Source organism: Micromonospora sp. NPDC047738, assembly GCF_040642675.1.
GTDB lineage: Bacteria > Actinomycetota > Actinomycetes > Mycobacteriales > Micromonosporaceae > Micromonospora.
Genome location: NZ_JBEYSO010000004.1, coordinates 1 through 56822, shown reverse-complemented (window position 1 = coordinate 56822; position 56822 = coordinate 1). Strand labels below are relative to the sequence as shown.

Annotated in this window: 50 protein-coding genes and 3 pseudogenes (1 of these 53 running past the window's edge); 32 read left to right on the top strand and 21 right to left on the bottom strand. The window is 71.2% G+C overall.

Annotated elements, in window-relative coordinates:
- Positions 1 to 1658, bottom strand: the 5' portion of a protein-coding gene (locus tag ABZ783_RS08530; RefSeq protein WP_357435419.1) for an SDR family oxidoreductase. Its footprint begins 925 nt before the window's first position; the window shows 1658 of its 2583 coding nt (coding positions 1-1658); the start codon lies at positions 1656 to 1658; its stop codon lies off the left edge, out of view.
- Between the two features lie 282 nt (positions 1659 to 1940).
- Between ABZ783_RS08530 and ABZ783_RS08525 the strand changes: the two genes are divergently transcribed.
- From ABZ783_RS08525 to ABZ783_RS08515, 3 genes are all read left to right on the top strand, one after another.
- On the top strand, positions 1941 to 3125 hold the full coding sequence (locus ABZ783_RS08525; RefSeq protein ID WP_357435417.1) for a peptidase M23: 1185 nt from the start codon (positions 1941 to 1943) through the stop codon (positions 3123 to 3125).
- A gap of 258 nt (positions 3126 to 3383) precedes the next feature.
- The gene (locus ABZ783_RS08520; RefSeq protein WP_357435416.1) at positions 3384 to 4334 is read left to right on the top strand and encodes a helix-turn-helix domain-containing protein; all 951 of its coding nucleotides are present in this window, start codon (positions 3384 to 3386) and stop codon (positions 4332 to 4334) included.
- Between the two features lie 66 nt (positions 4335 to 4400).
- On the top strand, positions 4401 to 4982 hold the full coding sequence (locus tag ABZ783_RS08515) for a dihydrofolate reductase family protein (protein ID WP_357435415.1): 582 nt from the start codon (positions 4401 to 4403) through the stop codon (positions 4980 to 4982).
- A gap of 63 nt (positions 4983 to 5045) precedes the next feature.
- Here ABZ783_RS08515 and ABZ783_RS08510 read toward each other — a convergent pair.
- A pseudogene (locus ABZ783_RS08510) lies at positions 5046 to 5229 on the bottom strand (ISL3 family transposase); the annotation flags it as partial.
- 129 nt (positions 5230 to 5358) lie between these two features.
- Between ABZ783_RS08510 and ABZ783_RS08505 the strand changes: the two are divergent.
- Positions 5359 to 6444: a prenyltransferase gene (locus ABZ783_RS08505; RefSeq protein WP_357435413.1), complete on the top strand. Its 1086-nt coding sequence runs from the start codon at positions 5359 to 5361 to the stop codon at positions 6442 to 6444.
- Between the two features lie 29 nt (positions 6445 to 6473).
- Here the strand turns inward: ABZ783_RS08505 and ABZ783_RS08500 are convergent, their stop codons facing one another.
- Positions 6474 to 7187 carry an ABC transporter ATP-binding protein gene (locus ABZ783_RS08500; RefSeq protein ID WP_357435411.1) on the bottom strand — a complete coding sequence of 238 codons (714 nt, stop codon included), beginning with the start codon at positions 7185 to 7187 and terminating at the stop codon, positions 6474 to 6476.
- Positions 7184 to 8236 carry an ABC transporter permease gene (locus ABZ783_RS08495; RefSeq protein WP_357435409.1) on the bottom strand — a complete coding sequence of 351 codons (1053 nt, stop codon included), beginning with the start codon at positions 8234 to 8236 and terminating at the stop codon, positions 7184 to 7186. Before ABZ783_RS08495 ends, ABZ783_RS08500 begins: the two co-directional genes overlap by 4 nt.
- Positions 8237 to 8370: 134 nt before the next feature.
- On the opposite strand from ABZ783_RS08495, the gene ABZ783_RS08490 reads away from it, so the two are divergent.
- Entirely contained in the window at positions 8371 to 9567 is a 1197-nt protein-coding gene (locus ABZ783_RS08490) for a sensor histidine kinase (protein ID WP_357435407.1), read from the top strand.
- Positions 9564 to 10211, top strand: a complete 648-nt coding sequence (locus ABZ783_RS08485) for a response regulator transcription factor (RefSeq protein WP_357435405.1) — start codon at positions 9564 to 9566, stop codon at positions 10209 to 10211. Before ABZ783_RS08490 ends, ABZ783_RS08485 begins: the two co-directional genes overlap by 4 nt.
- Here the strand turns inward: ABZ783_RS08485 and ABZ783_RS08480 are convergent.
- Positions 10201 to 11274, bottom strand: coding sequence for a helix-turn-helix domain-containing protein (locus ABZ783_RS08480; RefSeq protein WP_357435403.1), 1074 nt, complete (start codon positions 11272 to 11274; stop codon positions 10201 to 10203). The two genes, ABZ783_RS08485 and ABZ783_RS08480, sit on opposite strands and share 11 nt — an antisense overlap.
- 226 nt (positions 11275 to 11500) lie before the next feature.
- On the opposite strand from ABZ783_RS08480, the gene ABZ783_RS08475 reads away from it, so the two are divergent.
- Positions 11501 to 12451, top strand: coding sequence for an MBL fold metallo-hydrolase (locus tag ABZ783_RS08475; RefSeq protein WP_357435401.1), 951 nt, complete (start codon positions 11501 to 11503; stop codon positions 12449 to 12451).
- A gap of 60 nt (positions 12452 to 12511) precedes the next feature.
- Here ABZ783_RS08475 and ABZ783_RS08470 read toward each other — a convergent pair whose 3' ends face one another.
- Both ABZ783_RS08470 and ABZ783_RS08465 read right to left on the bottom strand, forming a co-directional pair.
- Positions 12512 to 13396, bottom strand: a complete 885-nt coding sequence (locus tag ABZ783_RS08470; protein ID WP_357435399.1) for a class III extradiol ring-cleavage dioxygenase — start codon at positions 13394 to 13396, stop codon at positions 12512 to 12514.
- A 31-nt stretch (positions 13397 to 13427) separates the two neighbouring features.
- Positions 13428 to 13910: a MarR family transcriptional regulator gene (locus tag ABZ783_RS08465; RefSeq protein ID WP_357435397.1), complete on the bottom strand. Its 483-nt coding sequence runs from the start codon at positions 13908 to 13910 to the stop codon at positions 13428 to 13430.
- A 118-nt stretch (positions 13911 to 14028) separates the two neighbouring features.
- On the opposite strand from ABZ783_RS08465, the gene ABZ783_RS08460 reads away from it, so the two are divergent.
- A complete protein-coding gene (locus ABZ783_RS08460) occupies positions 14029 to 14409 on the top strand; it encodes a DoxX family protein (protein WP_357435395.1) in 381 nt (126 codons plus the stop codon).
- A gap of 76 nt (positions 14410 to 14485) precedes the next feature.
- Here ABZ783_RS08460 and ABZ783_RS08455 read toward each other — a convergent pair whose 3' ends face one another.
- Together ABZ783_RS08455 and ABZ783_RS08450 are read right to left on the bottom strand one after the other, a co-directional pair.
- Positions 14486 to 15163: a response regulator transcription factor gene (locus ABZ783_RS08455; protein WP_357435394.1), complete on the bottom strand. Its 678-nt coding sequence runs from the start codon at positions 15161 to 15163 to the stop codon at positions 14486 to 14488.
- Positions 15151 to 16443, bottom strand: a complete 1293-nt coding sequence (locus ABZ783_RS08450; RefSeq protein WP_357435393.1) for a sensor domain-containing protein — start codon at positions 16441 to 16443, stop codon at positions 15151 to 15153. Before ABZ783_RS08450 ends, ABZ783_RS08455 begins: the two co-directional genes overlap by 13 nt.
- Positions 16444 to 16575: 132 nt before the next feature.
- Between ABZ783_RS08450 and ABZ783_RS08445 the strand changes: the two genes are divergently transcribed.
- Together ABZ783_RS08445 and ABZ783_RS08440 are read left to right on the top strand one after the other, a co-directional pair.
- Positions 16576 to 17229 carry a DUF998 domain-containing protein gene (locus tag ABZ783_RS08445; protein ID WP_357435391.1) on the top strand — a complete coding sequence of 218 codons (654 nt, stop codon included), beginning with the start codon at positions 16576 to 16578 and terminating at the stop codon, positions 17227 to 17229.
- Positions 17230 to 17233: 4 nt separating this feature from the next.
- The gene (locus tag ABZ783_RS08440; RefSeq protein ID WP_357435389.1) at positions 17234 to 17521 is read left to right on the top strand and encodes a DUF1905 domain-containing protein; all 288 of its coding nucleotides are present in this window, start codon (positions 17234 to 17236) and stop codon (positions 17519 to 17521) included.
- A gap of 64 nt (positions 17522 to 17585) precedes the next feature.
- Here ABZ783_RS08440 and ABZ783_RS08435 read toward each other — a convergent pair.
- A pseudogene (locus ABZ783_RS08435) lies at positions 17586 to 18179 on the bottom strand (nitroreductase family protein).
- A gap of 79 nt (positions 18180 to 18258) precedes the next feature.
- Here ABZ783_RS08435 and ABZ783_RS08430 point away from each other — a divergent pair.
- The 13 genes from ABZ783_RS08430 to ABZ783_RS08370 all read left to right on the top strand — a co-directional run bounded on the left by ABZ783_RS08430 (position 18259) and on the right by ABZ783_RS08370 (position 33162).
- Positions 18259 to 19149 (top strand): hypothetical protein, encoded by an 891-nt coding sequence (locus ABZ783_RS08430; RefSeq protein ID WP_357435387.1) that lies wholly within the window; start codon positions 18259 to 18261, stop codon positions 19147 to 19149.
- A gap of 119 nt (positions 19150 to 19268) precedes the next feature.
- Positions 19269 to 19946: a response regulator transcription factor gene (locus ABZ783_RS08425; RefSeq protein ID WP_073835446.1), complete on the top strand. Its 678-nt coding sequence runs from the start codon at positions 19269 to 19271 to the stop codon at positions 19944 to 19946.
- 61 nt (positions 19947 to 20007) lie between these two features.
- The gene (locus ABZ783_RS08420) at positions 20008 to 21420 is read left to right on the top strand and encodes a HAMP domain-containing sensor histidine kinase (protein ID WP_357435385.1); all 1413 of its coding nucleotides are present in this window, start codon (positions 20008 to 20010) and stop codon (positions 21418 to 21420) included.
- Between the two features lie 102 nt (positions 21421 to 21522).
- On the top strand, positions 21523 to 22071 hold the full coding sequence (locus ABZ783_RS08415) for a phosphatase PAP2 family protein (RefSeq protein WP_357435383.1): 549 nt from the start codon (positions 21523 to 21525) through the stop codon (positions 22069 to 22071).
- A 31-nt stretch (positions 22072 to 22102) separates the two neighbouring features.
- Entirely contained in the window at positions 22103 to 22780 is a 678-nt protein-coding gene (locus ABZ783_RS08410; RefSeq protein WP_357435381.1) for a VTT domain-containing protein, read from the top strand.
- A gap of 167 nt (positions 22781 to 22947) precedes the next feature.
- The gene (locus ABZ783_RS08405; protein ID WP_357435379.1) at positions 22948 to 23988 is read left to right on the top strand and encodes a LacI family DNA-binding transcriptional regulator; all 1041 of its coding nucleotides are present in this window, start codon (positions 22948 to 22950) and stop codon (positions 23986 to 23988) included.
- Between the two features lie 68 nt (positions 23989 to 24056).
- Positions 24057 to 25340, top strand: coding sequence for an extracellular solute-binding protein (locus tag ABZ783_RS08400; RefSeq protein ID WP_357435377.1), 1284 nt, complete (start codon positions 24057 to 24059; stop codon positions 25338 to 25340).
- The gene (locus ABZ783_RS08395; protein ID WP_357435375.1) at positions 25340 to 26266 is read left to right on the top strand and encodes a sugar ABC transporter permease; all 927 of its coding nucleotides are present in this window, start codon (positions 25340 to 25342) and stop codon (positions 26264 to 26266) included. The genes ABZ783_RS08400 and ABZ783_RS08395 overlap by 1 nt, the downstream gene beginning before the upstream one ends.
- Positions 26267 to 26358: 92 nt before the next feature.
- On the top strand, positions 26359 to 27171 hold the full coding sequence (locus ABZ783_RS08390; protein WP_357435374.1) for a carbohydrate ABC transporter permease: 813 nt from the start codon (positions 26359 to 26361) through the stop codon (positions 27169 to 27171).
- A gap of 4 nt (positions 27172 to 27175) precedes the next feature.
- Positions 27176 to 28246: a hypothetical protein gene (locus ABZ783_RS08385; protein ID WP_357435372.1), complete on the top strand. Its 1071-nt coding sequence runs from the start codon at positions 27176 to 27178 to the stop codon at positions 28244 to 28246.
- A 31-nt stretch (positions 28247 to 28277) separates the two neighbouring features.
- Positions 28278 to 29525, top strand: a complete 1248-nt coding sequence (locus ABZ783_RS08380) for a Gfo/Idh/MocA family oxidoreductase (RefSeq protein ID WP_357435370.1) — start codon at positions 28278 to 28280, stop codon at positions 29523 to 29525.
- A gap of 14 nt (positions 29526 to 29539) precedes the next feature.
- The gene (locus ABZ783_RS08375) at positions 29540 to 31558 is read left to right on the top strand and encodes a hypothetical protein (RefSeq protein WP_357435368.1); all 2019 of its coding nucleotides are present in this window, start codon (positions 29540 to 29542) and stop codon (positions 31556 to 31558) included.
- On the top strand, positions 31555 to 33162 hold the full coding sequence (locus ABZ783_RS08370) for a glycoside hydrolase family 13 protein (protein ID WP_357435366.1): 1608 nt from the start codon (positions 31555 to 31557) through the stop codon (positions 33160 to 33162). Before ABZ783_RS08375 ends, ABZ783_RS08370 begins: the two co-directional genes overlap by 4 nt.
- A 138-nt stretch (positions 33163 to 33300) precedes the next feature.
- On the opposite strand, the gene ABZ783_RS08365 is transcribed toward ABZ783_RS08370, so the two are convergent.
- From ABZ783_RS08365 to ABZ783_RS08355, 3 genes are read right to left on the bottom strand one after another with little or no spacing between them, the layout of a single operon-like run.
- Positions 33301 to 34431: an FUSC family protein gene (locus tag ABZ783_RS08365; protein ID WP_357435365.1), complete on the bottom strand. Its 1131-nt coding sequence runs from the start codon at positions 34429 to 34431 to the stop codon at positions 33301 to 33303.
- 33 nt (positions 34432 to 34464) lie between these two features.
- Positions 34465 to 34851, bottom strand: coding sequence for a sensory rhodopsin transducer (locus ABZ783_RS08360; protein ID WP_357435363.1), 387 nt, complete (start codon positions 34849 to 34851; stop codon positions 34465 to 34467).
- Positions 34851 to 36071, bottom strand: coding sequence for a D-arabinono-1,4-lactone oxidase (locus ABZ783_RS08355; RefSeq protein ID WP_357435361.1), 1221 nt, complete (start codon positions 36069 to 36071; stop codon positions 34851 to 34853). Before ABZ783_RS08355 ends, ABZ783_RS08360 begins: the two co-directional genes overlap by 1 nt.
- A gap of 90 nt (positions 36072 to 36161) precedes the next feature.
- On the opposite strand from ABZ783_RS08355, the gene ABZ783_RS08350 reads away from it, so the two are divergent.
- The 6 genes from ABZ783_RS08350 to ABZ783_RS08325 all read left to right on the top strand — a co-directional run bounded on the left by ABZ783_RS08350 (position 36162) and on the right by ABZ783_RS08325 (position 44646).
- On the top strand, positions 36162 to 37118 hold the full coding sequence (locus ABZ783_RS08350; RefSeq protein ID WP_357435359.1) for a TIGR03885 family FMN-dependent LLM class oxidoreductase: 957 nt from the start codon (positions 36162 to 36164) through the stop codon (positions 37116 to 37118).
- Entirely contained in the window at positions 37115 to 38917 is a 1803-nt protein-coding gene (locus tag ABZ783_RS08345) for a glycoside hydrolase family 15 protein (RefSeq protein WP_357435358.1), read from the top strand. Before ABZ783_RS08350 ends, ABZ783_RS08345 begins: the two co-directional genes overlap by 4 nt.
- Before the next feature lie 362 nt (positions 38918 to 39279).
- Positions 39280 to 39726 (top strand): hypothetical protein, encoded by a 447-nt coding sequence (locus ABZ783_RS08340; protein WP_357435356.1) that lies wholly within the window; start codon positions 39280 to 39282, stop codon positions 39724 to 39726.
- Positions 39723 to 40133: a hypothetical protein gene (locus ABZ783_RS08335; protein ID WP_357435354.1), complete on the top strand. Its 411-nt coding sequence runs from the start codon at positions 39723 to 39725 to the stop codon at positions 40131 to 40133. Before ABZ783_RS08340 ends, ABZ783_RS08335 begins: the two co-directional genes overlap by 4 nt.
- 184 nt (positions 40134 to 40317) lie before the next feature.
- Positions 40318 to 41913 carry a beta-N-acetylhexosaminidase gene (locus ABZ783_RS08330; protein ID WP_357435352.1) on the top strand — a complete coding sequence of 532 codons (1596 nt, stop codon included), beginning with the start codon at positions 40318 to 40320 and terminating at the stop codon, positions 41911 to 41913.
- A gap of 54 nt (positions 41914 to 41967) precedes the next feature.
- On the top strand, positions 41968 to 44646 hold the full coding sequence (locus tag ABZ783_RS08325) for a hypothetical protein (RefSeq protein WP_357435349.1): 2679 nt from the start codon (positions 41968 to 41970) through the stop codon (positions 44644 to 44646).
- Positions 44647 to 44681: 35 nt separating this feature from the next.
- On the opposite strand, the gene ABZ783_RS08320 is transcribed toward ABZ783_RS08325, so the two are convergent.
- The 4 genes from ABZ783_RS08320 to ABZ783_RS08305 are packed head-to-tail and all read right to left on the bottom strand — an operon-like array spanning position 44682 to position 48164.
- Positions 44682 to 45029, bottom strand: coding sequence for a hypothetical protein (locus ABZ783_RS08320; RefSeq protein WP_357435347.1), 348 nt, complete (start codon positions 45027 to 45029; stop codon positions 44682 to 44684).
- Positions 45026 to 45874, bottom strand: a complete 849-nt coding sequence (locus ABZ783_RS08315) for a carbohydrate ABC transporter permease (RefSeq protein ID WP_357435345.1) — start codon at positions 45872 to 45874, stop codon at positions 45026 to 45028. The genes ABZ783_RS08320 and ABZ783_RS08315 overlap by 4 nt, the downstream gene beginning before the upstream one ends.
- On the bottom strand, positions 45871 to 46848 hold the full coding sequence (locus ABZ783_RS08310) for a sugar ABC transporter permease (RefSeq protein WP_357435343.1): 978 nt from the start codon (positions 46846 to 46848) through the stop codon (positions 45871 to 45873). The genes ABZ783_RS08315 and ABZ783_RS08310 overlap by 4 nt, the downstream gene beginning before the upstream one ends.
- A complete protein-coding gene (locus ABZ783_RS08305) occupies positions 46845 to 48164 on the bottom strand; it encodes an extracellular solute-binding protein (protein ID WP_357435341.1) in 1320 nt (439 codons plus the stop codon). The genes ABZ783_RS08310 and ABZ783_RS08305 overlap by 4 nt, the downstream gene beginning before the upstream one ends.
- Positions 48165 to 48282: 118 nt before the next feature.
- Between ABZ783_RS08305 and ABZ783_RS08300 the strand changes: the two genes are divergently transcribed.
- Entirely contained in the window at positions 48283 to 49455 is a 1173-nt protein-coding gene (locus ABZ783_RS08300; protein ID WP_357435339.1) for an ROK family transcriptional regulator, read from the top strand.
- Positions 49456 to 49548: 93 nt separating this feature from the next.
- Here ABZ783_RS08300 and ABZ783_RS08295 read toward each other — a convergent pair whose 3' ends face one another.
- Together ABZ783_RS08295 and ABZ783_RS08290 are read right to left on the bottom strand one after the other, a co-directional pair.
- Positions 49549 to 50580 carry a hypothetical protein gene (locus ABZ783_RS08295; RefSeq protein WP_357435336.1) on the bottom strand — a complete coding sequence of 344 codons (1032 nt, stop codon included), beginning with the start codon at positions 50578 to 50580 and terminating at the stop codon, positions 49549 to 49551.
- 163 nt (positions 50581 to 50743) lie between these two features.
- Complete coding sequence (locus ABZ783_RS08290) at positions 50744 to 52075, bottom strand: MFS transporter (RefSeq protein WP_357435334.1); 1332 nt, start codon at positions 52073 to 52075, stop codon at positions 50744 to 50746.
- Positions 52076 to 52413: 338 nt separating this feature from the next.
- On the opposite strand from ABZ783_RS08290, the gene ABZ783_RS08285 reads away from it, so the two are divergent.
- Positions 52414 to 53205 (top strand): serine protease, encoded by a 792-nt coding sequence (locus tag ABZ783_RS08285; RefSeq protein WP_357435333.1) that lies wholly within the window; start codon positions 52414 to 52416, stop codon positions 53203 to 53205.
- A gap of 114 nt (positions 53206 to 53319) precedes the next feature.
- Here the strand turns inward: ABZ783_RS08285 and ABZ783_RS08280 are convergent, their stop codons facing one another.
- Complete coding sequence (locus ABZ783_RS08280) at positions 53320 to 53994, bottom strand: DUF305 domain-containing protein (protein ID WP_357435331.1); 675 nt, start codon at positions 53992 to 53994, stop codon at positions 53320 to 53322.
- A 272-nt stretch (positions 53995 to 54266) separates the two neighbouring features.
- Positions 54267 to 56036, bottom strand: coding sequence for a hypothetical protein (locus ABZ783_RS08275; protein ID WP_357435330.1), 1770 nt, complete (start codon positions 56034 to 56036; stop codon positions 54267 to 54269).
- A gap of 388 nt (positions 56037 to 56424) precedes the next feature.
- On the opposite strand from ABZ783_RS08275, the pseudogene ABZ783_RS08270 reads away from it, so the two are divergent.
- Positions 56425 to 56822 (top strand): annotated as a pseudogene (locus ABZ783_RS08270) (hypothetical protein); the annotation flags it as partial.

The window sequence follows — 56822 nt, the reverse complement described above, 5'->3', positions numbered from 1 at the left end:
AGGCCCCGCCGGGTCTGCTCGTCCGGGCTCGCGTCGGCCAGCTCCACCTGCGTCAGCAACCGCTCCCGCACGGCAGCGGACCCGCCCGGGTTCTTCAGCGACCAGCCGTGCTCGGCGAGCCCCGCCGCCCGAGCCAGGTCGTCGTGGCTGCCACAGCCGACGACCAGGTGGTCGTAACGCAGGGTCAGCGTCTCTCCCGCGGTGCCGGTCAGCGCCACGTCGACCTCGCGGCGGGCCAGGTCGACGTGCTGCGCGGTGCCCCGGACCAGCCGCGCCCGCGGGCAGGTCGTCCGCAGCGGGCTCCGTTCATGCCCCTCGGCGATGATGCCGCCGAGCACCTCGGCGGTGAAACCGTGGTACGAGTGATAGCCGAGCGGGTCCACGAAGACGATCTCCACCGCGCCCCGGCGCAACTGCCGGCCCAGCCGCCGCCGCAGCGACTTGTACGCCCACACCGACGTGTAACCGGCGCCGAGCAGGACGATCCGGACCGGCTCAGCCGGCTGCGGTGCGGCGCCCGGCGCGGAGCGGGCGGAGCGGGCGGGCGCCGCCCGGTGCCGCCCCGGCTGCCGGCGGCGCTGGACGTTGTCCAGGTACCAGCGGGCGTAGGCGGTGACCTCGTCGTCGGGGAACGGCATCGTCCCCGCGTCGGGCCGGCCCAGCGCCCGGTCGCTGTTGACCCGGTCGAAGAGCTTCTCGCCGACCAGGTACGAGCGGTAGAACTCGATGCCGCTGGCGAACGCCCGGTCCGTGTCGTCGAGCTCGGACTGGTCGGTGACGTACTCCGGCTCGGGCAGCCCAGCCAGCGCGAAGATCCGCCGCAGCACCTCGCCGGCGGCCGGCGGGGTCGAGTTGGTGAGGTGGAAGATCCGTTCCGGACTGCCCGAGGCGGCGATGCCGATCATCTGCTCGACCAACGCGTCGACGGGAATGAAGTTCAGCGGCGTGCCCGGGTCCACCAGCATCCGCACGGGCCGGCGCAGGCGCTGCGGCGCGCGCGTCGACAGACTCTGCGCGAACACGGCGAGCCGGCGCTGGAAGCCGTACATCCCGGTGTAGCTGCCGACGACCGCTCGCGTGCCACGGTGGCCGACCACGATGCTGGGCCGCAGGATGCGGGTCGCGGTGCCGGCGTGGCCGTGGACCAGTGCCTCGGCGGTGGCCTTGCTGCGCTCGTACGCGTTGTTGTTGCCGTCGGGCGCGATGAGGCGCTCGGTGATCACCCCGTCGCGGGTGCCCGCGACGTAGGCCGTGCTGACGTAGTTGAACGAGGCGGCGCCGAGCCGGTCGGCGAGGGCGAGCGCATGCCGGGTGCCGTCGACGTTGGTGGCGAAGATCTCCGCCGCGGCGGACTCCTCGTAGCGCAGCGAGGCGGCACTGTGCCAGAAGTCCGCGATCGGGCCGCGGACCGGCTCGACCAGGCCGCAGTCCGGCCGGGTGATGTCGCCGGCGACGGTACGCACCCGGCCGTCGAGGTCGACGCGCTGGCCGTAGGCGTGCGCCGCCGCGGTCAACAGGCTGCGCAGCCGCACGTCCGGGTCCTGTGCACCGGGCCGCACCAGGCACGCCACGTCGTCGTCGGTACGCCGCAGCAACTCCAGGACGAGCGCCAGCCCGACGAACCCGGTGGCGCCGGTGACGATATGTGTTCTGTTCAAGATGAATCCCCCCACCCACCGCAACAGTCTGTGATTACCGGCGAAGCTAGGTGCGGCTGCGGGGCGAGTCGCGCTCTTGTCGGACAGCTGCCAGTCGTCCTGGCCGAACGGCTCGCCCGCGGTCTCCCCGAACGGGCTCGGCGGTTCGACCGAGCCGGGCCGGACGCTGGCCCCAACGGGTGAGCTGACCACCGGGCGGGCGGGGTCCGAGTTGACCAGAGGCGTAGACAGGCGTCGATAGAGTGGCTAGCCTCCCTCCCACCCCTTGGTGAAGGAGGACCCATGCCCCATCTCCGGATCGCGCTCGGTGTCGCCGCCGCGTCACTGCTCGGCGCGACCTTGCTCACCACCAGTCCCACCGCCGCCCAGGCGGCCCCGTCGACCGACGTGACCACCGCCGTCACCGCGAAGCTGCTCCAGCAGGCCAGCCTGAAGACGGAGCCGGCGCTGCGTGCCGCCGACGCGTCCGACACCCGGGTGAACATCACCCGCCGAGCCGGCCAGCACTGGGCCTTCGGCACCGCCGTCGTCGTCGCGCCGCAGCAGGAGGACGCCTACCCGGCCGGCTGGCTGTTCGTGGCTCGGGCACAGGACCGCGGCTGGCAGATCGCGTTCGACGGCGAACCGGCCTTCGCCGACCTGGCCGCGGCGGCACCCGCGGCGGTGGTCTCCGACCGCGAGAAGCAGGTGTTCACCGCGGTGACGCCGATGTACGCCGGTGGCGACTACCGCACCGGCATGCGACTGCCGTACGGAATCGGCCAGTCCTGGTATCTCACCGGCGGACCCCACGGCTGGGGCGGCAGCGAGAGCCCGTGGAGCGCGATCGACCTGGCCGGCGGCGACCAGCGGGTGCTGGCGGCCCGCGGCGGCACCGCGTACACCATGTGCCGGGGCTGGATCCGGGTGATCCACGACCGCGGCTACGCCACCGACTACTACCACCTCTGGAACAGCATCAACGTCAACGGCGCGGGTGTCGGCGAGGGGGCCTACCTCGGGGACACCGGCACGGACGTGACCTGCGGCGGCGCCGCGAGCGGCCGGCACGTGCACTTCGCGCTGCGGCAGAACAACGCGTACGTGCCGATGCACGGCCACAACCTCGGCAAGTGGGTGATCATTCCGGGCGGCGCCACCTACCAGGGGTACGCGCTGCACGGCTCGGCCCAGGTGAACGTGGGCGGGGCGCTCTACAACTACGGCGCGCTCGGCTTCACCCAGGGTGTGGTGGACGCCAACGGAGGCGGCTCGGTCAACCGGCGCACCGGTCCCGGCACCGGCTACGGGATCGCCGGATCCGTCGCCGACGGTGCGACCGTGAGCATCGCCTGCTCGGCGAACGGCACCACACACAGCGGCCGATGGGGCACCACGGCACTGTGGAACAGGCTCACCGACGGCACCTGGGTGTCCGACGCCTACCTCTGGACCGGTAGCAGCGGCGCCGTCAACGGGTACTGCTGACCGTCGCTCCGCAGCCGCCGGCCGTCGCCTGGGCGACCGTGCCGGCTTCGCGAGAGGTCGGACCGGCGCAGGCGCGAGCCGACCCGACGGTGTGGGGCACCCCGCCCGCACCGTCGGGTCGCCGGCGCAGGGCGCCCTGGCCTGGCTGTGGGGAGTGGGCGCGCAGCCCGCGCACGTAGGAGGCAGTTACCGAACTCTTCACAACGCAATAGGGCCGACAATCCTCCATCTCTCACGCAGCACGCGTATCCCACGCAAATGTCCGCGGCCGGGCGCTCGTCCGGGATCGACGCCGGCTCGATGCTGGCGGCAGCGCGGCTGGACCATCCCGGCGCGCGATGCGGGCGGGGCGTCGGCGATGCTGTGGGCGTGGAGTACGTGTCCAGAGTGCCGCGACCGCCGCTGGACGGGCTGATCGACGACCTTTACTACCTGGAGGGTGCGCCGCCGTACGCCCGGCTGACGCTGCCGCCGATGCCGGCGGCGTTGCTCATCGTCAACCTCGGGGCGCCGTTCCGCATTCGCGCCGGCACCGACATCGAGACGGCCGAGTACGCCGACGGCTGCGTGGTCACCATGCCCACCCGCGCGTTGGAGTTCGGCTACCCACTCCGGACCCGGTCCGTCGGCGTGCACTTCAAGCCGTGGGGGCTGGCGCCGTTCCTGCCGATGCCCGCGGCCGAGCTGTGTGACCGGCCGGTGACGGTGGAGCAGGTTTGGGGCCGGCCCGCCATTGCTGAGCTGCGAGACCGGCTGGCCACGGCGGACGGACCGTACGAGATGCTGACGCTGCTCGAGGAGGAGCTAATGCGACGGCTGGGCGAGACCGCCGGCCTGGGGCTGGTCCGCCATACGAGCAGCGTCATCGCGGCGACCAGCGGGTCGGTGGCGATCGGCGACCTGAGGGTGGCAGCCGGGGTCAGCAGCACTCATCTGGCACAGCGGTTCAAGGAGCTCATCGGCGTCACGCCGAAGCGGCTGGCCCGCACCCACCGCTTCGCCGCCACCGTGTTCGCGATCAACCCCGCCGGGCCGATCGACTGGGGCGAACTCGCCGGTGGCGCAGGCTACTTCGACCAGGCCCACTTCGGCCACGAGTTCCGGGCGTTCACCGGGCTCACGCCGACCCGGTACGTCGAAGTCCGGCGGCGGTTCCTGCGCGAACATCCCGGCCACGTGCTGGACAGCTGGCCGCTGCCGGCCGATTGATTTCTTACAAGAGCGACAGCTCACGACACGCTAATTTGGGGGCACGCCAAAGCAGAGGAGAGCCCCGTGGGCAAGGTGGTCATGTACAGCTCGGTGTCGGTGGACGGCTTCGTCGCGGACGAGAATGACCAGCCCGGACCGCTGTTCGACTGGTTGTCCAGCGGTGACGTCCCGTTGGACGAGAGCGGCGAGGTGAAGGTGTCGCAGACGTCCTACGAATACACCCGGCCGTACTGGGACCAGATCGGAGTCACGATCGTCGGCCGCCACGTCTTCGACATGACGGACGGCTGGGACGGGAAGCCTCCGGGCGGGATCGACCACGTGGTCGTCGTGACGCACCGGCCGGAGCCCGAGGGCTGGGACCCCGAGGCGCCGTTTCACTTCGTCGACGGCGTCGAGGCAGCCGTGGCCAAGGCGCAGGACCTTGCGGGTGACCGCATGGTCGAGGTCGCCGCTGGCGACGTCGGTGGCCAGGTGCTTGCCGCGGGCCTGGTCGACGAGGTGCGCATGGACGTCGTACCCGTCGTGTTCGGGTCCGGCAAGCGCTACTTCGGGTCGGTCGTCGCGCAGCACCTTTTGGAGGATCCTGACGTGGTGATTCAGGGCAACCGGGTGCTTCACCTGCGCTATCGGGTGCGCCGTTGACCGATCTGAGCGGTTACGCGAAGAATCAGCTTGACCATCAGCTCGCGGCCCGCGGCTGGGTCCGGGGTGCCGGTAGGCGGCGATCATCCGCTGGGTAGATGCCCCAGGTGGCCTCGACCTCGACGTGCTCATCGATGGCGAACAGGGCCGTGAGTCGGGCGGCCTGCTTGTCGGTGAGCGGGTCGGCACCGGTGTGCAGGGTTCGCCGGGCACGGTAGAGCGGGTCGTTCTTACGGCCGCGGCGGCCGCGGGTGGTCTGCTGCGACTACACCCTCAACTGTGAAGAGCCCAGTTACCTTCCTGACACACCCTGTCCCTTCCCGACGCCCGCCCCATAGGGTTCTGTAGCGGACTGATTACGGGGAGGCGTACGTCGATGGGTGCAATGCTGGAGCCGAGCCTGCTGCCGGACACTCACCACGCTGTCACCAGCCCTGACCGCCAGCCGGACCGGACCAACTGGAAGGGTTTCCTCCGACTCGCCCGGCTCCGCTTCCTGCTCTACAACCTCCTGCCGGTGGGCCTCGCCGTGGCGGTCTCGGTGCACCAGGGCCACCCGCTCGACGTCACCTGGTACGCGGTCGCCCAGCTGTTCGCGTGGACCGTCCACGTGATGACCCACTACTGCAACGAGTACTTCGACCTGGAGGCCGACCGCGCGAACGTCTACTTCACTCCGTGGACGGGCGGCAGCCGGGCACTGGTGGACGGGTCGGTCGCGCCCGTGGTGTCGCTCGGCGCCGCGTTCGTACTGTTCAGCGTGTCCACCCTGATGGTGGCGGTCATGCCGTCCTGGCCGGCACGCCTGCTCGCCACCGCGGCCGTGGTGCTGGCCTGGTTCTACACCGCACCGCCGGTACGGCTGAACTATCGAGGCGCGGGCGAGCTCACGGTCGCCGTGATCCTCAACGGACTCTGGCCCGCGGTCGCCGTGGTGCTCCAGACCGGCACCATACCGATGCTGCTGGTGGCCGTGCTGGCACCCACGGCGATGCTGCAGGTGGCGCGGATGATGGTGATGAACCTGGGCGACCGCCGATCGGACGCCGCAGTCGGCAAGCGCACCCTGCCGGTCATCGTCGGCTACCAGCCGGCGGTGCGCCTGATCGTCGCCGCGCAGCCGATCGCGTACGCGATGCTCACCGCCTTCGCGCTGCTCGGTTGGGTGCCGTGGCTGGTCTGGGCCGTCATGGCCGCCACCGCGCCACTGTCGGTCTGGCTCGTCCGGCAGCTGCGCCGTGGCGCGATGCGCGACCTCGACCCCGGGCGCATGACGCCGGTGGTCTTCTGGGCCTCCAACCACGTGTCCCTGATCGTCGCGGCGGCGATGCTCGGCGTGATCCTGGACGCGGCACGGCGGTCCGCCGACACCGGCGCACTGGCCGTGCTCGGCGCGGTCCTCGCCGGCTACGTCGCCCTGTTCGCCCACCGCCTGTGGTTGGCGCGCCGCGCCTCGGCCTGAGATGGAAAAGGATCCGGTTACGACTGACTTCAGCGGCCCGGGCCGGCGGCGGGCGAGTGCGACCTGACGTCAGCCGGCGAGCACACCCGGCCGTCCCGCATCGCCACGGTCCGGTCGGCCAGGTGCAGGTACTGCAGGTCGTGGGTGACCAGGACGGTGGCCACCTGCTGCTCGCGGGTGATGTCGCGCAGCAGCCGCACCACGACCGCGCCGCGATCGTGATCGAGCGCGGAGGTGGGTTCGTCGACCAGCAGCAGGGCGGGGGCACCCATCAACGCGCGGGCGACCCCGACGCGCTGACGTTCCCCGCCGGACAGCTGGTGCGGGCGCTTGTGCGCCTTGCCGCCGAGACCTACCCGGTCGAGCAACGCGCGGGCGCGGGCCTCGGCCGAGCGCCGGGATCCGCCGGACAGGTGCGCGACGAGCAGGAGCTGGTCGAGGGCGGTGAGCGAGGCCAGCAGGTTGGCCTGCTGGAAGACGAATCCGATGCGTTCGCGCCGGAGCCGGTCGCAGCCCTGCTGATCGAGGGAGGTGACGTCGATGTCCTCGATCCGTACCGTGCCGGAGTCCGGGCTGGTCAGCGCGCCGGCGACCGCTAGCAGGCTGGACTTGCCGGAGCCGGACGGCCCGGTCACCGCCACCAGTTCACCCGCGGCGATCCGCAGGTCGACCGCGTCGAGTGCGATCAGGCGGCGGTCCCCGTCGGGGTAGGTGAGGCGGACATCAGTCAGGGTGAGAGTCATCGGGCTGCCCCCAGGGCGGTGAGCGGGTCCACGGTGCTGACCCGGCGGACGGAGAAGGCGGCGCCGAGCGCGCCGACGGCGAGCATCGCCGCGAGCGGGACGGCAACCGTGGTGGCGTCCAGGACGAACGGCACCACCCGGGCGGCCACCGCACCCAGGCCGGCGGCGGCGCCGGCACCGACGGCGGCACCCACCAGCAGGACGATCCCGGCCTGGGCGAGGGCGTCGCGCAGCAGGTAGGCGCGGCTACCGCCGAGCGCGCGGACCACCGCCAGGTCGGTGCCGCGTTGCATGGTCCAGACGGTGAAGAAGGCGCCGACAACCAGGGCGGAGACCGCCAGCAGCAGGCCCCGCATCAGGTTGAGCGAGCCCTGCTCGGAGGCGTAGCCGCCGACCGCGGTGAACGCCTCGTCGCGGCTGGCGGTCGTGACGCCGGCGGCGCCAGCCGCATCGCCGCCGGTCGAGGCGACGGCGGTGATGCTGTCCGTCCGGGCCAGGTCCTGCCAGGTGCTGATCGGGGCATACACGACGGGCAGATGGTTGAACGAGGTGGTGGCCACGACCGCGGCCACCGTGACCCGCTGCCCGGCGACGGCGACGAGGTCGCCGACCGACACCGACTGCGCCTCGGCCAGATCGGCGGTGAGGGCCACCTCGGCGCCGCTCGGTGCCCGGCCCTGCCGCACTGCCGGATACAGCTCAGGATCGCCGCCAATCAGGGTCACCGTCGTGGCCCCGCCGTCGGCTTGCAGGCGGGTGGTCGACACACCGAGTGGCCACGCGGCGGTGACCCCCGGCTGCGCCGCCACGGTGACTGCCGAGTCCGCCGGTAGGGTGCTGGTGGCGAAGGACACCTGTTGGCCGTCGGTCGGCTGCTGGAACGAGACGTGGTCGACGGGGAGCGCCGCCACCGCCGACACGCTGGCCGCCCCCAGTCCCGCGGTCAGCCCGGTCAGCAGCACCACCAGCAACGTCATCAACGCGATGACGGTGCCCAGGAGGGCGAACCGGCCCCGGGCGAATCGAAGATCACGTACTGCGATGAACATGCCACAAGCCTTCCCGCCAGCACCGACGGTGCCATCGGACCGGGGCTGGGACGTGCGGAGACGAAAGAGGCATGGGTGAACCCATCAAAAGTTGGGGGTCGGGCCGGGCACCGGCCGTTACCGTCGACAGGGCCATGGATCACCAGCAGCCGCGTGTCGCGGCGGTCACGCTGACCCTGCTCCGTCGGGCCGAGCACGTCCTGTTCGTCGCACTGCTGCTGGTGGGCGCCCTACGCGCCGCAGGGTCCGGCCGTCCACCGGTCGGCGTGCTGGTCACCGCGGCGGCGGTGGTGGCCCTGTGGTACCTGCTGGGCGTCGTACTCGCCCGGCGCGCTCGACGACCGGTGGTGGCCGGGCTGTGGTTCGCCGGGCTCGCCGCCGGCTGGATCGGGCTGGCCGCGTTGTCGGTGGACTTCGTGTGGCTGGCGTTCGCCCTGTTCCTGCTGGCCATGCAGCTACTCCCGCGGATGCTCGGGCCGTTGGTCGTCGCGGGGTTGGCGGCGGTGGCCGTCGCCGCGTTCTCGGCACATCAGGGCCGGCTGAGTCTTCCCGCGGTGCTCGGCCCGGTCATCGGCGCTGGTGTGGCCATCGTGATCATGACCGTCTACCGGGATCTCCGACAGCAGAACGAGCTGACCGCGCGGCTGCTGGCCGACCTCACCGCCGCGCAGGGCCAACTCGCCGCCGCACAGCGCCACGCCGGCATGCTCGCCGAGCGCGAACGGCTCGCCGGCGAGATCCACGACACCGTCGCCCAGAGCCTGTCCACGATCGTCCTGCTGGTGAAGTCGACCGCCGGTCGCTGGCCGGACGCTCCGGCGGCCGCCCACCGCCAACTGGACGCCGCCGTCGAGGCCGCGCAGTCGGCGTTGGAGGACACGCGGCGCCTCATCCGCGCCCTCACCCCCGCCCCGCTGGCCGGCCGCCCGCTCACCGAGGCGCTCGGCCACCTGGTCGACGACAGCCGCCGCCTCGGCCTCGACGCCCGGATCACCGTCGACGGCCTTCCCTACGCACTGCCCACCCCGGTGGAGGTCGCCCTGCTCCGGGTCGGACAGGAGGCCACCGCCAACGTCCGCGCGCACGCCGCGGCCGACCGGGTGAACCTCACCCTGACCTTCCTGCCCGGGACGGTCAGCCTCGACGTCGTCGACAACGGGCGGGGGTTCGACCCCGACCAGCCGTTCAACCCCACGACCGGCACCGGTCTGGGCCTGGCCACCATGCGCCGCCGACTCGCCGCCGTCGGTGGCACGCTCGTCGTCGAATCCGCTCCCGGACAGGGCACCGCGATCAGCGCTGCCATCCCTACCGAAGGGGAACCGTCGTGACCCGCGCGCCCCGTCCTGCCGAACCGATCCGCGTCTTCATCGTCGACGATCACCCCATCGTCCGACGCGGACTGCGGGCGGCGCTGGATGCCGATCCGGGCATCACGGTCGTCGGGGAGGCCGCCACCGGGATCGACGCGATCGCACAGGTCGAAGCCAGCGCTCCTGACGTGGTCCTCATGGACCTGCACCTGGGGCCAGGGATCAACGGCGCGGAGGTCACCCGGCGGATCCTGGCCCACCCCCGACCACCACGGGTGCTGGTCCTGACCACCTACGACAGCGACGCCGACATCCTGCCCGCCATCACCGCCGGCGCCACGGGATACCTGCTCAAGGACACCGAACCTGACGACCTGCTGACCGCCATCCGCTCCGCCGCCGCGGGCGAAACCGTGCTCGCCCCCGCCATCGCCACCCGCCTGATCACCCGGGTACGCGCTCCCGGGCGGGCGCTGACCCCACGCGAGCTCGAGATCCTGCAGATGGTCGCCGAGGGCCACAGCAACCACGCCATCGCCCGGGCCACGTTCATCACCGAGGCCACCGTCAAGTCCCATCTCGTCCAGGTGTTCAGCAAGCTCAATGTCGACAACCGCACCGCCGCGGTCGCCGAAGGCCGCCGCCGCGGGCTCATTCCCTAGTCGGCACGTGGCCGGCTCCAGTTCCGCTCTGCGGTGAACCATCAGGTTCCTCCGGCCGGGTCATTGGGGCCCGACGCGGCTTCTCGTCCGGCCGGCCGGCCGCGCGGCGGGAGCGAAACGTCGTGCGGTACACCTGGGGCGATACCCCGAGTTCCCGGCGGAAGCTGTACCGCAGGTTGCCCGCCGAGCCGATGCCGGTACGTGCGGCGATCTGCTCGACCGACTCGTCGCTGGCCTCGAGCAGCCGCTGCGCGGCGAGGATCCGCTCCCGCATGAGCCACTGGTGCGGGCTCATGCCGGTGAGCCGGTGAAAGCGCCGGGTCAGCGTCCGCGGGCTCATGTGCACCTGGGCGCCCAGCGCGCGCAGCGACCACCGCTGGTCCAGATGCCGACGCATCCAGTCGAGCAGGTCCGGCAGCGGATCGCCGGGGTCGGGACTCAGCGGTGAGTCGACGAACTGGGCCTGGCCGCCGCTGCGGTAACCGGCCAGCACCAGCCGCTGAGCCAGGGTGGCGGCGGCATCCGCGCCGAAATCGCCGCGTACGACGTGCAGCGCGAGGTCCATTCCAGCCGACATGCCCGCGGCGGTGAGGATCCGGCGATCGTCGACGAACAGGGCGCGCGGGTCCACGGTGGCGGACGGGAAGAGCGAGGCGAGCAGCGGGGCCATCGCCCAGTGCGTGGTGGCCCGCCGCTGATCGAGGAGACCGGCGTGGCCGAGCACGAACGCGCCGGTGCAGATCGACATGATGCGCGCGCCCCGCCGGTACGCGCGGCGCAGGGTCGCCAGCAACGCCTGCGGGGGGACCTCGTGTTCTCTCGTCCAGCCGGGAACGATCAGCAGGTCGGCCCGTTCCGCCTCGTCGAGTCCGTACGGGGCCTGGACGGTGACCCCGCCGTCGAGCTCGACCGGCCCCGGTGCCACCCCGCACGTCCTGCTCCGATACCACGATCCGAACCGGCCGGAGTAGTCCACGCCGAAGATCTCATTGACGGTCACGTAGTCGAAGCTGCCCGCGCCGGTGTAGGCCAACAGGGCCACCCCGGGTCCGTCGAGCGGCATCGGCGGCCTCCCACCACTCACACCACCTCCGCCCGGCTGGCGGGAGGCGGATCGAGGCACATCCTAGAAACCCGACGGGTGGGCGCGGCGGTGATGCCCGGTCAGGTATCGACAGGATCAGGTCAGCCGCCGGCCAGGTTGTTACGGGCGGGTCAGTCCCGGTCCTAGCGTTCGTCCCTGACGCCGGGCGGGTCGAGGCCCCCGGCCCACACGAGAGGCAACTGCCGTGAGTGAGACTCTCCCCCAGTTCGGGCGAAGGACGTTCCTGCTCGCCGCCACGGCCGTGACGGTCGCCGGCTCCACGGGCGTGGCTGAGCTGGCGAGCGCGGCCCCGGCGAGCAGGACAGGGCGAGGGACCCTGGCGTCCCGGTCGGTCGGTGCGTTCGAGGTGATCCCGCTGCTGGACGCGGCCGGGCCGTTCTTCCTCGACCGGCAGGTCGCGTTTTCCGACGCGACGCCCCACGACTGGGACCTCGCCCGGGCCGTCGACCCGGCCGCCTTCGGCCCCGGGGAATCCTGGCAGCTCGACTTCCGCTGCTTCGCGATCCGCGGGCCGCGAGGCCGGCTGATGCTGGTCGACACCGGAGTAGGACCCGACGGCAGTCCCGCCGCGGCCTGGGCGCCGACGCCGGGCCGGCTTCCGTCCGAGCTCGAGCGCGCCGGCATCGACCCGGCGGAGGTCGACACGGTGGTGTTGACCCACCTGCACGAGGACCACTTCGGCTGGTCCGTCGGGCTGGACGCAACACCGATGTTCCCCAACGCCAGGTACGTCGTGCAACAGCGCGAGGTGGCTGGCCTGCCAGACGGCGACGCCGCCCGGTCATACATCGTCGACCCGCTGCGGGCGACCGGCCTGCTGGACGAGGTGGACGGTGCCACCCGGCTCGCGTCGGCCCCTGGCCGGTCGGGTGGGTCGATCCGCGTCGTACCAACTCCGGGACACACTCCGGGCCACCAGTCGGTCGTCGTCGACGCCGGCCGCGAGCAGGTGATCGTGACCGGTGATGTGTTGGTCCACGCCGTCCAACTCGTCGACCCCGCGGTGGCCTACCGGTACGAGGCGGACCCCGACGTCGCGCGTCGGACCCGTCAGCGGCTCCTCGACGAGGCGCGCGCCAGCCGCGCCGTGCTGGCCACCGCACACCTGAACCACCCCTGGACCGAACTGGCGTGAGTCACCCAGGCTGACAAGTCACAGTCGCCGTGCTGACCCGGGCGTCAACGGGCGGGGGTGCTACCCGACGGTCTGGAAGGAGCGCTTGGAGAAGCCCATCATGTAGCCGTCGATGGCGGTGAGGACCGGTCGGTCGGGTTGGTCGGCAGCCCCGAGGGTGATGAACAGCGGGATGTAGTGGTCGGCGGTGGGATGCGCGTAGGGCATGCCGGGGGCGCGGGTCTGGTAGGCGGCGAGTTCGTCAAGGTCGCCGCGGGCGAGGGCGTCGGCGGCCCAGGCGTCGAAGTCGGACGACCAGGCGGGGACGGCGCCGCGGGTGAACATCTCCCGGGTGACGAACGGCAGGCCGTGTGTCATGAAGCCGGAGCCGATGACGAGGACGCCTTCCTCGCGCAGCGGGCGTAGGCGGGCACCCAACTGGAGCAGGCGGGCCGGATTCTGGGTCGGCATGCTGAGCTGGAGCACCGGGACATCGGCCAGCGGATACATGGCCATCAGCGGCACCCAGGCCCCGTGGTCGAGACCGCGGCTGGGGTGCTGGTGGAGTGGTTCGCCGGCCGGCATGGCCCCGGCCACCCGCTTGGCGAGGGAGCCGGCGTCGGGTGTGTCGTACCGCAGCGTGTAGTAGCGCGGGTGGAAGCCGCCGAAGTCGTAGACCAGCGGGGTGTGCGCGGCCGACGCGGACAGGCTCAGCGGGGCGCTCTCCCAGTGCGCCGAGATGATCAGGATGCTGCGGGGCTTCGGCAGCGATTGGGCCCAGTCGAACAGCTGCCGGATCCAGGGTCCGTCGTCGAACAGCGGCGGTGCGCCGTGGCTGAGGTAGAGGGCGGGCAGCGGCCCGTCCGCGGGGGCCCACTCCCGCTGGGCCCGGGCGCGGGGGAGGGCCTCGGTGAGGAACCGGTCGTACGCGCCGGCGGGCACGGCCGGGTTGAGGATGGAGGTCATGTCGGCACCTCTCGTGCGGATGTGGGGGTGGTCAGCCGGGGCAGCTGCCGTCCGGGTCGACGACACGCATGATGCGGTGGCCGATGTCGCGCAGCTGTCGCTGCTGCGCCTTGGTGAGCGGGTCGAAGACGAGGGTGCGTACCGCGTCGACATGGCCGGGCGCGGTCCCGACGACCTTGGCCCAGCCCTGCTCGGTGAGGATCGCCAGGGTGTAGCGGCCGTCGGTGGGATCCGGAGTGCGGCGTACCCAGCCGCGCTTTTCCAGCCGGCCGACCACCTGTGAGAGGCGTGAGAGTGACCCTTCGGCCAGCACGGCCAGCTCGCTCATGCGCAGTGTGCGGTCGGGCGCCTCGGACAGCCCGGCCAGCACCTGGTACTCGAAGTGGCTGATCCCGGCATCTCGCTGCAACTGGGCGTCCAGCGCCGACGGCAGCCTGATCAGCACGCTGACCAGGGCGAGCCAGGTCTGCCTCTCCTCGGCGTCCAGCCAGCGCGGCTCCTGCGGCGTCTCCATGCCTCCAGCATAACTTCACGCCTGAAGTGATCCAGGTCACCCGTCACTTGTAGCTTGAAGTGATCCGCTCTACGGTTCGCTCAACGCTTGAAGTCATGAGAGGTCCGGGAGGGCCGTGATGAACATCGTTCTGTGGATCATCGCCAGTTTGCTGGCCGTCGCGTTCCTCGCCGCCGGGGCGATGAAGCTGGTCCAGTCGAAGGAGAAGCTGGCCGCCTCCGGCATGGGCTGGACGGAGAACGCCAGCGCCAGCACGATCAAACTCATCGGCGCGCTGGAGTTGCTCGCCGCGGTCGGGCTGATCCTGCCCGCCGCGCTCGACATCGCCCCCGTGCTGGTGCCGCTGGCCGCGCTGGGGCTCGTCCTCGTCATGCTCGGCGCGATCGTCGTGCACGCCCGCCGCAAGGAGTCCCAGAGCATCGTCGTCAACGTGGTGCTGCTGGTGCTGGCCGCCGTGGTGGCCTGGAGCCGGTTCGGCCCCTGGTCGTTCACCTCCTGACCGCGCCGGCCGGCTCAGCCCGCCGTTAGGTGCTGAGCCGGCACCGCCCGGTCGAGGGTGCCGGAGCGGGCGACGATCACCGCTGGTCGCGCAGGGACCGATCGGTACGCAGGTAGGTGAGGACCGCCAGCACCCGCCGGTTGGTGTCGTCGCTGGGCGGCAGGTCGAGCTTGGTCAGGATGTTTCCCACGTGCTTGCCGATCGCCGCCTCGGTGACGTGGAGCCTCGCCGCGATCGCCGCGTTGGAATGGCCCTCGGCGAGCCGCGCGAGCACCTCGCGTTCGCGGGCGGACAGGGCGGCCAGCGGATCGCGGGGGCGGTGCAGCAGCTGCCGGACGACGTCCGGGTCGATGGCCGTGCCGCCGTCCACGACTCGGCGCAGAGTGTCGGCGAACTCGGCGACGTCGGCCACCCGGTCCTTGAGCAGGTAGCCGACGTGTCGGCCGTCGCCGCTGTCGAGCAGCGCGGAGGCGTACTCGGTCTGCACGTACTGGCTCAGCACCACGACGGCCAGGTGCGGCCGCTCCCCACGGAGGGCGACGGCCGCCCGCAGGCCGTCGTCGCGATGGTGCGGCGGCATGCGGATGTCGGTCACGAGCAGGTCCGGCTCGTGCGCGCGGACCGCGTCCAGCAGGTCCGGCGCCGACCCGACGGCGGCGACCACCTCGAAGTCGAACCGGGTCAGCAGGCCGACGAGACCCTCGCGCAGGAGGACCTCGTCCTCGGCGAGCACGACCCGGGTCATCGACGGCACGGCAGCTCCACCCGAACGAGGGTAGGGCCGCCGGCCGGGCTCGCGAGCAGCAACCGCCCATTGACCGCGGCGACCCGGTCGGCGAGGCCGGTCAGGCCGGTGCCCCGGACCGGGTCCGCGCCGCCCCGGCCGTCGTCCTCGACCTCCACGACGAGATGGCGATCGGTCTGGGTCAGCCGCACCTCGGCCCGGGTCGCGTGGGCGTGCCGGGCGACGTTGCCCAGGGACTCCGACACCACGAAGTAGGCGGTGGTCTCCACCAGTTCCGGCACCTGCTGCGTGAGGTCGGCGCGTACGCCGACGGGGATGGTGGCCTCGCCGGCCAGTTCCCGGACGGCGCCGGCCAGGCCGAGCTCGGTGAGGTTCTGCGGGCGGATGCCCTGCACGATCTGCCGGAGCGTGACCATCAGGTCCTTGGCCTGTTCGTGCGCGACGGCCAACGGCCGGGCGGCGGGTGAGTCCTCGGGCACGTCGAGCCGGGCCAGCCCCAGTTGCAGGGTCAGGCTGGTGAGCCGCGGCTGCGCGCCGTCGTGCACGTCGCGCTCGATGCGGCGACGTTCCGCCTCGTAAGCGTCGACCAGGCGGGCTCGAGAGCGGGTGACCTCCCGCAGCGCCGCCCGGTCGTCGGGCGGCCCGCCGAGCAGCCACCGGGCCAGCGCCGCCTGGACGGCGACGAGCAACCCGGCCAGATACCACAGCACCGGGACGAAGAGGACGCCCACGACGGCGTACGGGATCGCCTGGCGGGCGGTGTCGACAGTGCTCCAGACCACGACGACCTGGTCGGCGTCGCCGGCCAGCCAGGGGCTGGCGATCAGCGTGAGGTCCAGCAGGGCGAGCAGCGTGAGCAGCCAGTACGCGATCGGCACGACGCCGCCCAGGAAGAAGGCGTAGGCGACCTCCCGCCAGGCCGTGGCGCTGGTGTAGCGCGCCGCCAGGCCCCGGAAGCTGTGCTCGGGCAGTGGGCGCGGGTCGACGATGCCGAGCCGCCGCCGTTCGAGCATGGTCACCGGGATGCTCACGATTGGGGCGAGCGCCAGCACGACGAGGCCGGCGACGGTCAGGAACAGGACGATGGGCAGCTCGACGGGGCGGTCTTGCCGTGCCGCGTTGACCATCGCCAGCAACGGCGCCCCGACGACGAGCAGCCCGACCGCCAGCACGCCGGCGACCGGCACGGTGGTGACGGCGTACGCCAGTGCGCGCCAGGGCCATGCGGAGATCAGATAGCCGCGTCGGCGAAGTGCCTCCGCCAGGTGAAGGGGTCTGCCCAAGGTCATGCGAAAGACGCTAGCCAGGCGCAACCGGCGGGCCCAGCCGGCTGAATCCACTCTTCGGGTATGCCCAGCCCTACCTGACATTGACGCACTGGGCCCAGTGCGGCGCCCAGCGCGGGACGGTGGACTTTGCCCATGCGTATCCATCGCCTGGGCTCGTACAGCTGGCTGCTGGCCACACCGCTGTTCCTGGTCGCGAACGTGATCACCGGGCTGGCGTGGCGGCAGCCGCGCTTCAGCTGGGCCACCCACAACATCAGCGACCTGGGCAATGTGACCTGCGGGGTGTGGGACAGCACCCGGCCGCGCGAGGTCTGCTCACCATGGCATGCGGCGATGAACGGGGCCATGATCGTCACCGGTCTGCTGCTCGCGCTCGGGGTGCTGCTCACCTGGTCGGCGCTCGGCCGTGGGCTCGCCACCCGGGCGGCACAGGTGCTGACGCTCGCCGGTGCGGGCGGATACGTCCTGGCCGGGGCGTATCCGGCGGACGTGCACGAGAACAACCACTTCCTGGCGGCACTGCTGATCTTCGTACTGGGCAACGTCGGGATGCTGGTGGCGTCGCTGGCCCGGCGGTCGCCGATCCTTGGCGCGATGCGCGAGGACAGCCTTGCGCTGGGCCTGACCGGCCTGGCCGGCACGGCCCTGTTCCTGGCCCAGGTCGACCTTGGCTTCGGCGTCGGCGGCATGGAACGGGTGGCCGTGTTCCCCCTGATGGCCTGGACCGTCGCGCTCGCGGTGCGGCTCACGCGTACGCCGCCGGTCGCTGACCGACTCCTATGCTGACCGGATGGACCTGGAGTTCAGCGGCGAGCTGTGGTTCTGGCGGGGACCCGCGCCGTTCCACTTCGTCACCGTCCCGGACGAGCAGTGCGGTGCGCTGGAAGCGGCTTCCGCAGCCGTGACCTACGGCTGGGGGATGATCCCTGTCGCGGCGCGCATCGGGAGCACCAACTGGCGGACGTCTCTCTTTCCGAAGGACGGGCGCTACATCGTGCCAGTGAAGGCGTCGGTGCGGAAGGCGGAAGGGCTCGAGGTGGGCGAGGTGGTGACGGTCCGGCTCACCCTGGACGTGTGAACAGCGACGAGTGCGGGGTGTTCGACATGCCCGCACTCCGCCGCCGTCGCGACTCCTCGACCGGTCAGCTCCACCGGCCCCGGTGCACGACCTCGTCGACCGGGCGGCGCCGGTTGCGGAGGTCGCGGGGCGGCTCGTCGCTGTAGCCGATCGAGATCGCGCCGATCGGGGTGAACTGCGGCGGCACGCCGAACGCCTCGCGGAACGCGTCGATCCGGTCCACCGGCATGCCGAAGAAACACGCGCCCAGTCCGGCGTCGACCGCGGTCAGCAGCATCAGCAGCGACGCCATCCCCGTGTCGATGTCCTAGTACGGGGCGGGCCACCAGGCGTCCGACCGGTCGACGAACCCCTTGTCGGGCTGGGCGTAGCGGTCCAGGTAGGCGTCCTTGTTCGAGTGGGGAACGATCAGCAGCGGGGACTCGACCCGCGCCGCGAACCAGTTCTCGGGCCCCTCCTCGGGCCGTACGGCGTCCCGGAACCGCGCGATGTCGGCCGGGTTGTCGAGCACCAGGAAGCCCCAGCCCTGGGAGAAACCTGCCGACGGCGCCCGCAGCCCGTTGTGGACGATGCGCTCGACGACGTCGGGGGGTACCGGCCGGTCCGGGTCGTAGCTGCGCACCATCCGTCGCCGCCGGACAACATCCTGAAAATCCATGACCGGAACTTAGTTGCTCGGCCGGCCCGACGTGGCCCCACGCCGTCCGGGCCGGCGGCTGCTCGGGTCGCGCCACCTCATGACCGAGGCACTGCTGGCGCTGACCGGTCCATGCGGGTTCAGCCTGCTCTCAGCATGGGCGTGGGAGTTTGCCGGCATGACCCTTACCAAATCAGCCCAAACGCGACAGATGCTCAACAAGGTCCCTGAGGTCATCGTCTACTTCTGGATCATCAAGGTCCTCTCGACCACGGTGGGTGAGACGGCGGCGGACTTTCTCAACGTCAACCTTCACTTCGGCCTGACCGGCACCACGCTGGTCATGGCCGTCGCGCTGGCCGCGGTGCTCGTCTGGCAGTTCCGGGCCCGGCGGTACGTGGCGGGGATCTACTGGCTGGCGGTGGTGTTGGTCAGCATCGTCGGCACGCTGATCACGGACAATCTGACCGACAGCCTTGGCGTCCCGCTCGAGGTGAGCACGGCGGTGTTCGCCGTGGCCCTCGCCGCCACCTTCGCCATCTGGTACCGCAGTGAGGGCACTCTGTCGATCCACTCGATTGTCACGGCCCGCCGGGAGGGCTTCTACTGGGCGGCGATCCTGTTCACCTTCGCGCTCGGCACGGCGGCCGGCGATCTGTTGTCCGAGGGGTTCGACCTGGGCTACTGGCGCTCCGGGTTGATCTTCGCCGCGCTGATCGCCGTGGTCGGGGCGGCGTACGCTGGGTCGTGGCTGAACCCGATCCTGGCGTTCTGGATCGCCTACGTGCTGACTCGCCCGCTCGGCGCGTCGCTCGGTGACTACCTCTCGCAGGGGCGTGACGAAGGTGGCCTCGGTGTCGGCCCGGTGATCACCAGCGGTCTGTTCCTGGCGACGATCGTTGTCCTGGTCGGCTACCTGGGCGTGACGAGGCGGGATGCGTCGCTCCCGCTCGTCAACCGCGACGAGAGGGATCTGGCAGCGCGGCGGTGACTGCGGCGCCGCTGCCCACCATGCCCGGGGTTGGCGTCGCCCGGTGGTGCCGCCGGGCGGGAAGGCGACGTCGGCCCGAGAGGAGCCGCGGGTCTGGAGACAGGATGGGAGCGGAACTGGTGCGAGTGCTTGTCGTCGAGGACGAGACCGCTCTGGCGGAGGTGATCCGCGCGGGTCTGGTCGAGGAGGGGCTCGCCGTCGACGTGCAGCACACCGGCCCGGACGGGCTCTGGGCGGCCAGCGAGAACGCCTACGACGTGGTCGTGCTCGACATCATGCTGCCCGGCCTCAGCGGCTACGAGGTGTGCCGCCAGTTGCGTTCGCGCGGCGTGTGGACGCCGGTGCTGATGCTGACCGCCAAGGAGGGCGAGTACGACCAGGCCGACGCCCTCGATCTCGGCGCCGACGACTACCTGACCAAACCGTTCTCCTTCGTGGTGCTGGTGGCCCGGCTCCGCGCCCTGGTCCGCCGGGGTGCCCCCGCACGCCCGGTGGTGCTGGCCGCCGGTGACCTGACGCTGGATCCCGCGCGGCGGCTGGTCGCCCGGGCCGGGCAGCCGGTCCGGGTCACCGCGCGCGAGTTCGCCTTGCTGGAGTTCCTGATGCGCCATCGCGGGGACGTGGTGTCCAAGACCCAGATCATCGAGAACGTCTGGGATGCCCACTTCGACGGCGATCCCAACATCGTCGAGGTGTACATCGGCTACCTGCGTCGCAAGATCGACCAGCCGTTCGGCCGGTCGGCCATCCAGACGGAGCGGGGGATGGGGTACCGGTTGGCGGCCGATGGCGGTTGACGGAAAGCGCACTGTTCGCCTCTCCGTGCCTTCTCCGGCCGGCGGTGCCTACGCTGCGGAGATGGCGGGCAGGCGCGGGTCGTTCAGCGACCTGGTCCGGTGGGTGCGCAGGCGCCTGGGGGTGCGCCTGCGCTCGGCGTTGGCCGCCGCGGTGGTGGTGGCGTTTGCCTTTGCCGTCGGCGCGGCGGCCTTCGTCTATCTGGCCCGCCTGGACCTGGTCGGCAACGTTGACGCCACGGCCCGGCAGCGGGCGGCCGAGGTGGCCTCGGCGGTGGCGGCCGGCGACCCGGCGGCGATCGCCCAGACGTTGAAGCCCAGCCCGGGGGAGCAGACGCTGGTGCAGGTTCTCGACCCCTCCGGTCGGGTTGAGGCGGCCTCGGCCGCGCTCGGCGGCGCCGCGCCGCTGTCCCCGCTGCGTCCCCGCCCCGGCGAGGTGCTGCGCGAGCAGCGGCTGCTGCCGTTCGCCGACGAGGATCCGTACCGGGTGGTCGCCGAAGGGGTCGCCGTCGACTCGGGCACCACGACCGTGTTGGTGGCGCAGTCGCTGCGGCCGGTGAACGAGAGCACGGAGGCGGTCGCCGCCATCCTGATCGCCGGACTGCCACCGATGCTGCTCGTGGTCGGTGCGGCGGTGTTCCTGTTCGTCGGGCGGTCGCTGCACGCGGTCGAGGCGATCCGTCGCCGGGTCGCCGGTATCACCGCTCGTGACATGCATGCCCGGGTCCCGGTACCGACCGCCCACGACGAAGTGGCGGCGCTCGCGGAGACGATGAACAGCATGCTCGACCGGCTGGACACGGCGGCGGCGAGCCAGCGGCGGTTCGTGGCCGACGCCAGCCACGAACTGCGTAGCCCGCTGGCCACCCTGCAGGCCGGGCTGGACCGGCTGGCGCTGAGCCCGCGGACCGCCGCCTCCGAGGAATTGGTCGGGCTGCTGCGCCTCGAGTCGGAGCGCCTCGGCCGCCTCGTGTCCGATCTCCTGCTGCTCGCGCGCATCGACGAGCTGGGCGCCACCGGGGGCCATGACGACGTCGATCTGGACGACCTGGCCTATACCGAGCGGAGCAGGATCGCCGCCCGCCGGCCCGACCTGACCGTCCGCGTCCACCTCGCTCCGGTGCGGGTCAGCGGCGACCCGCACGACCTCAGCCGGGCGCTGCGAAACCTGACCGACAACGCCGCCCGGCACGCGCGCTCCGAGGTGGCGCTGCACGTTTCGGTACGGGAGGGGTGGGGTTGCGTCGAGGTCGGCGACGACGGGCCGGGTGTCCCCGAAGACCAGTGGGAGCGCATCTTCGACCGGTTCGTCCGGTTGGACGACAGTCGGGCCCGCGCCGACGGCGGGAGCGGCCTCGGGCTGCCGATCACCCGGGAGATCATCGCCGCGCATGGCGGCACTGTGCAGGTCGTGCCCGGACCGGGCCTGAGGGTCCGCATCCTCCTGCCGCTCAGCTGCGGCACCCGGTCGCACTGACCCTGACCTCGTCCGTTTCAGGCTCCTCTCAGGTGCCGGCGGGCAGGCTGGCGGCAGCCGGCCGTACGGGGGAGCCGGGTCGACCAGGAAGCGTGGTGTGGGATGAACTACCACCTGTTCGAGCTGATCAACGCGGCAGCCGGGCGCAGCGACCCGATCGATGACATCTTCGAGTGGTCTGCGATGTGGCTGATCTTTGTCCTCGGCGTCGTGGCGGTGGTCCCCGTACTGCGTAGCGTGCGGGCCCGACCAGCCGCCGTCGTGCGGGTCGCGGCGGTGCTCGCGGTGGCGTTCGTGGTCGGGCAGGTCGTCGCCGCCGTCAGCACCGAGGTGCGACCGTTCCAGACCCATTCGGTGCACCAGTTGATCCCGCACGCCGCGGGGCCGTCGCTGCCCAGCGACCACGCCACGGCCGCCTTCGCGGTGGCGTTCGCGGTGGGGGCGTTTCTGTCCCGGCGGTGGGGGGTAGCGCTGACGGTGTTGGCCACCATCATCGGATTCGCCCGGATCTGGGCGGGGGTGCACTACCCGGCGGACATCCTCGCCGGTGTGTTCATCGCTGCCGCCGCCGTCGCCGTCGTCCACGCCGGTGGGCGGGCGTACGACCGGTGGGCACAGCAGCGGAGCCCGCGCCCGACCGTCGGTCGGTAGCCCCACGTCCCCCGCCGTCCTGGAGGTGCTCGTGCCATCGCCCCAGCCGTTGCTCGCTGCGGGTCCAAGTGTCCTCAACCCGGAGTGGCTGATCTCCACTTTCGGACTGATCGGCATCCTGGCCATCGTGTTCGCCGAGTCCGGGCTGCTGATCGGGTTCTTCCTGCCGGGCGATTCGCTGCTGTTCACCGCCGGGCTGCTCGTCGCCGACGGCCGGTACCTGCACCAGCCGCTGTGGTTGCTCTGCCTGCTGGTGGCCGTGGCCGCCATCGCCGGTGACCAGGTGGGCTACCTGTTTGGCAAGCGGGTCGGCCCGAGCCTGTTCCGCCGCCCCAACTCGCGACTGTTCAAGCAGGAGAACGTGCAGCGGGCCAACCAGTTCTTCGCCCGCTACGGGGCCCGATCGATCGTGCTGGCCCGGTTCGTGCCCATCGTGCGTACCTTCACCCCGATCATCGCCGGCGTCTCCCGCATGCACTACCGCACGTTCCTGATCTTCAACGTCATCGGCGGGACGCTGTGGGGAGTGGGCGTCACCGTCCTCGGCTACTTCCTCGGCCAGATCGCCTTCGTCAGGTCCAACATCGAGATCATCCTCATCGGCATCGTCGTGGTCTCCGTCCTGCCCATCGGCATCCAACTGCTCCGGTCCCGCCGCCGGGCCGCCCAGGTTGATCCTGTCGAGACCGCGAGGGCCCCGAAGGCCTGATCAAGGCCAGGGTCGCCACGCGTTGGTCCAGAACCCCTGCCGCCCACCTCATGCGGTAACGGAGGCAGCCATTGATCCGTTCGCTAAACCGGTCTAGCATCTCCCAAACCGGTTTAGCGGCCGAGTGGTCGCTCCGGACCTGGCGGCACGGGAGGGAGGCCGAGTTGGTGGCCCAACGTCGACCGACGATCACCGACGTCGCCCGTGCCGCGGGAGTCTCCAAGGGCGCGGTCTCCTTCGCCCTCAACGGCCGGCCCGGGGTGGCCGAGGAGACCCGCCAGCGCATCCTGGCGGTGGCGAAGGAGCTGGGCTGGACGCCGAGCCACCGCGCCCGCGCCCTGTCCACCTCCCGGGCGTTCGCGGTCGGCCTGGTGCTCGCCCGCCCGCCGGAGCTGCTCGGCGCCGACCCGTTCTTCCCCGCCTTCATCGCCGGCGTGGAACGCGTCCTCGCCGAGCGGAACCAGGCGCTGGTCCTCCAGGTCGTCACCAGCCAGCGAGCGGAGGAGGACGGCTACCGGCGGCTGGCCGCCGACGGGCGGGTGGACGGGGTGTTCCTGCTGGACCTGCGGATCGCCGATCCGCGGATCGCCCTGCTGAAGGAGCTGCGGCTGCCCGCCGTCACCCTCGGCCGTCCCGACGTGGCCAGCCCGTTCCCGGCGGTGCTCGTCGACGACCGGCCGGGGATCGCCGCCGCCGTACGGCATCTGGTCGAGTTGGGGCACCGGCACGTCGCCCACGTCGCCGGTCCGGAACACTTCCTGCACGGTTCCGCACGGCGGGACGCCTGGGAGGACGCGCTCCGGGATGCCGGGTTGCCCCCCGGCCCCTGTGTGCCCTCCGACTTCTCGGCCGCCGGTGGGGCCCGGGCCACCCACCACCTGCTCGACCTGACCGACCCGCCGACCGCGATCATCTACGCCAACGACGTGATGGCGATGGCCGGCATGGCGGTGGCCCGGGAACGCGGACTCGACGTCCCCGGCCAGCTCTCCGTCACCGGCTTCGACGACACGGAACTGGCCGCCCACATCAGCCCGGCCCTGACCAGTGTCCGGACCGATCCGTCCGGCTGGGGCGGCGTCGCCGCCCGTACCTTGCTCGATCTCATCGACGGCACCGGCGGCCCGGACGTCGAGATGCCTCCCGCGCAGCTCGTCGTTCGCGCCTCCACCGCTCCACCACCACCCACACCACACCAAGCGCCGTGACCACGCCGCCCGGGCATCGCCTCGGCCTGGTCAGCCCCGCGTCACGGCAGTCGAGATCGGAGACCGACATGAGACGTACCGTCCCCGCCGCATTCCTCGTCCTCTCCCTCGGCCTCACCGCAGCCTGCGGTGACGGCGGCTCCGGCACCAAGGCCGACTCCTCGGCCAAGGGGCCCATCACCATCTGGCTGTCGAACAACAAGGAGGAGCTGGCCTGGGGTAAGGCCATGGTCGAGGCGTGGAACGGCCAGCACGCCGACCAGAAGATCACCGCCCAGGAGATCCCCGCCGGCAAGTCCTCCGAGGAGGTCATCGGCGCCGCGATCACCGCCGGCAACGCGCCGTGCCTGATCTTCAACACCGCCCCGGCCGCCGTGCCGCAGTTCCAGAAGCAGGGCGGGCTCGTGGCGCTCGACAGCTTCGACGGCGCCGCCGACTACATCAAGCAGCGCACGGGTGCCGCCGCCGACCAGTACAAGTCCGCCGACGGCAAGTTCTACCAGATGCCCTGGAAGTCCAACCCCGTGATGATCTTCTACAACAAGGAGATCCTCGCGAAGGCCGGCGTCGACCAGGACAACCCCCCGCTCGCCACGTACGACGACTTCCTCGCCACCGCCCGCAAGATCAAGTCGTCCGGCGCCGCGCCGGCCGCGATCTACCCGGCCCCGAGCAGCGAGTTCTTCCAGTCGTGGTTCGACTACTACCCGCTGTTCGCCGCGGAGACCGGCGGCAAGCAGCTGGTCGAGAACGGCAAGGCCCAGTTCGACTCGCCCGAAGGGCTGCGGGTCGCGGAGTTCTGGAAGAAGCTCTACGACGAGGGTCTCGCGCCGAAGGAGAAGTACAACGGCGACTCGTTCGCCGACGGCAAGGCCGCGATGGCCATCGTCGGCCCGTGGGCGATCGCGGTGTACGGCGAGAAGGTGAAGTGGGGGGCGGCCCCGGTGCCGACCTCCACCGGCAAGCCCGCGGCCGAGGTCAAGACCTTCAGCGACGCCAAGAACGTCGCGATGTACTCGGCGTGCAAGAACCGCGGCACCGCGTGGGAGGTGCTGAAGTTCGCCACCAGCAAGGAGCAGGACGGCGCCCTGCTGGAGGCCACCGGCCAGATGCCGCTGCGGGCGGACCTGCCGTCGACCTACCCGGACTACTTCACGAAGAACCCGGCCTACAAGAGCTTCGCCGAGCAGGCCGGGCGCACCGTCGAGGTGCCGAACGTGGCCAACTCCATCACAATCTGGCAGACCTTCCGCGACGCGTACTCCGAGTCGGTCATCTTCGGCAAGCGGCCGCTGCCGGATGCGTTCTCCGAGGCCGCGAAGAAGGCCACCGGGCTGGCCGGGCAGTCCTGATGTCCGGGCCGCTCAGTCGGGATGTCTCCCGGCGCGGCCCGCGGCGCTGGGTGGCGGCCGTTCTCGGTCGCCACCCGGTCGGCGCGGTTCTCGTCGCGCCGTATGCGGTGTTCCTCGCGCTGGTGTTCGCCTACCCGTTCGGGTTCGCGGTGTGGATCAGCTTCCACGACTATTTCTTCACCGCACCGGGCGTGCCGGTCGACCGCCCGTTCGTCGGGCTGGCAAACTACACCGCCGTCCTCAGTGATCCGGCCGTCCGGCAGGCGTTCGGGAACATCATCGTGTTCCTCCTGATCAACGTGCCGCTCACCACCGTCCTGGCGCTGCTGCTGGCGAACGCGCTCAACGGCGCCATCCGCGGACGCACCTTCCTCCGGGTGGCCTACTACGTGCCGTACGTGACCGCGAGCGTCGCGGTGGTGGGCGTGTGGCTGTTCCTGTTCAACTCTGGCGGCCTGGTCAACAAGCTCCTCGGTCCGCTGGCGCCGGACCCATCCTGGCTGGTCAGCGAGCACCTGGCGATGCCGACCGTCGCGGTTTACGTCGCCTGGAAGCAGCTCGGCTTCTTCATCCTGCTCTACCTGGCCGCGTTGCAGAACGTGCCGAACGAGCTGTACGAATCAGCGGCGGTGGACGGGGCCAGCCGATGGCAACGGTTCCGTTCGGTGACCGTGCCGGCGGTCCGCCCCGCCACCACGCTCGTCGTGATCGTGGCGACCATCACCGGCGCGAACCTGTTCACCGAGCCGTACCTGCTCACCGGCGGCGGCGGGCCGAACGGCGCGTCCACGTCGCCGGTGCTGCTGATGTACCAGCGCGGCATCGAACAGGCGCAGCCGGACGTCGCGGCTGCCATCGGCGTGCTGCTCGTGATCGGGGTCGTCGTCGTCTCGCTGATCAACCGGCGGATCCTGGAGAGGCCCTGATGACACGCGTCGTGCCAGACATCGCGCCGCGTCCCGTCCAGAGGCGTGGCAAACCCCAGACGGGCGGACGGGGTTCCGGCCGCGGCTGGACTGTGCTGCGGTCGATCCTGCTCGCCGCCGGCGCGGTGGCGTTCCTCTTCCCCTTCTACTACATGCTCATCGGTTCGCTGCAGGCCGAGCCGGACACCTCGCCGGCCGGCGCCCTCCCGTCGGCGAACCTCACCCTCGGCAACTACCGCGACATCAACGAGCGGATCGACCTGCTCCGGTCGCTGATCAACTCCGGCATCTTCACCGGCGGCGTCATCCTCGCCACGGTGATCTTCGGCGTGCTTGCCGGCTACGCCCTGGCCCGGCTCAGCTTCCGCGGACGGGGCGCGCTGTTCGGCTTGGTGCTGCTGGTCCAGGTGGTGCCCTTCCAACTGCTGCTGATCCCGCTCTATGTGCTCATCGTGCGCAGCTACGGCCTGGCCGACTCGTATCTCGGCATGATCCTGCCGTACGCCATCAACACCACGGCGGTCTTCGTCTTCCGGCAGTTCTTCCTGCAGCTGCCCGACGACCTGTTCGCCGCCGCCCGGACCGACGGCGCGGGTGAGGTCCGCATCCTGTGGTCGATCGCCCTGCCGCTGGTACGCCCGGCACTGCTGACCGCCGTGCTCCTGACGTTCATCGGGCCGTGGAACGAGTTCCTCTGGCCGTTCCTGATCACCAAGCAGGCCGACATGCAACCGCTGGCCGTGTCGCTCGCCAACTACATGACCAACGTCGCCGCGCGGACCGCCAACCCGTACGGGGCGATCCTGGCCGGCGCCTGCGTCCTCGCCGCCCCGGCGGTGGCGCTGTTCGTCGCCTTCCAACGGCACTTCACCTCGACCAACATCGGATCTGGCGTAAAGGGTTGAATCGTTGACTGTCTCCACCGCCGTCCCGTACACCCTCACCCGGCTGGGCGTCGTCATGGCGCCCGAACCGGGGGAGCCGCTGGAAGCCGAGGGGGTGCTCAACCCGGCCAGCGGACGTACCCCGGACGGGAAGCTTCACCTGCTGCCGCGGCTGGTCGCCGAGGGGAACGTCTCCCGGGTCGGGCTCGCCGAGGTCGAGTTCCGCGACGGCGTACCGGCCGGGGTGCTCCGGCGTGGCGTGGTCCTCGCCCCCGACGAGGGCTGGGAGCGCGGGTTGAACAACGCCGGCGTCGAGGATCCGCGCACCACCTGGGTGCCGGGCCTCGGCCGCCACCTGATGACCTACGTCGCCTACGGTCCGCTGGGCCCGCGCCTGGCCCTGGCGGTCTCCACCGACCTGCGGACCTGGCGCCGGCTCGGTCCGGTGCAGTTCACCTACCAGCCGGGCCTGGACACCGACCTGAACCTGTTTCCGAACAAGGACGCGGTCTTCTTCCCCGAGCCGGTGCCCGGACCGGACGGCCGCCCCTGCTACGCGATGCTGCACCGGCCGATGTGGGACCTGGGCTGGTTCCGGCCCGGTGAGGGGGTGCACCTGCCGGCCGGGATCACCGACGAGCGGCCCGGCATCTGGATCTCCTACGTGCCCGCCGAGGAGGTGCACGCCGACATCAGGGCGCTGGTGCGGCTCCGCGACCACCGCTGCGTCGCCCTGTCCGAGTTCCCCTACGAGGAGCTGAAGATCGGCGCCGGCCCGCCGCCGGTGCGGGTCGAGGAGGGCTGGCTGCTCATCCACCACGGGGTGACCGGCCACATCCCCGACACCTTCGACCCCAGCACCCAGCAGGTCGAGTACGCGGCCGGCGCGATGCTGCTCGACCCGACCGACCCGGGCCGGGTGCTGGCCCGGACCGCCGAGCCGATCCTGGTGCCCGAGACCGAGGACGAACGCTCCGGCACCGTCCCGAACGTGGTCTTCCCGACCGCGATCGAGGAGGTGGACGGGGTCCCGTACGTCTTCTACGGCATGGCCGACGCCAAGATCGGCGTCGCCCGGCTCGACCGTGTCCGGTGAGCGGGTTGGTGGCGCCGGTGGGGCGGGGCCGGTGACCGGCGCGGCTGCGCTGCGCCTCGGCGTCGTCGGGGCCGGCGGCTTCGCCACCTTCCTCACCGGCGCCCTGCTGGACCTGCCGGACGTGACGGTGACCGTGGTCGCGGACCCGGACACCGACCGGGCCGGGCGGCTGGCCGCGAACCTGGCCGCCCGGCCCGTGCCGGACTGGCGGGCGCTGGTCACCGCCGACGACGTGGACGTCGTGGTGGTGGCCACCCCGCCGGCCGGGCACGCGGAGACCACGCTCGCGGCGCTGCGTGCCGGCCGGCACGTCTTCTCCGAGAAACCCCTGGCCACCAGCGAGGACGAGGCCGCCGCCATCCGGGAGGCGGTCGCCGCCACCGGCCGTGTCCTGGTCGTCGACCACGTGCTGCGCTACAACCCCGTGCTGCGGGCGCTGGCCCGGCTGCGCGACCCCCGGTTCGCCGCGACGCCCGGCAACCGGTCCGACCCGCTGCTCGGCCCGGTCCGGCGGCTCGCCTTCGACAACGACGCCAGCGACGAGGACCTCGGCCCGGAGCACTGGTTCTGGGACGAGCGGGTCAGCGGCGGGATCTTCGTCGAACACGGGGTGCACTTCTTCGACGCCGCCGACGCCCTCGTCGGCGCGACTCCCGAGTCGGTGCAGGGCATGCTCGGCCAGCGCCCCGGCACCGACCTGGTCGACCTGGCGGTCGCCACCACCCGCTATCCGGACGGCGCGGTGGCGACCTTCGCGCACGGCTTCAGCCACGCCCACCGCTGCGAGCGGCAACTGATGCGGATCGACTTCGGTGCCGCCGAAGCCCGGGTGACCGGCTGGATCCCCGTTCACGCCGACATCGACCTCTGGACCGACGACGCCGGAGCCGCGCTGGTCGAGCACCTGCCGGCCCGGGCCGACGAACTGCTCGCCGTCGACGGCCACCGGTTGCGGGACCCGGCCGTGACGGTGTCGGTGCACCGGCACGCCGGCCCGGCGAACGCCCGGGAACGGGGCCGGCAGCGGCAGTTGCCGCACCACTGCCGGATCACCCTCGACCTCGGCGGCGAGGCCGCCAAAGCGTACGTCTACGCCGAGAGCGTGCGCGCCGCCATGCACGACCTGGTGCGCTGTGTGCGCACCGGCGACCGGCCCGCCGCCGGAATCACGGAAGGCGCCACGGCGGTCACCGTCGCCGCCGCGGCCGCCCGCTCCGCCCACGAGGACCGCACCGTCCATCTCCGACGATCACACCCCACCACCGCCTGCCCGTCCTGACCGAGGAGGTCGATGTGAAACGCCGATCGCTGCTGCTGGGCGGCCTCGCCGCTACCCCACTGCTGGGCGCCAACCCGGCCGGCGCCGCCCGCCCCGCCGGCGCGCCGAGCGCGAGCCCGTTGACCAACCTCGCCCACCTGGACTTCCTCCGGCAGGACGTCACGCCGCCGCAGCAGCCCGGGCACACCACCTACCGGCTCGCCGACACCCCCGCGGTCGGGGCGCTGTGGACCTACGCCGAACCCGGGCCGGACGGCGCCTTCCGCCGGGTCGGCGGGGGCGCGTACGACCCGGACACCGACACCTGGGGGCAGGGGGCGTACAACGCCGACGACATCTCCCGAGCCGCCGTGGTCTACCTGCGGCACTGGCGGCTGACCGGGGCCGCCGCCAGCCGGGCCGCCGCCTACCAGCTGCTGCGTGGCCTGACCTACCTGCAGACCGCCGACGGCCCGTACGCCGGCAACGTGGTGCTGTGGATGCAGCCGGACGGCACGCTCAACCCGAGCGCCGAGCCGAAGGAACTGCCCGACCCGTCCGACAGCGACGCGTCGTACTGGCTGGCCCGGACCGTCTGGGCGCTCGGCGAGGGGTACGCGGCGTTCCGCGACACCGACCCGGACTTTGCCGGTTTCCTGCGGACCCGCCTCGACCTGGCCGTCGCCGCCGTGCAGCGCCAGGTGCTCGTCCGCTACCGGCAGTGGCAGGTCATCGACGGGGAACGTACCCCATCCTGGCTGATCGTCGACGGTGCGGACGCCACCGCCGAAGCGGTCCTCGGACTGGCCGCCTACGTCGAAGCCGGCGGTGGCGCCGCCGCCCGCCGGGCGCTGCGCCAACTCGCCGAGGGCATCGCCGCGCTCGCCGACGGTGACGTGCGGGAATGGCCGTTCGGCGCGGTGCGTCCCTGGGCGTTGTCCCGCTCGGTCTGGCACGGCTGGGGTGCGCAGATGCCCGCCGCGCTCGCCCGGGCCGCGCAGGCCCTCGGTGACCGGGCCCTGCTCGGCCCCGCCGTCACCGACGCCGCCGTGTTCACGCCGTGGCTGCTGACCTCCGGCGGTCCGGACAACGGCCGGCTGCCCACCCGCACCGACCGCACCCAGATCGCCTACGGCGTCGACTCGCGGGTGCAGTCGCTGCTCGCCGTCGCCGACGCCACCGGGCGGTCCGGCTTCGCCCAGCTCGCCGCCCTGATCGCCGCCTGGTGGTTCGGCGCCAACCCGGCCGGGACGCCCGGCTACGACCCGCACACCGGCCGGGCGATCGACGGCATCAACGGCGACGGGCAGGTCAACCGGAACTCCGGTGCCGAGTCCACCATCCACACCCTGCTCAGCATGCTCGCCCTGGACGCCCGGCCGGAACTGGCCGCCCTCGCCCGCCGCACCGAGATCGTCGAACGGGTCGGCACGCTGACCCTGGAGGCCGAGGACGCCGCTCGCCAGGGCGGCGCGACCGTGGTCAGCCCGCCGTCGGCGTGGACCGGGGAATCGCTGATCAGCGGCAGCTACGTCGAGCTGCCTGCCGGGGCTGGGCTGCGCTGGCAGCTCCCTCCGGCAGACCAGCCCCGGCTGGTGTTGCCGGTGGTGGACCTGCGCCCCGGCGTGCCGGCCCGGACCGTCTGGGGTAGCGACGCCGGACCGCTCGGCGAGGTCGACCACGCTCGGGTCGGCGCCCAGGGGGCCTCCCCGGCACCGGGCGCGCTGCTGCCGGTCACCCTGCCCCGCGAACTGGCCGCCGCCGCCACCGAACTGACCGCGCAGGCCACCGCCGCAGGCCCGGCCACCGTCGACGCGGTCCTGCTGGAACCGCTGGTCTCCCGGCTCACCCTGGCCGGCGACGGGCACCGCACGACGCTGCTGCGCACCGCCGCCCGGACCGCCCGGACCGTGGAGGTCACCGCCGGCGGCACCGCAGCGGCCACTGTGGAGGTGTACGACGCCGCCGGCGAACTCCGCTCGCGGCACACCAGCTCCGCCACCCAGTTGCGGGTCACGGTCCTGTCCGGTGGTTTCACCCTGGTCCGTCGGTGATCCGGTCCACGCCGGGGCGGCCGTGGTGGCGCGGCGGTGTCTGCTACCAGGTGTACGTCCGCAGCTTCGCCGACTCCGACGGAGACGGGACCGGTGACCTGCCCGGGGTGACCGCCCGCCTGCCCCACCTGGCCTCCCTCGGCGTGGACGCTGTCTGGCTCACCCCGTTCTACCCGTCACCGATGGTCGACGGCGGGTACGACGTCGTGGACCATCGCGACGTCGACCCGCTCTTCGGCAGCCTCGCCGACCTCGACGCGCTCGTGGCCGAGGCGCACCGGCTCGGCCTGCGGGTCGTCTGCGACCTGGTACCCAACCACACCTCGGACCGGCATCCCTGGTTCCGGGCGGCGCTCGCCGCACCGCCGGGCAGCGCCGCCCGCCGCCGGTACGTCTTCCACCCGGTGGACAAGGACCACCCGGACCGGCCACCCAACGACTGGCGGTCGGCGTTCGGCGGGAGCGCCTGGCGGCGGGTGCCGAGCCCCGAGGGCGGGCCCGACGAGTGGTACCTGCACCTGTTCAGCCCCGAGCAACCCGACCTGAACTGGGACGACCCGCCGGTGTCGGCGGAGTACGCGGACATCGTCCGGTGGTGGCTCGACCGGGGCGTGGACGGGCTGCGCATCGACATGGCACACGCCCTGTTCAAGCACCCGGATCTGGTCGACGCCGGCGCCGGTCAGCACACCGAGTTCCGCCGCAACCACCTGATGCCCTTCTTCGACCAGGCGCCACTGCACACGTTGTACCGGCAGTGGCGGGCCATGGTCGACGCCATGCCGGGGGAGCGGGCACTGATCGGCGAGGTGTGCCTCTTCGACGCCGACCGGCAGGCCCGCTACGTCCGCCCGGACGAGCTGCACCAGGCGTTCACCTTCGAGTTGCTGGAGTGCGCCTGGTCGGCCCCGGCGCTGCGGGACACGATCGGGCGCACGCTCGAGGCGTACCGTCGGGTCGGTGCCCTCCCGGCCTGGGTGCTGAACAGCCACGACGCGGTCCGGACGGTCACCCGCTACGGCGGGGGAGAGCGGGGGCTGCGGCGGGCCCGGGCCGCCGCGCTGCTGATGCTGGCGTTGCCCGGCGCCGCCTACGTCTACCAGGGCGAGGAGCTGGGGTTGCCGCAGGTGGACCTGCCCGACGAGGCGCTGCGCGACCCGCTGTGGGAACGCTCCGGGCGGACCCTACGCGGGCGGGACGGCTCGCGGGTGCCGATCCCGTGGACGGTCGACGGCGACACGTACGGCTTCTCGCCCGACGGCGCCGACCCGCCGTGGCTGCCGCAGCCGGACCGCTGGGGTGCCTTGAGCGTGCAGTGGCAGACCGCCGACCCTGGGTCCACGCTGGCGCTCTACCGGTCGGCGATCCGGTTGCGTCGAGAGTTGAGCGACGGTGCGGCCGACGAGCTGACCTGGTGGAACACCGGGTCGGACGTGGTGGCGTTCCGGCGCGGCGACGGGTTCGGCTGCGCGGTCAACGTCGGCGACCAGGCGGCGCCGCTGACCGGAGGCGATCGGGTGCTGCTGGCGAGCGCGCCGGTCCCACCGGCCGGCCGGTCCCTCCTGCTGCCGCCGGACGCTGCGGTCTGGTTCGTCCCCGCTTGACCCGCGCCGCCCTGCCGGCGACGAGTCCGCCACGACTTCCGCCATGATGACGGGCGACGGGTTGCCGTGGCAGTCGGGCGGAGGTGTGACCGGACCCCGCCGGCAGGGTGTGGGGCGGCGCCGACCCGGCATGACCGCCTACCGGCCGGCGGCGGCGCGTCGGACCAGACGGCGAGCCTCGTCCTGAGGGACGCCGGTGGCGCGGAGCAGGTCGTTGGCGGCGGTACGCAGCTGAGAGACGACGATCGTCCCGGAGAAGCCGATGTCCTGCCGGCAGGCGGCGCCGGCGTGCCGAACCGCCGCCAGCACCCGTTCCCTGGCCTGTTGGGGTTCCCGGGCACCGAGGAATTCCCGGTGCAGCAACCGGATGGCCTCCCCGAAGCGTTCCACGGCGGCTGGTAGGTCGGGTGGCACGGGTTCCCCGCTACGTAAACTGGTGCCGATCCGGCGGACCAAGGTGCGACTGTTGCGGAAGGCGCGGTCCATGTGTTCGGCGCCGCGCTGGTAGGCGCCGAGGGTCCGGCGGCGGCGCCAGCGGACGGGGGAGAGTCGGACCACCTCGTGGGCGGCGCTGATCGCCTCGTCGAGCCGGGCCAGCTCCGACTCGGCGTCGCGCATCCGGTCCAGCACCTCCTCGGCGCGGGGGGCGTCGCCGCGGGCGAGTGCTTCGGCGGCGGCGGTGATCTGCCGGGCGAAGAGGTCGAGCGTCGGGTCCGCCACCCGGCGGACGGTGCGCAGCGGGTTGAGCGGGGCCAGCACCAGCACCACGAACATGCCCACGAGGCCGCCGACAAGCGCGTTGATCGTCCGGGGCAGCTCCAGGTCCGGCGTGGCGGGGGTCAGCGTGGCGATCAGGACGGCGGTACCGCCGGCCTGGGTCATCAGCGCGCCGCTGCCGCGGACCACCGCCGCGGTGCTGACGGCCAGGAAGACGATCGCCGCGGTCTGCCAGGGGCCGGTGCCGACCAGGAGGATGAGCAGGTCACCGACGAGGATGCCGAGCACCACCCCGGCGACCAGCTCGATCGTCCGGCGGGCCCGGCCGCCGAGCGCCGCGGCGATCACACCGACGGCGGCGGCGGGGGCGAACGTGGGCTCCGGGTTGCCCAGCACCTGCCGGGCCACCACCCAGGACAGCGCCGCCGCGAGCCCGGCCTGCACGGCGACGATCAGGTAGGTGCGCAGCCGCCGCCAGCTGTCCCGGCCGACGCCGGCGGCGCGGCCGCGTACCGGGTCGGCTGCCGATCGCAGGCTGGCGGAGGACGGCATGGGCGCGGGTACCCGCGCGGGACGGGCCCGAACCTATCCGGGTGGCGGCCCCGGATAGGCCATGGTGCCGGTGAGCGCAACCAGGCCCGGCAGCCGGGTGTCCTGGCGGAGGAACTGCGCGACCACCGGCACCGTGGAGCGCAGCAGGCAGCCGTACGGCCTGTCGAGCTGGACGGCCTCCGGGTCGATCAGGTCGTTGATCCGGACGTGCCGGATCCGCCGGGCGCCGACCATGATCCGGTACGGCCCGACCGGATCGGTGTCCTCGTAGTAGAGGTCGAGGCTGAGCTCGGCCTCGGTGTCCGTGATGTTGAGCACGCAGAGCTGGTCGAAGCTGGTGAAGTCGGGCTCTCGCCCGTGGCTGGGGAACGGGATGTGCCCGCCGGGGACGACCCACACGTACGCGCCGACCTCCGGCATCACTCCTCCTCCAGCAGGCGGGCCAGATCGGGGGCGAGGAACACGCCGTCCGGGTCGAGGCGTCGCCGTACGGCTTGGAAGTCGTCCCACCGGGGGTAGAGCGGTCGCAGGTCCCGGGCAGTCAGCCAGTGCTTCTTGCCCCAGTGTGGCCGGCCGCCGTACTGCCGGAAGACCGCCTCCATGTCCCGGAAGTACTCCTCGTGCGGCAGACCGGTGTTCTGCAGGCAGGCGATGGTGGCGGTCGGGCGGCCGAAGGCGTTGCTCAGCCAGATGTCGTCGGCCGCGATGCTGCGCACCAGCACCCGCCAGCCGGCGACCCGGCGGTGCCGCTGCGTGATCCGGCGGCGCACCTCCGCGAAGCAGGCGGGGAAGGCCTCCGTGGGGAGCATGTACTCGATCTCCTCGAAGCGCAGCTGCCGAGCCTGGGGGATGGTGCGGTGGGTGGGGCCGACCTGGATCTCGCGCGGCGCCTCCCATGGCGTGGACGAGGGCACCCGCCGGGCGGCCCAGGCCCGCTCGTCCGGCGCCTCGTCAGTGCGGTTCATGGTCCGGATCTGGGTCAGGTCGCTGCGCGGGTACCAGTAGAAGTCCATGTTGCGGTTGGTGTGCTGCAGCTCGGCCAGGTGGTCCAGGGTCCAGTCGACGTGTGCGCACCACGCCCGGCGGCGCAGTTGGTAGCGGGGCTGCACGTCGAGGGTGACCCGGGTGACCACGCCGAGCGCGCCGAGTGAGAGCCGCGCCGCCGGCAGCAGTTCCGCGTTCCGCTCGGGTGAGACGTCGAGCACCTCGCCGGTGCCGGTGAGCAGGCGTACGCCGGCGACCTGGGTGCACAGGTTGCCGAAGCCGAGGCCGGTGCCGTGGGTCCCGGTGGCGGTGGCGCCGGCGATCGACTGGTAGTCGACGTCGCCGAGGTTGTCCATGGCCAGTCCCGCGTCGTACAGGCCCTCGCCCAGCGCCGCCAGCTTGGTGCCCGCCCAGACCGTGGCCTGTCCTCCATCGTCGGCGATCACGCCGGCCATCCGGTCGAGGCTGAGCAGCGTCCCGTCGGTGCGCACCAGCGGGCTCGACGAGTGGCCCGACCCGACCGGACGGAGGGTGGTGCCGGATTCCCGCGCACGCAGGATCAGCTGGCGTACCGCGTCCTCGTCGTCCGGTTCGGCGTGTTCCGCCGGCGTGAAGGAGAGGCTGCCGGACCAGTTGACGAACGGTTTCGTCACCACGCGTCCTCCTTCCGCCGGTCCGGCCGACTACCCGCCGGCATGCCGGGTAGTCGTCGGTCCCGGGACTCCGCCGGCCAGGAGGAAGCGCACATGCCCGCCTTCGGTTTTCACGCCTCGCACGAGCAGTTCCCCCCGAGTGTCCTGCTCCGCCTGGTCTCGGCGGCCGAGAACGTGGGCTTCTCGCGGGCGATGTGCTCGGACCACTTCGCGCCGTTCGGGGTCGAGCAGGGCGAGTCAGGTTTCGCCTGGTCCTGGCTGGGCGCGGCGCTCGCCCGTACCGACCTGCCGCTCGGGGTCGTCAACGCGCCCGGACAGCGGTACCACCCGGCGATCGTGGCGCAGGCCGCGGCGACGCTGGCCGAGATGTTCCCGGGCCGGTTCTGGCTGGCGGTGGGCAGCGGGCAGGCAATCAACGAGCACATCACTGGCGATCGGTGGCCCAGCAAACCGGAGCGCAATGCCCGGCTGTGCGAGTGCGTCGACGTGATCCGGGCGCTCTTCGCCGGTGAGTGCGTCGACCACCGGGGCCTGGTCACTGTCGACCAGGCGGTGCTCTGGTCCCGTCCGGAGCAGCCGCCGCCGGTCTACGCCGCCGCCGTCACACCGGAGACCGCCCACTGGGCGGCGGGCTGGGCGGACGGCCTGATCACCATCAACCAGGAGGTGACCGCGGTGCGGCAAGTGATAGAGGCGTACCGGGAGGGCGGCGGGGCCGGACCGGTGCTGCTTCAGGTACACCTGTCCTGGGCGGCCGACGAGGCCACCGCGCTGCGCAACGCGCACGAGCAGTGGCGGACCGCCATCCTCGGCAGCGACCTCGGCTGGGACCTGGCCACGCCGGCCGAATTCGCCCAGGCCACCGCGTACGTACGGCCGGAGGACATGCGCGCGCACGTGCTGGTCTCCAGCGAGCCCGGCACGCACGCGAACTGGTTGCGGGCGTACGCCGACCTGGGCGTCGACGAGATCTACCTGCACCAGGTCGGGCTCGACCAGGACGCGTTCCTCGACGTGTTCAGCGCCCGGGTGCTGCCGGAGCTGGTATGACCTTCCCGCCCATCGACTCGTACGCCTTCCTCTCCGACACTCACACGACGGCGCTGGTCGGGCCGGACGGTGCGGTCGACTGGTTCTGCCTGCCGCACGCCGAGGGCGACGCGGTGTGCGCGCGGCTGCTCGATCGGCACCGGGGCGGAGCGTTCGCGCACTCCGTCGCCGGTTGCTCGGAGCCGGACCGCCGCTACCTGCCCGACACGCTGGTGCTGGAGAGCCGGTACGTGGCGCCCAGCGGCACGGCCGTCGGGCAGGACTTCCTCGCGATCCGGCCCGGCGACCCCGCGCAGCCGATCCGTGCCGAGAAGCTACTGGTCCGGCGGGTGACGGCTGAGCGGGGCACGGTACGGCTGGCGGTCCGGTTGCAGCCGCGACCCGACTACGGCGCGGCCGCCGTCGAGTGGGCGGCCGCCGACGGCCGCTGGCAGGCGCGAGGCGTCCCGCTCGCCGTGCGGGCCACCCTGCCCCTCGCCGTCGATGGTGGCACCCTGCACGGCGAGATCGAGCTGTCCGAGGGGGCGACGGCCACCGTGCTGATCGGCTACGGCGAGCGGCCCGGCACGGCCGCGCCGGAGGAGCTGCTCGACCAGACCTGCCGCACCTGGCGGGACTGGTCGGTGCGCAGCGACTACGCCGGCTTCGGCGCCGACGTGGTGCGGCACAGCGCGCTGGTACTGCGGGGTCTGTCCTTCGACGAGACCGGCGCGCTGCTCGCCGCGCCGACCACCTCGCTGCCCGAGGAGATCGGCGGGGTACGAAACTGGGACTATCGCTACACCTGGCACCGGGACGCCGCGTTGCTGCTGCTGGCGCTGTTCAGGCTGGGCCACGCCGAGGAGGGGCGGCGCTACCTCCGCTTCCTGCTCGACGTGTGTTCCGGCGCCAGGAACACCCTGGCACCGCTGGTCGGTATCCGTGGCGTGATCACCGACGAGCAGGTGCTGCCGCACCTGTCCGGGTACGCCGGGTCGGCCCCGGTGCGGATCGGCAACGAGGCCGCCGAGCAGGTGCAGTTCGACACGTACGGGCACGTTCTGGACGCCGCGCTGGCGTACCAGCGGCTCACCGGCGAGCTGACCGCGGACCAGTGGCGGCTGCTGCGCCGGCACGTTGACGCCATGGCGGACCGGTGGCGGGAGCCGGACCACGGGATCTGGGAGATCCGGGGGCCGCGCCGGCACTACGTCAACGCCAAGGTGATGACCTGGGTCTGTCTCGACCGGGGCAGCCGCCTCGCGGAGCTCGTCGGCGACCGCGGCGCGCCGGTACGGCGGTGGCGGGCGGCGCGCGACGCGCTGCACGCCGAGGTCTGCGACCGCGGCTACGACCGCGAGCTGGGCAGCTTCGTCATGGCGTACGGGTCGCGCGAGCTGGATGCCGCGCTGCTGCGCATCCCGGTGGTCGGATTCCTGCCCGGCGACGATCCTCGGGTGACCGGTACGGTCGACCGGATCCGCGAGCGCCTCGCCGTCGGGCCCGGTCTGGTCCGCCGGTACGCGGTGGACGACGGGCTGCCGGGCGAGGAGGGCGCGTTCCTGCTCTGCTGCTTCGAGCTGGTTTCGGCACTGGTGCTCGCCGGCCGGCGGGACGAGGCCCGGCGGGTCTTCGACCGGCTGCGCGGGCACGCCGGACCGCTCGGTCTCTACGCCGAGCAACTCGCGGTCGACGGCACGGCGCTCGGCAACTACCCACAGGCGTTCACCCACCTTGCGCTGATCGAGGCGGCCCTCAACCTGGACGGCGCGTCCGATCGGGACGCCCTGCACGTCTGGGCCGACCGCGGCCGGCCGTAGCCTTCGCGGAAGCGATATTCCAACGGTTTCGACCACCCTGCTGCGCTGTCGACAATCTGACAGCCGTCGGGGTGAGCGCTGTGGTGATCGTTCTGCCCGCGTGGGCCGTCGATGTGCCTCTGACCTGGGCATATGTTTGATTGTGTGGCACGGAGCGGCAGTCCGGTGGAGGGCCTCTGCCGCCATGCGCGACAGCGGACGGTGTCGCTTCCCTGCCCGCACCGTGGCCGTCGGTACGCCCTCGGCGGCATCCCAGCCCTCGTGTTTCTCATGCCGACGACGTCGTGGGGACGGGCCGGATTCGACGTTCATCGGCTGTCCGTCGCGTCGCGACGGACGCGCTGGCGGGATAGGAGCGCATCGTGGGGAGCATCCATGAACGGACCAGCCAGCGGGTCTACGAGCTCGCCGTCCTGGTCACCGCGCCGGTTTGTGGCGTCCTGTTGGTCGTGCTGCGCGTCCGGCCGCAGTCGGTGGAGGTGGCGATGCCCGACGTGATCAAAGTCTGCTGGGAGTTCGGCCTGATCGTGGTCGGCGTCGCGGGGCTGCTCGGCATGTTCTGGCCGGGGCAGCTCGGCACCGGGCTCGGCATCGAGCTCGCCGCGGTGCTGATGCTGGGCGCGATCGCCGCGATGTACGTCGTCTCCGTCCTGGTGGTCGCCGGCGCGCAGGCGGTGGTGGCGGCCTCGTTCGTCGGCGCGGTGGCGATCGGCTCGTGGCTGCGCTCGATGGAGATCGTGCGGTCGCTGCGCTGGATCATCCGCATGCACCAAGCCGGCATCGATCCGTGGCCGGAGGCGAAGACATGATCTTCGCGCAGACGCCCGGCTCTCCCTACTGGGCGCAGGTGCTGATCTCGACGCTCGGACTGTTCGGTGGCGCCAGCGGCCTCGGGGTGCTCGCCACGATCGCCGTGCAACGTCGGAAGTTGAAGGCCGACACGGCGGGGGCGCTGACCGACGCGGCTCTGGCCCTGGTACAGCCGTTGCGGACCCGGGTCACCGAACTGGAGAACGAGGCGCTGGCCGTCCGGGAGGAGCTGGCGACATCCCAACGGGAGCTGCAGGAGCTGCGAGCGACGGTGTGGGACCTGACCAGGACGCTGGACCGGTGGCGGGAGGCGATCCTGGCGCCGGACGCGACCATGCGCCGAATCCAGGCGCTCGTGACGGAGGAGGAGCGCCGGGTCCGCAACCAGCGCCGCCGCAACCCCTGACGATGCACCGTTCGCGTGCCCACTGAGGAGGCAGCCGGTCTTCACGGAGCGGGGTGAGCCGATATTTGTTAGGTAGCTTGCCTTATTAATAGATGGCGGCTACCTTGACTGCTAGCGACGAAGGTCGATGTGCGGTGAGCGTCGCGCGCGCTTTCTGCGGCATCGCTGGGCTCCGGAGGCAGTCATGACCATCGGCGGCGTACGTCTGCTCACCACCGTCATCCTCGCCCTGGTCGGCAGCGCGGTCGCTCCGGCCGCCCCCGCGACTCCCGCCGCAGCCGCCGTCTCGTTGGCCTCCGTCGTGCCGGCGCCGGTCACCGCCACCCCGGCCACCGGCGTCACCTACCGGGTCACCGCGGCCACGGCGATCTACACCGAACCCGATTCACCGGCGGTCGCGGACGTCGCCGGCCAACTCGCCGCCATCCTGCGCCGCTCCACCGGATATCCGATGCCGGTCGTCGACGCATCGAGCCCCACCCCGGCGGACGGCATCGCGCTGCTGCTGTCCGGGGCACCGGCGAGCGCCGGCAACGAGGGCTACCAGCTGGACGTCACGACGGCGTCGATCGCGGTACGCGCCAACCAGCCGGCGGGTCTGTTCGCCGGCGTCCAGACCCTGCGTCAGCTGCTGCCCCCGGCCGTCGAGAGCGCGACGGTGCAGCCCGGGCCGTGGGAGGTGGCCGGCGGGCGCATCATCGACCATCCGCGCTTCGCCCACCGCGGCGCGATGCTCGACGTCGCACGGCACTTCCTCCCGGTCGCCGTGGTCAAGCGGTACATCGACGAGATCGCCCTCTACAAGGTGAACCGGCTGCACCTGCACCTCTCCGACGACCAGGGCTGGCGCATCGCCGTCAACAGCTGGCCCAACCTCGCCGTCTATGGCGGGAGCACCCAGGTCGGCGGCGGCACCGGCGGGTACTACACCCAGGACGAATACCGGCAGATCGTCGCGTACGCCGCCGCCCGGTACGTCATGGTCGTCCCCGAGATCGACATGCCGGGTCACACCAACGCGGCGCTCGCCTCGTACGCGGAACTGAACTGTGACGGCGTGGCGCCGAAGCTCTACACCGGCACCAGGGTCGGCTTCAGCTCGCTCTGCGTGAGCAAGGAGCTCACCTACACGTTCATCGATCAGGTTCTGGGCGAGCTCGCCACGCTGACTCCCGGGCCCTACCTGCACATCGGCGGCGACGAGGCCAGCTCCACCACCGCCGCCGACTACGCCACCTTCATGAACCGGGCACAGCCGATCGTCGCCGCACACGGCAAGACCGTCGTCGGCTGGCACGACATCGTCAACGCCCCGATCCTGCCGTCCACCGTCGCCCAGTACTGGGGGACCACGACCTCCCACGCCGCGGTGGCGACCGCCGCCGGGAACGGCACCAAGATCATCATGTCGCCGGCCAACCGCAGCTACCTCGACATGAAGTACAACTCCCGCACCCGGCTGGGCCAGCGCTGGGCCGGCTTCATCGACGTGCAGGACGCGTACGGCTGGGACCCGGGCACCTATCTCTCCGGAGTCGGAGAGACGTCGGTGCTCGGGGTCGAGGCGCCGCTGTGGACGGAGACGATCGAGGCGCTCGCCGACGCCGAGTACATGGCCTTCCCGCGCCTGCCGGCGATCGCCGAGCTGGGCTGGTCACCGGCCAGCACCCACGACTGGACGTCCTTCCAGCAGCGGCTCGGCGCACAGGGCCCGCGCTGGCGCGTCATGGGCATCAACTACTACCACTCCGTTCAGGTGTCCTGGCCCACCGGCTCCTAGCCGCCGCGCACCGCACGGCACACCGCCTTGATCAGATCGAGGAGGCCACCACCCATGTCATCGCGCCTCATCATCGACCGACCTCGCCTGCTGAACCGCCGACTGCTCGGCACGCTGCTCGCGGCCCTGGCCCTCGTGGCAAGCGTCGGGCTCGTGCACGTGCCGAGCGCGAGCGCCGCCACCGTGGGCTCGACCGAACTGTCGACGGGCTGGGCGTTGCGGTCAGCCACCAACGTCACCGACCCGGGGGCGACCATCTCCCAGGTCGGCTACAGCACCGCGGGCTGGAGCCCGGTCTCGCTCCCGTCGACCGTCCTGGCCGGGCTGGTCGCCAACAACGTCTACCAGAACATCTACTTCGGTAGGAACCTGCAGTCGGTGCCCGACCTGACCGGCCAGAACTGGTGGTTCCGGGGGCAGTTCACCGCCTCGGCCGCGACCCCGGACCAGGCGTACTGGCTGCGCTTCAAGGGGATCAGCTACCGGGCCCAGATCTGGCTCAACGGCACCCAGCTCGACGCCAACGCGGTCGGCACCATGGTCGCGCACGAGTACAACGTGACGAACCTGATCCGGCCCGGCGCGTCCAACGCGCTGGCGATCCTGGTCACCCCGCCGGCCCACGACTGCAAGGACCTGTCCTTCTGCACCGTGGACTGGAACCCGGAGGCGCCCGACATGAACGCCGGGCTCTGGGGCAGGACGCTGCTGGACACCACCGGGCCGGTGGCGTTGCGGGACCCGTACGTCCGGACGGTGCTGCCTCTGCCCGCAACCAACGCCGCCGACCTCACCGTCTACGTCGACGCCCTCAACGCGACCAACGCCCCGGTCACCGCGACGGTCAGCGCCACGATCACCAAGGCCGGCTATCCCACCATCTCGGCCAGCCAGGCCGTCACGCTGGCCGCCAACGAGCGCCGCGAGGTCACCTTCGACCCGGCGAGCTATCCGCAGCTGCACGTGGCCAACCCCGCCCTGTGGTGGCCCTACCAGTACGGCAGCCCGGAGCTCTACCAGCTCGCCACGTCGGCAACGGTCGCCGGTGCCACGTCGGACACCAAGTCGATCAACTTCGGCGTCCGCCAGTTCACCGACTACCGGACCACCGTCAACGGCACCTCGTTCGTCGGCTACCAGGTCAACGGGCAGAAAATCTTCTTCCGCGGCGGCGGCTACATGTGGGACATGCTGCAGCGGTGGGACACCAGCACCAACGCCACGCACGTCCAGTACGTCAAGGACATGGGCCTCAACACCATCCGCCTGGAGGGCACGCTCGGCAACGAGGAACTCTACGACCTGGCCGACCAGGCCGGCGTCATGATCATGCCGGGTTTCGTCTGCTGCAGCGCCTGGGAGAACGACAGCACCTGGACCGCCGAGCAGGAGCAGGTGGCCAACGCGTCGCTGGAGAGCCAACTGCGGGCGTTGCGCGCCCACGCCAGCCCGTTCATGTGGAACTACGGCAGCGACCAGCCGCCGACCGCCGCCCACCTGACCACGTACAAGAACACGGCGGCCCGGCTGCACTGGCAGAACCCCACGGTGGACAACGTGGCGACCTGGTCGAACGCCAACGCCGGCATGAAGATGGACGGCCCGTACAAGTGGGAGCCGCCGGTGCTGTGGTGGGACAGCCCCGCCCAGTCCGGCAGCGCGTTCGGCACCAACGCCGAGCAGGGCACTGAGGCGCCGCCGCCGCTGGAGAGCCTGCAGAAGTTCATCCCCGCCGCGGAGCTGTGGCCGATCGGGACCACCTGGAACTACCACGCCGGCAAACCCAGGAGCGTCTTCGACAACATCCAGGTCTTCACCGACGGCGTGAACAGGCGGTACGGCAGCACCACCAGCGCCGAGGACTACTCCCGCAAGTCGGAGCTGCAGAACTACGAGAACACGAGGTCGTTCTTCGAGGCGTGGAACTCGCACGAGTACAGCCAGTCGTTCGGGGTCATCTTCTGGATGCTCAACAACGCCTGGCCGGCGGTGCACTGGAACCTGTACGACTACTACTTCAAGCCCGGTGGCGGCTACTTCGGCAGCAAGAAGGCCAACGAGCCGGTCCACATCGCCTACGACTACAAGACCCGCAACGTGTACGCGGTCAACTCCACCCTGAGCGCACGCAGCGGGCTGACCGCCACGGCCAGCGTGTACAACATCCCGAACCTGATGCAGGCGTACACGACGACGGTGCCGGTCACCGCGGCGGCGAACGCGTCCACCCAGGTGCTTACCCTCCCGGCGCTGACCGGCCTGTCCGCGACCTACTTCATCCGGCTGCAGCTGAAGGACTCCGCCGGTGCGGTGGTCAGCAACAACCTCTACTGGTACTCCACCCAGGCCGACGCGCTGGGCAACAAGAAGAACTGGTACATGACCTCGGTCAAGACGTACGCCAACCTCACCGGGCTCAACAGCCTGCCGTCGAACCCCAACCTGGCGGCCAGCGTGACCCGGACCGCCTCCGGCGGGCAGGAGACCGCCACCATCCGACTGACCAACAACAGCCCGACGAACATCGCGTTCTTCCTGCGGCCGGAGATCACGGCCGGCAACGGGGGCAACGAGGTGCTGCCGGTGAACTACACCGACAACTACGTGTCCCTGTGGCCCGGGGAGTCGGCCACCGTCACTGCGAGCTACCAGACCAGCGACCTCGGCGGGCAGGCGCCCTACCTGCGCGTTCGGGGCTACAACATCCCCACGTCGTCGATTCCGGTGCCGTAACGACGGGCGGGAGCGGGGCACCGCCCCGCTCCCGTTCAGCCAGAGGGAAGCTTCGTGTCGGCCGGCACGTGCCGCAGCTCGGCCGGCCGGCCGGCCCGCTGCGCCAGGACGTGCGCGGCGAGCTGCACCGGCAGGATGTCGAGTACGCAGCCGCCGAGACCGGCCAGCCGCGGCAGCCGCACCACCAGCAGGCCGTCCTGCGCGGGCAGGTCGACGTCGACGGTGGCGCTGGCGCCCATCCCGAAGGCCACCAGGTTGCCCCACCGGGACGCCGCGGCGGCCTGGGCGCCCGCCGGGCCGGCCAGCGCCGCCCGCACCGCCGCCGCCGGCCGTCGTAGGTTCTCCGGCTGCGCCCGCACGCCGTCGAGGTAGTGGAGGTTCAACCCTTCACCGCCCCGGAGGCGAGGCCACCGATGAGGTAACGCTGGAACACCACCGCCAGCACCACCGGCGGCAACGCAGCGAGTACGCCGCCGGCGGCGATGAGGCCGAAGTCCACGGCGTTGCGCCCGGTGAACTCGGCGATCGCCACCGGGACCGTCTTGGCCTGGCTGGTCGAGGTGAAGATCAGCGAGTAGAGGAACTCGTCCCAGCACAACAGGAACGCGTACAGGGCGGTCGCCAGGATGCCGGGCTTGGACAGCGGCAGCATCACCCGGACGAGGGCGCCGAGGCGGCTGCACCCGTCGACCCGGGCCGCCTCCTCGAGCTCCACCGGCAGCGAACCGAAGAAGGTGCTCATGTTCCACAGGGCGAACGGGGTGGCCAGGGAGCAGTAGACGACGATCAGCCCGGTGCGCGTGTCGAGCAGCCCGAAGCGCGACATGAGCAGGTACAGCGGGATGATCAGCGCGATCGGCGGCAGCATGTAGGTGACCAGGAACGACAGCAGCGTCGCGCGGCGCAGCGGGAACCGCAGCCGGGCCAGGGCGTAGCCGCCCAGCACTCCGACGGCGAGCGAGATGACGACCGTGCCACCCGCCACCAGGAAGCTGTTGACCATCGCGCTGCGGAACGCCGCGCCGGCGCCGGTGCCGCCACCGGCGAAGATCTCCCGGTAGCGGTCGAGGGTGACGTGCTCGGGCAGCCAGCGCATCGGCCGGGAGACCACGTCGGTCTGGCCGACGAGCGAGGAGTAGAGCAGCCAGACGAACGGCGCGAGGATCACCACGGAAGTGGCGAGCGCGGCCAGGTGGACGAAGACGCGGTAGCGCAGGCTCGCTCTCACGGTGACCTCAGCTCGCTCTGGCGTAGCAGCCGCAGGTAGAGCAGGGCCAGCAGGAGAATCGCGACGACGGTCAGGTACGCCAGCGACGCGCCCGAGCTGAACCGCTGCGCGGAGAACGCCTGAAGGTAGGTGAAGAACGTGATCGTCTGCGTGCCGCTCGCGGGCCCGCCGCCGGTCATCACGTAGACGATGTCGAAGACCTTGAACGCCTCGATGGTGCGCAGCACCAGCACCAGGGCGATGTTCGGCACCAGCAGTGGCAGCGTGATCCGGAAGAAGGCGCGGATCGGGCCGGCGCCGTCGACCCGCGCCGCCTCGTAGAGCCCGCGGGGGATCGTCTGCAACCCGGCCAGCAGGAAGAACGCCACCAGGGAGGTGTTCTTCCAGACGTCGGCCACGACCACCATGTTGAGGGCGAGGAACGGGTCGTTGCCGAGCCACGACCGGTAGTCGTCCTGCAGGTTCAGCTGGGTGAGCAGGGCGTTGGCCACGCCGTACTGGGCGTTGAGGATCCACCGCCACATCGCGCCGTTGACGATGGTCGGCAGCGCCCAGGGCAGGATCACGATCGCGCGGAACAGCCAGCGCAGCCGGATCGGCGCGGCGAGCAGGTGGGCCAGCCCGAGCCCGAGGGCCAGCTCGAGCGCGGTGGAGACGAGGGTGAAGTAGGTGGTGTGTCCGACCGCCGCCCACAGGCGGTCGTCGGCCAGGATCTCGGTGTAGTTGCGTAGGCCGACGAACGGATACCGGCCGGGGAATGGGCTGTCGACGTCGTAGAAAGAGATGACCAGGGCGCGTCCGGCCGGGTACAGGACCACGCCGAAGACGACGAGCGCCGCAGGCAGGAGCAGGAGCAGCGCCAGTCGGGTCTGGCCGCCGCCAGCGCGCCGCGCGAACGGCCTCCGGCGCGCCGGCCGGGCTGGCCGGGTGGCCGGTGGCGTGGGTGCCGGGCGCGCCGGTGGCGCGGCGCTCATGAAAGCAAAGTACGGGCTTGTTCGGCGGCGTCGTCCAGGGCCTTCTTCGGCGGTTTCCGGTTCAGCAGGGCGTTCTGCAGCTCGGCCTGCAGGATCTGGCTGATCTCGTTGTAGCGGGGCACCTGCGGTCGGGCGATGAGGTTGGCGAGCTGTTTCTTGGCCACCGGCACGACCTGCGGCAGGGTGGACGCCACGGCCGGGTCGTCGTACGACTTCGTCCAGCAGGGCAGTGAGCTCTTGGCGTACTTGTCCTGCACACCGGCGCTGGTGATGTAGCTGATGTACGTCCAGGCCGCCTTCTGGTTCCTGCTGCCGGAGCAGACCGACAGGGCCATCGAGCCGTTGACGCCCGGGGCGCTGGCCGGACCCGACGGGGTGGTCGCCACGCCGACCTTGCCGGCGATTTTCGACTGCTGGGGGTCGTTGGCGGCGTTGAACATGTAGGTCCAGTTGAGCGCCATCGCCGCCTGGCCGTCGGAGAAGATCTTACGGACGTCCTCTTCCAGCGACTCGACCGAGTTGGGGTTGGTGAGCTTCGTGTCGAGGGTCCGCTTCATGAACTCCAGCGCCTGCAGGCCGCCGCCGGTGTTGAAGGCGATCGACTTTCCGTCGTCGGACAGGAACTTGCCGCCGAAGGCGCCCACGAGCTGGGTGTAGTCGCAGACCAGCGCCTCGGCCTGCTTCCAGCTCCAGATCAGCGGATGCTCGACGATCTTCTTGGCTTTGAGGGTCTGGGCGGCGGTGAGGACGCCGTCCCAGGTGGACAGGCTGGCCGGGTCGACGCCGGCCTTGCTGATCATGTCGGTGTTGTAGAAGAGGTACTTCGTGTCGAGGATCCACGGCACGCCGTAGTAGCGGTCGCGGTAGGCGGCGGTGGCGAGGGCGCCGCCGAGCATGTCGCTCTTCCACTCCGCCGGGAACTGGTCGGTCACGTCGGTGACGATGCGTTTGCTGCCGAACTCGGCCGGCCAGATCACGTCGATCAGCACCACGTCGAAGGTGCTGGCGGGGGCCGCCGCGACGATCTTGTCGTGCAGCGCCTCGTAGGCGACGAAGGACGGCTCGACCTTGATCTTCGGATACTTCTTCTGGAACTCGTCGGTCATCGCACGGATGTCGTCTTCGGAGTAGCCGGCCTGCTTCATGAACAGGGCCTTGATCTGGCCTTCGCCGTTGCCTGCCGCGCCGCTGTCAGCGCCGCTGCCGGTGTCGCTGCCTCCGCCCACGTCGCAGGCGGCGAGAAGGAGGCCCGCGCCGGTGACAGCCGTCAGTTGGAGAAGTCTTCGCCTGGACAGCTCGCTCATGTTCTCCGACATGATCGCCCTCCTGGGGCATTAGGTAGGCTGCTTAACAAAAACTTGTACTCGGTTCGCGATCACCGGTCAAGACCGTCGTCGCAGCATCCGGGTCAACCGGCGAAGGGGTGGTTTCCCGTTGGTCTCCGTCGACCCGTCCGGCCGGGCGGTACTGGCCGCGCTGCTCGACAGTGTGCCGATGACCCGGCCGGAACTCGCCCGCCTGACCAGCCTGTCCCGGCCCACCATCTCCGAGGTGGTCCGTCGGCTGGTCGACAGTGGCCTGATCGTCGACGCCGGCGTGCGGCGCGGCCGACCCGGCCGGGTGCCGACCTACTACCGGCTGGCGCCGACCGCCGGATACGTGGTGGCAGTCGACGTCGGTGGGGACAACCTCCGCGTCGCGGCGGCGGACATGAGCGGGGCGCTCTGCTACGAACAGCGGCAGCCGACCCGAGCCACCGGGGCGAGCCGGGTCGCCGCGAAGGTGGCCCGGATGATCGGATCCGCGACGGAGGCGGTGGGCGACCAGCTCGGGCCGCTTCGCCGGGTCGGGGTGTCGGCACCGGGGGTCATCCACGCCGACGGCCGCACCATGTCGGTCGCCCGCAACCTCGGTGAGGAGGGTTCCTTCGACCTGATCACGCCGATCGAGGCGCGCGTCGACGCGCCCGTCGTCCTGGAGAACAACGTCAACCTCGCGGCGCTCGGCGAGCGCTGGCGAGGGCACGCCCGCGACGTCGCCACTTTCGCGTTCCTGGCCGTCGGTGCCGGCATCGGCATGGGGCTGGTTCACAACGGTGAGCTGGTCCGCGGGGCGCACGGCGCCGCCGGTGAGGTGGCCTACCTGCCGCTGCCGGGCTCCGTCCCACCCGAGCAGCGGGGCGGGCGGGGCAGAGAGCAGTTGGCGGACGAGGCGGGGGCCTACGGCGTACTCGCGGCACTGAAGGCCCGCCCGACCTGGCCGGGCACCCGGCCGTCGTCGGTGGAGGAGCTGTTCGCCCAGGCCGCCACGGGAGTGCCCGCCGCGCGGGACCTGGTGGAGGCGGAGGCGCGGCAACTCGGCCTCACGATTGCCAGCGCCTGCGCGGTCTTCGACCCCGAACTCGTCGTACTCGGTGGGGGTGTGGGCCGCAACCCGCTGCTGCTGCCGACGGTCCGGGAGACGGTCAACGCGTACGCGCCGTTCCCGCCGCGGATCGAGACCAGCGCGCTGGGCGAGGCGGCATCGCTCACGGGGGCGCTGTTCGTCGCACTGGAGGCCGCGCGTGCCGAACTGCTGCGCAGCGTCAGCGGCGCCGACGGTGGCTGACCGGGGGCCGGTCGGCGTATCCGGTGGCGGGACCGGCCACCGGATACGCCGGGATCAGGGAGACGCTGTGCCGCGACGCCCGCGCGGCACGGCCTAACCGCAGGTGCCGCCGACGACGAACCAGCAGGCCGTGTGGGGTGAGGTCTTGAAGAAGCGCAGCAAGAGGCTCGCCACCTTCTGCCGCCCCGAGTTGGACGGATGCGTACCGTCCGAGCCGAAGTCCGACCGGTCCCAGACGAGCCCGTCGGAGCGGGGCTGCAGGCCGTTGGCCCAGAGGTAGGGGCCCCAGGCCGCCCACGCGGTGGTGTTGTTGTAGTCCAGGTTGCCGGCCCGAGGATCGGTGCCACCGCCCGACATCTGGGTGATCTGCGCCTGGATCACCCACTTGACGCCGAAGCCCGTCTCGTAGGCGTACGGCTCGGGGTTCAGGCTGGTGGTGGCGTAGCCGGCGTAGATCCGGCTGGAGAAGAAGACCTGCTGCAGGTTGGGATAGCGCTTCTTCAACGCCCGGAGGATGTTGCCCTGCTGGGTCACGAGTTGGTAGGCGTCGGCGTTGGTCGCGGGCAGGGACACCGACGGATTGGCGTTGGCGACCTTGACCCAGGCGACTTGGACCTGCCGTTCGGTCAGGCCGAGGGGTGCCAGTCTGGTGTCCCGGACCCGGTCGTAGTTGGCGTCGGTCGGGGCGTCCCAGGTGCCGGCGGTCTGGCCGCCCGCGGCGCCGTCGACGATGACCAGCTTGTCGTGGTTGACCTGCGGGTCTGCGGCGGCCTGACCGATGAGGGAGAACGGCGCGCACTTTCCGCTGGCATCTCCCGAGCAGAACTCCTGGGTGGTGTTGGACATGCCGATGGAGAGCAGGACGTACTTGCCGTTGGCGCTCGGCGCGCCGGTGGTGTCGAGCGGGCGTACGCGCAGGGCTCTGGTGACTCCGGCCGTGCGGTGAGCGTCCGGCATGGTGTTCCGGCCCGCCGGATACAGGCCGCCTTGGAAGCCGAGGTAGCTGCCGGTGCCGAGGTCGTTGATGGGCTGGACGGCGGCGGCGACCGCATCGGGCATGCCGACGACAGTGGCCATCACGAAGGCGGCCAGCATCGCCAGAAGTCGCCGAACATTGATAATCATGACGATCAACCTAGGAAATAAAGCGATGATCGTCAATTCCGACCGCGTCGGCTTTTCCTGGACCGACGGCTCCCTGATCGGCTTCTCAAAATCCGGTGTGGATTCTCAAGGACGAACCACGCCACGGCATCCCTGCCGAGCGCCGGGGCAGCTACGGCTGGGCTCAGTAGCGGGTCTCCGCGCCCCGGGTGGCGCCGCCGTCAGAGGCGACGCCATCCGGAGGGCCTGCCGAGGGCGGATCGCCACCAGGTGGGAGCGGTTTGCGGGCCCGGATGGTGAGCCCTGCGGCGACGAGGCCGAGGACGATGGTCGCCACGGCGCACACGAGCAGTGCCTGCCGGGCTCCGACGGCGGTCGTCAGCGGGCCGCCGAGCATGGTGCCCAGCGGCACCGCCAGGACGGTGACGGCGCCGTTGGCCGCCAGGACCTGCGGGAGTGTGGTCGTGGTGGTGCTGCGTTGGAACAGCGCCATCGACGTGGACCGGTACGGAGCCCAGATGAGGCCGGCGAGGGCGAAGGCCGGTAGCGACAGGCCGATCGGTGCGTTCAGGCCGAGGGGCAGCATGGCGGCGCCGAAGCCGATGACGATGCCGACTGTGGTGGGCCACAACGACCAGCGGTGCAGGTATCCGGTGGCGAGCCCGCCGACGAGGGCGCCGACTCCGAACGCGGTGTAGTAGATCCCGAGCGTCGGGGCGGCGGCGTGCAGATCCTCCACGACATGGATCGGCATGGCCACGTAGAACGGCCCGAAGAGGAAGAAGAACCCGAAGGTCAGGGCCAGCAGGCCGAGCAGCGCCCGGTCGTGGCGGATGACGGCGAACCCGGCGGTGCGGGAGGAGCCACGGTCTTCCGGAGCTGCCCGGGCGGTGGGCGAAATCGCGAGGCGGTACGTGAGGGCCAGGACGGCGAAGCTGACCGCGTCGATGGCGATGACCCACACCGGACCGGCCCAGCTGATGAGGATGGCCGCCAGTGGCGGCCCGGCGATGGTCGCGACCTGGCCGATGATCGAGAGCACCGCGTTGGCGGGCAGGTGGTGCCGTCGGGGGAGCAGTTCGGCGATCAGGGTGAAGCGCCCGGCGGAGCCCCACGAGTGCAGCAGCGACGACGCGGCGAGCAGCATCACGTACCACCCGATGCTGAGCACCCCGAACAGGTGGGCGGCGGGGATGGCCGCGAGTGCGGCGGCGCGCAGGATCGCGTCCCAGCCGGCGAGCTGGGCGCCGTTTCGGCCGCTCAGCAGCTGGCCGAAGATCACGGTTCCGGCCGCGCTGGGCAGGGTGTAGGCCGCCACCGCGACCGCAACCCAGGTCCCGCGCTGCCCGTGCGGCGCGAGCTGGATCGCCAACCAGGTCACCGCGATCAACGACATGCCGTCGCCGAGGGCGGACACCGCCAGTCCGGGCAGGACGCGTCGCAGCAGGGGATGGCTGAGCACCGGCCAGTACGGCGACGACCGGAGAAGCCGGGGCGGCACGGTGTGGGGCGGCATGCTGCTACCTGACCCGGTGCAGGGCGCTCGTGCCAAGGAAATCGGCTGTGGGCAGAAGGCCGGGTGCCCCGGAGGCTGGCGGGATCAGTCGGCCATCGGGCATGCTGCCCAGCGCATGATGCAGGCCGTCACCGGGGTGACGTTGTTGTGCCTCGGGGTGGCCGTCGCAGCCAGTGCCTGACCCGCCAACCGGACGGTGCCGGCGCGGATCTGGTTCCATAACGCGCGGATAGGACCCAGAGGGTATGTCGCGGCTCATCCATTGATCTCAATATGATGTCCGCAATCTCGAATCAGGTGCGCTCACGAGGCGTGCCAGTCCTGATGCGGAGGAACACATGGTTCGCTGGCGCACCCTCACCGGCCTGCTGGCCGCCGCGCTCGCCGCGGTGACCGCAGGCAGCCTCACTCTCGCGGCACCCGCCGCGGCCGACCGCACCGTCTCGCCGTACGTCGTCGGCGGCACCCGGGCCGCCCAGGGCGAGTTCCCGTTCATGGTGCGGCTCTCGATGGGCTGCGGCGGCGCCCTCTACAGCCCGCGGCTGGTGCTCACCGCCGCGCACTGCGTCGGTGCTACGGGCACCAACACCAGCATCACCGCGACCCTCGGCGTGGTCGATCTCCAGTCACCGAGCCGGATCACCGTGAAGTCGAACTACGTCTACCGCGCCCCGGGATACAACGGCAACGGTAAGGACTGGGCCCTGATCCGACTGGCCACGCCGGTCACCGGGCTGAGCACGCTGAAGATCGCCAACACCACCGCGTACGACAACGGCACCTTCACGGTAGCCGGCTGGGGCGCCCCGTACGAGGGCGGCCCGCAGCAGCGGTACCTGCTCAAGGCGACCGTGCCGTTCGTCAGCGACTCCACCTGCAACTCCTACTACGGCGGCCAGATCATCGCCGCCGAGGAGATCTGCGCCGGCTACGCCAGCGGCGGCGTGGACACCTGTCAAGGCGACTCGGGCGGCCCGATGTTCCGTCGCGACGCCAGCAACGCCTGGATCCAGGTCGGCATCGTCAGCTGGGGCAACGGCTGCGCCCGGCCCAACTACCCGGGCGTCTACACCCAGGTGAGCTACTTCGCCTCGGCGATCGCCTCGGCCGCCGCGAGCCTCGGCGGCTAACTGTACGACCCGATCGGGCGGCCCGGCTGGTGACCAGCCGGGCCGCCGTCTTTTCGGCGCGTGGCGGCGACCAGGGGCGGCCGGCGGATGCCCGCCAGCCAGGTCGCAGGGATATCAACCCATCTTGGCCAACATCTCCTGCATTCGCTGGATCTCGATGCTCTGGTCGGCGTTGACCTCACGGGCGAACTGGTCGCTCGCCGGTTCGAGCCCGCCGCCGGTCGCGTAGAGCTCCTCCACCATCGCCAACGCGCCCTGATGGTGGCGGATCATGAAGGTGAGGAAGAGACGGTCGAACTCCGCGCCGCGCGCCTGCTTGAGCTGGTCGAGCTGCTCGGCGGTGAGCATCCCCGGCATGAGCTTGTCGTGCCCGGCGTGGCCTCCGTTCGGCCCCGTGCTCGGCACGTTCCGCTCCGTGAGCCACCGCTGCATCCGCGCGATCTCGTCCGTCTGCGACACGTCGATCCGCTTGGCGAGCAGGGTCACGTCCGGGTTGGTGGTGCGTCCCTGCAGGAGGGCGGTCATCTCCAGGGCCTGTGCGTGGTGCGGGATCATCCCCTGGATGAAGAGGCTGTCCGCCGCGGTGAATCCCGGCGGCGAGACCTGCGACAGGTCGGTCCCGGACAGCGACTTGCCCGGTTGGCCCGGTGCCCCCGGCTGCACCACGTGCGCGCTCGGCGGACGGTACCCCGGATCATCGCCATTCGCCCAGAGGGCGGCACCCACCCCCGAGCCGACGACGACCGTGGCGATCACGGCGGAGATGACCACGCGACGAGAGAGGTGCATGATTCACGTACCAATCCGGGCTTGAGCTGCGCATAAGTGAAGGCCATGGTGCCTCATGTCGGTCGCCCTCACCAGATCACGAAACGGCTACCGGTACCAAAGGCCGATCATTACGAGTGACGTTGGGAGGCGCTTTCCACGGCCGAGGGTGGGTCGAGACATCGGAGCTGGGATGGCTGGTGTGCGCCTCCAGCGTGTCGTCGATGCACGACTGGTGAAGGGCACCTCGGCTCGAAGGCTTCGAGCCGAGGTGCCCTTCGGTCAGGGACCGGTCAGAGCGAGCCCGCCAGGTCCAGGATCGCCTGCTTCAGCTTCTGCTGGTCCGAAGCGGTCAGCTTGCCGGCGATCTCCTGCAGCTGGGACACCGCGGCGTCCCGCTGGCCGTTGGCGGAGAACCGCTCGGCCCGCTGGAGGAACATGTCGACCTGGGACTTCAGCGGGTGACCGAGGGCCTCGGCACGGACGAGCTGGTCGTAGTGCGCGCGGGCGACCGCGAAGCTCGGCGTCCAGCTGACCTTCGGCTGACCCTGGGCGTTGAACTGGCCGAGCCGCACCTCGGAGGCCGCCTGGATCTCCGCCTTCGACAGGTGCTGGCTGGGGGTCAGCTTGAACGCGTCGAAGCCACGGGCGATCTCGTTGCCGTAGAGGTTGCCGTTGTACCAGTACGCCGACCAGAACCCACCGAGCACGAGCGAGTTCGGGTTGACCGGACCCCGGTCGAAGAACGCGATCTCGTGCGGGTTCTTCGAGTCGGTGAAGTCGAACACCGAGATGCCGCCCTGGTACCAGGCCTGCATCATGATGTCGCGGCCCGGCACCGGGATCAGCGACCCGTTGTGCGCGACGCAGTTCTCCTGCAGCGTCTGCGGAACCGGCAGCTTGTAGTAGCTGGCGAACTTCATCTTCTTGTCGACGATGTCGAAGATGGCGTTGGCGCCCCACTCCGGCAGGTCGGTGTCGCGGCAGCGGGCACCGCTACCGCCACCCCACTCGTCGGTGAAGATCACCTTGGTGCCGTCGTTGTTGAACGTCGCCGAGTGCCAGTACGCGAAGTTCGGGTCGGACACCTCATCGATCCGGCGGGGGTTCGCCGGGTCCGAGATGTCGATCAGGATGCCGTTGCCCTGGCAGGCGCCGGCGGCCAGCCCGATCTCCGGGTACGCGGTGATGTCGTGGCAGGCGTTGGTGTTCGGCGACGGCGACCAGGTGCTGCCGGACGGGTGCCGAGGCGTCTGCGGACCGTTCTGCAGGCCGTCGATCCGGCCCGTCTGCGGGTCCTGGAACAGCCGCGGCTGGTTCACGACGGCGGCCTGCTGAGGCGCCGCGAGCGGCACCTTGATGACGTCGATCCGCCACCGCGACGGGTTCTCACCGTCCGCGGCGTTGTTGTTGCACCCCTCCATCGTCGTAGCCGGCCGCACCGAGGTGGTGCCGGAGACGTAGATGTAGATGTTGTTGGGGTCCTTGGGGTCGGTCACCACGGTGTGCGTGTGCGAGCCGCGGCAGAGCTGAACGCCCGCGACCTGCACCGGGTTGCGCACGTCGCTGATGTCGAAGATCCGGACGCCCTGGAACCGGGTGCCGACGCTGGCGTTGGTGCCACAGTCGACCCGCCCGCGCGACTCCTCCACCGACATGAAGACCAGGTTGCCGTAGGCGGACAGGTCGCCCTGCCCGCCGGGGCACACCACGCTGGTGACCACAGTCGGGTCGGTGGGCTTGGAGACGTCGATGATGTTGAACCCGTTGTAGTTGCCCGACAACGCGTACTTGCCGCTGAAGGCGAGGTCCGAGTTGTAGAACCCGCCGTTACCCGGGTTCGCCGGGTCGACGAAGCCCGCCGGCTTGTCGCGGTGCGCGACGTGCTCCAGGTTGCTGATCGCCGACTGCGCGTCGAGCCAGCCGGCGCCGAGGCCGACGCGCGGATCGGGCTCCGCTGCCGACGCCGTGCCGGGCACCGAGGCGGCCATGAGCAGCCCCGCGGCCATGAGGCCGAGCGCCTGCCGGCCTCTGCGTGATCTAGTGGTTGGTTGGTGGGTCATGTGCCGCCTTCCGATCGAAGGACCTGACGCGCGACGTCCAAATGCTGGGAGGACGCGTCGTGTGAGTAAGGACCGTACCGTCGATCAGTCGTTGGTCAAGGAGCCCGCGCGAGGTATGGGCATATTTGCGCCCACGACTTTGAGTCTTTACCTTCGCGTGATCCTGCAGGTCACGACAGGCGTAGGACCTGCCGCTCCAATATTTCGCCACTCGTCGGATGATCAGCTGGTAAAGGGCACCGTAGCGTCGATGCAATTCACCTCGCACGGGTCTGGTTACTGAACGTGAAGGCCGGGCGAGCGCCGCGGATGGGCGTGGCGGGCCGCCCGGTGGCGGTGGTGGATCGGCGCTCCGTGCTGTCTTTTCCAACCCCCGAAAGGAGCAGCGGTGCCTCTGCATTGGCGTCCGTCCCGTGGTCGTCGCAACGCCGCGTTGTTGCTGTCCACGACCCTGGTCGCGGCTACGACGTCGTTGACCGCGGGACCGGCTTGGGCTGAGCCTGATGGGCCTGGTCCGAAGAATCCGATTTTCCTGACCGGCCCGAACGAAGGCGCGGCGAAGGACATCGCCATGGCCTATCTGCGGGCTCATCCCGACGACTTCAAGGTCGCCGCCGGTGACCTGTCCGACCTCGTGGTGGCGTCGAGCTCCACCAGCCGCCACAACGGGGTCACCCACGTCAATCTGGCTCAGCGGTACAAGGACCTCGACGTGTTCGGGGCCGTGACGACGGTGAGCATCGCCCGGGACGGCAGTGTCATCTTCGTCGGTGGCGCTGGCACTCT

Bases quoted from the DNA above. Each gene is read 5' to 3' on its own strand.
- ABZ783_RS08525 (WP_357435417.1), top strand. From the start codon at position 1,941: ATGCCCCATCTCCGGATCGCGCTCGGTGTCGCCGCCGCGTCACTGCTC.
- ABZ783_RS08520 (WP_357435416.1), top strand. From the start codon at position 3,384: ATGTCCGCGGCCGGGCGCTCGTCCGGGATCGACGCCGGCTCGATGCTG.
- ABZ783_RS08505 (WP_357435413.1), top strand. From the start codon at position 5,359: ATGGGTGCAATGCTGGAGCCGAGCCTGCTGCCGGACACTCACCACGCT.
- ABZ783_RS08500 (WP_357435411.1), bottom strand. From the start codon at position 7,187: ATGACTCTCACCCTGACTGATGTCCGCCTCACCTACCCCGACGGGGAC.
- ABZ783_RS08495 (WP_357435409.1), bottom strand. From the start codon at position 8,236: ATGTTCATCGCAGTACGTGATCTTCGATTCGCCCGGGGCCGGTTCGCC.
- ABZ783_RS08490 (WP_357435407.1), top strand. From the start codon at position 8,371: ATGGATCACCAGCAGCCGCGTGTCGCGGCGGTCACGCTGACCCTGCTC.
- ABZ783_RS08480 (WP_357435403.1), bottom strand. From the start codon at position 11,274: ATGCCGCTCGACGGACCCGGGGTGGCCCTGTTGGCCTACACCGGCGCG.
- ABZ783_RS08470 (WP_357435399.1), bottom strand. From the start codon at position 13,396: ATGACCTCCATCCTCAACCCGGCCGTGCCCGCCGGCGCGTACGACCGG.
- ABZ783_RS08465 (WP_357435397.1), bottom strand. From the start codon at position 13,910: ATGGAGACGCCGCAGGAGCCGCGCTGGCTGGACGCCGAGGAGAGGCAG.
- ABZ783_RS08460 (WP_357435395.1), top strand. From the start codon at position 14,029: ATGAACATCGTTCTGTGGATCATCGCCAGTTTGCTGGCCGTCGCGTTC.
- ABZ783_RS08450 (WP_357435393.1), bottom strand. From the start codon at position 16,443: ATGACCTTGGGCAGACCCCTTCACCTGGCGGAGGCACTTCGCCGACGC.
- ABZ783_RS08445 (WP_357435391.1), top strand. From the start codon at position 16,576: ATGCGTATCCATCGCCTGGGCTCGTACAGCTGGCTGCTGGCCACACCG.
- ABZ783_RS08440 (WP_357435389.1), top strand. From the start codon at position 17,234: ATGGACCTGGAGTTCAGCGGCGAGCTGTGGTTCTGGCGGGGACCCGCG.
- ABZ783_RS08430 (WP_357435387.1), top strand. From the start codon at position 18,259: ATGACCGAGGCACTGCTGGCGCTGACCGGTCCATGCGGGTTCAGCCTG.
- ABZ783_RS08420 (WP_357435385.1), top strand. From the start codon at position 20,008: ATGGCGGGCAGGCGCGGGTCGTTCAGCGACCTGGTCCGGTGGGTGCGC.
- ABZ783_RS08415 (WP_357435383.1), top strand. From the start codon at position 21,523: ATGAACTACCACCTGTTCGAGCTGATCAACGCGGCAGCCGGGCGCAGC.
- ABZ783_RS08400 (WP_357435377.1), top strand. From the start codon at position 24,057: ATGAGACGTACCGTCCCCGCCGCATTCCTCGTCCTCTCCCTCGGCCTC.
- ABZ783_RS08395 (WP_357435375.1), top strand. From the start codon at position 25,340: ATGTCCGGGCCGCTCAGTCGGGATGTCTCCCGGCGCGGCCCGCGGCGC.
- ABZ783_RS08365 (WP_357435365.1), bottom strand. From the start codon at position 34,431: ATGCCGTCCTCCGCCAGCCTGCGATCGGCAGCCGACCCGGTACGCGGC.
- ABZ783_RS08360 (WP_357435363.1), bottom strand. From the start codon at position 34,851: ATGCCGGAGGTCGGCGCGTACGTGTGGGTCGTCCCCGGCGGGCACATC.
- ABZ783_RS08350 (WP_357435359.1), top strand. From the start codon at position 36,162: ATGCCCGCCTTCGGTTTTCACGCCTCGCACGAGCAGTTCCCCCCGAGT.
- ABZ783_RS08345 (WP_357435358.1), top strand. From the start codon at position 37,115: ATGACCTTCCCGCCCATCGACTCGTACGCCTTCCTCTCCGACACTCAC.
- ABZ783_RS08335 (WP_357435354.1), top strand. From the start codon at position 39,723: ATGATCTTCGCGCAGACGCCCGGCTCTCCCTACTGGGCGCAGGTGCTG.
- ABZ783_RS08330 (WP_357435352.1), top strand. From the start codon at position 40,318: ATGACCATCGGCGGCGTACGTCTGCTCACCACCGTCATCCTCGCCCTG.
- ABZ783_RS08325 (WP_357435349.1), top strand. From the start codon at position 41,968: ATGTCATCGCGCCTCATCATCGACCGACCTCGCCTGCTGAACCGCCGA.
- ABZ783_RS08310 (WP_357435343.1), bottom strand. From the start codon at position 46,848: ATGAGCGCCGCGCCACCGGCGCGCCCGGCACCCACGCCACCGGCCACC.
- ABZ783_RS08305 (WP_357435341.1), bottom strand. From the start codon at position 48,164: ATGTCGGAGAACATGAGCGAGCTGTCCAGGCGAAGACTTCTCCAACTG.
- ABZ783_RS08295 (WP_357435336.1), bottom strand. From the start codon at position 50,580: ATGATTATCAATGTTCGGCGACTTCTGGCGATGCTGGCCGCCTTCGTG.
- ABZ783_RS08290 (WP_357435334.1), bottom strand. From the start codon at position 52,075: ATGCCGCCCCACACCGTGCCGCCCCGGCTTCTCCGGTCGTCGCCGTAC.
- ABZ783_RS08285 (WP_357435333.1), top strand. From the start codon at position 52,414: ATGGTTCGCTGGCGCACCCTCACCGGCCTGCTGGCCGCCGCGCTCGCC.
- ABZ783_RS08280 (WP_357435331.1), bottom strand. From the start codon at position 53,994: ATGCACCTCTCTCGTCGCGTGGTCATCTCCGCCGTGATCGCCACGGTC.
- ABZ783_RS08275 (WP_357435330.1), bottom strand. From the start codon at position 56,036: ATGACCCACCAACCAACCACTAGATCACGCAGAGGCCGGCAGGCGCTC.